The 57,671-nt window shown below is 40.2% G+C and carries 38 protein-coding genes and 1 pseudogene (1 of these 39 running past the window's edge); 29 read left to right on the top strand and 10 right to left on the bottom strand.

Annotated elements, in window-relative coordinates; all coding sequences use genetic code 11:
- A protein-coding gene (locus IV84_RS00830; protein ID WP_046872166.1) for a metal-dependent hydrolase family protein crosses the window boundary here: on the top strand, positions 1-1,057 show its 3' portion. It extends 149 nt beyond the left edge of the window; 1,057 of the gene's 1,206 nt are visible here — the last part of the coding sequence; the start codon falls outside the window, past its left edge; it ends in the stop codon at positions 1,055-1,057.
- Positions 1,058-1,167: 110 nt separating this feature from the next.
- Here IV84_RS00830 and IV84_RS00825 read toward each other — a convergent pair whose 3' ends face one another.
- The 3 genes from IV84_RS00825 to IV84_RS00815 all read right to left on the bottom strand — a co-directional run bounded on the left by IV84_RS00825 (position 1,168) and on the right by IV84_RS00815 (position 4,100).
- Positions 1,168-1,653 (bottom strand): glutathione peroxidase, encoded by a 486-nt coding sequence (locus IV84_RS00825; protein WP_046872167.1) that lies wholly within the window; start codon positions 1,651-1,653, stop codon positions 1,168-1,170.
- 261 nt (positions 1,654-1,914) lie between these two features.
- Positions 1,915-2,625: an EAL domain-containing protein gene (locus tag IV84_RS00820; protein ID WP_046872168.1), complete on the bottom strand. Its 711-nt coding sequence runs from the start codon at positions 2,623-2,625 to the stop codon at positions 1,915-1,917.
- Positions 2,626-2,897: 272 nt separating this feature from the next.
- Positions 2,898-4,100, bottom strand: a complete 1,203-nt coding sequence (locus tag IV84_RS00815) for a GGDEF domain-containing protein (protein WP_052694549.1) — start codon at positions 4,098-4,100, stop codon at positions 2,898-2,900.
- Positions 4,101-4,861: 761 nt separating this feature from the next.
- Here IV84_RS00815 and IV84_RS00810 point away from each other — a divergent pair.
- From IV84_RS00810 to IV84_RS00790, 5 genes are all read left to right on the top strand, one after another.
- Positions 4,862-5,848 carry a choloylglycine hydrolase family protein gene (locus IV84_RS00810; RefSeq protein ID WP_046872169.1) on the top strand — a complete coding sequence of 329 codons (987 nt, stop codon included), beginning with the start codon at positions 4,862-4,864 and terminating at the stop codon, positions 5,846-5,848.
- Positions 5,849-5,992: 144 nt separating this feature from the next.
- The gene (locus IV84_RS00805; RefSeq protein WP_046872170.1) at positions 5,993-6,694 is read left to right on the top strand and encodes an ABC transporter ATP-binding protein; all 702 of its coding nucleotides are present in this window, start codon (positions 5,993-5,995) and stop codon (positions 6,692-6,694) included.
- Between the two features lie 9 nt (positions 6,695-6,703).
- Positions 6,704-9,268, top strand: coding sequence for an ABC transporter permease (locus tag IV84_RS00800; protein ID WP_052694550.1), 2,565 nt, complete (start codon positions 6,704-6,706; stop codon positions 9,266-9,268).
- 18 nt (positions 9,269-9,286) lie between these two features.
- Positions 9,287-9,847 (top strand): TetR/AcrR family transcriptional regulator, encoded by a 561-nt coding sequence (locus tag IV84_RS00795; protein ID WP_056985974.1) that lies wholly within the window; start codon positions 9,287-9,289, stop codon positions 9,845-9,847.
- Positions 9,848-10,062: 215 nt separating this feature from the next.
- Positions 10,063-16,413, top strand: coding sequence for a MucBP domain-containing protein (locus IV84_RS00790; RefSeq protein ID WP_056985973.1), 6,351 nt, complete (start codon positions 10,063-10,065; stop codon positions 16,411-16,413).
- A gap of 99 nt (positions 16,414-16,512) precedes the next feature.
- On the opposite strand, the gene IV84_RS00785 is transcribed toward IV84_RS00790, so the two are convergent.
- From IV84_RS00785 to IV84_RS00770, 4 genes are all read right to left on the bottom strand, one after another.
- Positions 16,513-17,313 carry a helix-turn-helix transcriptional regulator gene (locus IV84_RS00785; RefSeq protein WP_046872173.1) on the bottom strand — a complete coding sequence of 267 codons (801 nt, stop codon included), beginning with the start codon at positions 17,311-17,313 and terminating at the stop codon, positions 16,513-16,515.
- A 409-nt stretch (positions 17,314-17,722) separates the two neighbouring features.
- A complete protein-coding gene (locus IV84_RS00780) occupies positions 17,723-18,373 on the bottom strand; it encodes a TetR/AcrR family transcriptional regulator (RefSeq protein WP_046872174.1) in 651 nt (216 codons plus the stop codon).
- Positions 18,374-18,417: 44 nt separating this feature from the next.
- On the bottom strand, positions 18,418-20,037 hold the full coding sequence (locus IV84_RS00775) for an ABC transporter permease (protein ID WP_046872175.1): 1,620 nt from the start codon (positions 20,035-20,037) through the stop codon (positions 18,418-18,420).
- A complete protein-coding gene (locus tag IV84_RS00770; RefSeq protein ID WP_046872176.1) occupies positions 20,027-20,953 on the bottom strand; it encodes an ABC transporter ATP-binding protein in 927 nt (308 codons plus the stop codon). Before IV84_RS00770 ends, IV84_RS00775 begins: the two co-directional genes overlap by 11 nt.
- Before the next feature lie 251 nt (positions 20,954-21,204).
- Here IV84_RS00770 and IV84_RS00765 point away from each other — a divergent pair, with 251 nt between their 5' ends.
- Positions 21,205-22,149, top strand: a complete 945-nt coding sequence (locus tag IV84_RS00765; protein WP_414477509.1) for a DNA/RNA non-specific endonuclease — start codon at positions 21,205-21,207, stop codon at positions 22,147-22,149.
- A gap of 52 nt (positions 22,150-22,201) precedes the next feature.
- Here the strand turns inward: IV84_RS00765 and IV84_RS00760 are convergent, their stop codons facing one another.
- Positions 22,202-23,611: an MDR family MFS transporter gene (locus IV84_RS00760; RefSeq protein ID WP_081036056.1), complete on the bottom strand. Its 1,410-nt coding sequence runs from the start codon at positions 23,609-23,611 to the stop codon at positions 22,202-22,204.
- A 125-nt stretch (positions 23,612-23,736) separates the two neighbouring features.
- On the opposite strand from IV84_RS00760, the gene IV84_RS00755 reads away from it, so the two are divergent.
- The 13 genes and pseudogenes from IV84_RS00755 (at position 23,737) to guaB (ending at position 35,039) form a co-directional block, all read left to right on the top strand.
- A complete protein-coding gene (locus IV84_RS00755; RefSeq protein ID WP_046870916.1) occupies positions 23,737-24,339 on the top strand; it encodes a TetR/AcrR family transcriptional regulator in 603 nt (200 codons plus the stop codon).
- Between the two features lie 4 nt (positions 24,340-24,343).
- Complete coding sequence (locus tag IV84_RS00750; protein ID WP_046870917.1) at positions 24,344-24,697, top strand: iron chaperone; 354 nt, start codon at positions 24,344-24,346, stop codon at positions 24,695-24,697.
- A 171-nt stretch (positions 24,698-24,868) separates the two neighbouring features.
- Complete coding sequence (locus IV84_RS00745; protein WP_046870918.1) at positions 24,869-25,939, top strand: MupG family TIM beta-alpha barrel fold protein; 1,071 nt, start codon at positions 24,869-24,871, stop codon at positions 25,937-25,939.
- A complete protein-coding gene (murQ, locus tag IV84_RS00740) occupies positions 25,936-26,853 on the top strand; it encodes an N-acetylmuramic acid 6-phosphate etherase (protein ID WP_046870919.1) in 918 nt (305 codons plus the stop codon). Before IV84_RS00745 ends, murQ begins: the two co-directional genes overlap by 4 nt.
- Positions 26,853-28,282 (top strand): annotated as a pseudogene (locus tag IV84_RS00735) (PTS transporter subunit EIIC); the annotation flags it as partial. The gene murQ and the pseudogene IV84_RS00735, both read left to right, overlap by 1 nt.
- Positions 28,283-28,285: 3 nt before the next feature.
- Positions 28,286-28,858 carry a PTS sugar transporter subunit IIA gene (locus IV84_RS11170; protein WP_226996056.1) on the top strand — a complete coding sequence of 191 codons (573 nt, stop codon included), beginning with the start codon at positions 28,286-28,288 and terminating at the stop codon, positions 28,856-28,858.
- A gap of 17 nt (positions 28,859-28,875) precedes the next feature.
- Entirely contained in the window at positions 28,876-29,715 is an 840-nt protein-coding gene (locus IV84_RS00730) for a MurR/RpiR family transcriptional regulator (protein WP_046870920.1), read from the top strand.
- 242 nt (positions 29,716-29,957) lie between these two features.
- On the top strand, positions 29,958-30,716 hold the full coding sequence (gene rsmG / locus IV84_RS00725) for a 16S rRNA (guanine(527)-N(7))-methyltransferase RsmG (protein WP_046870921.1): 759 nt from the start codon (positions 29,958-29,960) through the stop codon (positions 30,714-30,716).
- 13 nt (positions 30,717-30,729) lie between these two features.
- Positions 30,730-31,569: a ParB/RepB/Spo0J family partition protein gene (locus IV84_RS00720; RefSeq protein WP_226997978.1), complete on the top strand. Its 840-nt coding sequence runs from the start codon at positions 30,730-30,732 to the stop codon at positions 31,567-31,569.
- Between the two features lie 14 nt (positions 31,570-31,583).
- Positions 31,584-31,769, top strand: a complete 186-nt coding sequence (locus IV84_RS00715; protein WP_046870922.1) for a DUF951 domain-containing protein — start codon at positions 31,584-31,586, stop codon at positions 31,767-31,769.
- A gap of 221 nt (positions 31,770-31,990) precedes the next feature.
- Positions 31,991-33,097, top strand: coding sequence for a redox-regulated ATPase YchF (gene ychF, locus IV84_RS00710; RefSeq protein ID WP_046870923.1), 1,107 nt, complete (start codon positions 31,991-31,993; stop codon positions 33,095-33,097).
- 29 nt (positions 33,098-33,126) lie between these two features.
- A complete protein-coding gene (locus IV84_RS00705) occupies positions 33,127-33,840 on the top strand; it encodes a DUF1129 domain-containing protein (RefSeq protein ID WP_046870924.1) in 714 nt (237 codons plus the stop codon).
- Positions 33,841-33,893: 53 nt separating this feature from the next.
- Positions 33,894-35,039: an IMP dehydrogenase gene (gene guaB / locus IV84_RS00700; RefSeq protein ID WP_046870925.1), complete on the top strand. Its 1,146-nt coding sequence runs from the start codon at positions 33,894-33,896 to the stop codon at positions 35,037-35,039.
- Positions 35,040-35,472: 433 nt separating this feature from the next.
- On the opposite strand, the gene IV84_RS00695 is transcribed toward guaB, so the two are convergent.
- Positions 35,473-35,736, bottom strand: a complete 264-nt coding sequence (locus tag IV84_RS00695) for a hypothetical protein (protein WP_046870926.1) — start codon at positions 35,734-35,736, stop codon at positions 35,473-35,475.
- Between the two features lie 149 nt (positions 35,737-35,885).
- Between IV84_RS00695 and IV84_RS00690 the strand changes: the two genes are divergently transcribed.
- The 9 genes from IV84_RS00690 to IV84_RS00650 all read left to right on the top strand — a co-directional run bounded on the left by IV84_RS00690 (position 35,886) and on the right by IV84_RS00650 (position 55,950).
- Positions 35,886-36,077, top strand: a complete 192-nt coding sequence (locus IV84_RS00690; RefSeq protein ID WP_046870927.1) for a hypothetical protein — start codon at positions 35,886-35,888, stop codon at positions 36,075-36,077.
- Between the two features lie 138 nt (positions 36,078-36,215).
- Positions 36,216-36,905, top strand: a complete 690-nt coding sequence (croR, locus tag IV84_RS00685) for a response regulator transcription factor CroR (RefSeq protein WP_056985971.1) — start codon at positions 36,216-36,218, stop codon at positions 36,903-36,905.
- Positions 36,906-36,928: 23 nt separating this feature from the next.
- Complete coding sequence (locus IV84_RS00680) at positions 36,929-38,080, top strand: sensor histidine kinase (protein WP_056985975.1); 1,152 nt, start codon at positions 36,929-36,931, stop codon at positions 38,078-38,080.
- A 158-nt stretch (positions 38,081-38,238) separates the two neighbouring features.
- A complete protein-coding gene (locus IV84_RS00675; RefSeq protein ID WP_056985970.1) occupies positions 38,239-39,516 on the top strand; it encodes a D-alanyl-D-alanine carboxypeptidase family protein in 1,278 nt (425 codons plus the stop codon).
- 14 nt (positions 39,517-39,530) lie between these two features.
- Positions 39,531-40,031: a GNAT family N-acetyltransferase gene (locus tag IV84_RS00670; protein ID WP_046870930.1), complete on the top strand. Its 501-nt coding sequence runs from the start codon at positions 39,531-39,533 to the stop codon at positions 40,029-40,031.
- Between the two features lie 132 nt (positions 40,032-40,163).
- Positions 40,164-40,955, top strand: a complete 792-nt coding sequence (locus IV84_RS00665) for an AzlC family ABC transporter permease (protein WP_046870931.1) — start codon at positions 40,164-40,166, stop codon at positions 40,953-40,955.
- Between the two features lie 421 nt (positions 40,956-41,376).
- Entirely contained in the window at positions 41,377-41,709 is a 333-nt protein-coding gene (locus tag IV84_RS00660) for an AzlD domain-containing protein (RefSeq protein WP_046870941.1), read from the top strand.
- 185 nt (positions 41,710-41,894) lie between these two features.
- Entirely contained in the window at positions 41,895-44,681 is a 2,787-nt protein-coding gene (locus tag IV84_RS00655) for a cation-translocating P-type ATPase (RefSeq protein ID WP_046870932.1), read from the top strand.
- 454 nt (positions 44,682-45,135) lie between these two features.
- Positions 45,136-55,950, top strand: coding sequence for an MBG domain-containing protein (locus tag IV84_RS00650; RefSeq protein WP_056985969.1), 10,815 nt, complete (start codon positions 45,136-45,138; stop codon positions 55,948-55,950).
- 427 nt (positions 55,951-56,377) lie between these two features.
- Here the strand turns inward: IV84_RS00650 and IV84_RS00645 are convergent, their stop codons facing one another.
- Positions 56,378-57,556, bottom strand: coding sequence for an SAM-dependent methyltransferase (locus tag IV84_RS00645; RefSeq protein ID WP_056985968.1), 1,179 nt, complete (start codon positions 57,554-57,556; stop codon positions 56,378-56,380).
- Positions 57,557-57,671 lie beyond the last annotated feature (115 nt).

Here is a 57,671-nt window from a genome sequence, read left to right as displayed (position 1 = left end):
AAACGGCCAGTACGTTATGCCGGGATTGATTAATGCCCATACCCACATCATGTTAAATCCAGTAACAAATAAAATGGATTTCTTAACAGAAACCGAAGTTGCTTTTACGGCGTTGCAGAATTTAAAAGATCTCCTGCATTCTGGCGTGACCTACATTCGTGAATGCGGCTGTGCGTTTAATACAGATATCAAGCTAAATAAAATTGCAAAGCAAACCAAAGTTTTAGGACCTGAAATTGTGCCAAGCGGGCGCCCATTTTCTATATTTGGCGGTCACGGTGACTCACCTGAGAATGAAAATGGCAGTACTAATTTTTCTTATTTAATTAGTTCCCCAGACGAAATGCGCAAAGCAGTACGAATCGCGTTTAAGAATGGAGCAAAAAATATTAAATTAATGGTAACGGGTGGGGTCATGTCAGCAGGTGATCAAGTAGATGATACCGAGTTGAGTATCGGTGAAATGAAAGTGGCAGTTGCGGAAGCTCATTCGAAACATATGATTGTGTCGGCACATGCACAAGGTCATCAAGGGATTCAATTGGCACTGGATGCCGGAGTTGATTCAATTGAACATGGGATTTATATAGATGAAAAACAGGCGACATTTATGAAGGAGCATCATGTTTATTTAGTGCCAACTTTAAATGCGCCAGCATGTATTTCTGAGTACGGAAAAGGTAAAGTCCCAGCATACATGATGGCAAAGAATAAACAAGTCGAAAAAGCCTTTTATGAAAACATCGGAATGGCGCTTAGAAAAGGTGTCAAGCTAGTGACCGGAACGGACGCTGGAACCCCATTTAATAGTTTTAAAACTGGGACCTGGGAAGAATTGGCTTTAATGGTTCATAAAATTGGGGCAACTCCTTATCAAGCACTATTGGGGACGACCAGTTATGCGGCTGATTTATTAAAAATTAGTGATGATTATGGCAGTTTGGAAGCTGGAAAGGTTGCCGACTTCTTAGTGTTGAAGGAAAATCCTTTGGAAAAAATTGAGGCAGTGCAACAAGTGGACAAAGCCATTTATAAAAAAGGCCAACTAGTTGTGTAAAAAGTTTAGGGATGTTTGTAACAGGTTAAAATAACGAGATCAATATTTTGAAAGAATTCAGGAAACTTAAAAACATCCAGAACCTTTTTACAGGTCTGGATGTTTTTAAGTTATTTTACGTTTTTACTGAGGACTTTTTCGATTTCATCTGTCATCTTTAAAGGATTGGTTTTGGGTGCGTAACGTTTTACAACATTGCCTTCAGAATCCACTAAAAACTTAGTGAAGTTCCATTTAATGGCAGAGCCCAAGGCGCCTGGAGCAGATTGGGTTAAATAATTAAATAAAGGTAAGGCGTTTTTGCCGTTGACATCCGCAATGGTGTGCATGGGAAAACTAACTCCATAAGTCGTACGGCAAGCTGCAGCGGCTTCTTCACTGGTAGCAACTTCTTGTTTAAATTGGTTAGATGGGAATCCCAATACGACCAGTCCCTGATCTTTGTATTGCTGATAGAGTTGTTCAAGTTGTTTAAATTGCGGGGCAAAGCCACATTTAGTTGCTGTATTCACGATAATTAAAGGGTGACCACGATATTTTGATAATGAGTAGGTATTGCCGTTTTCTAGCATTACTGTGTAATCATATATTGACATGTCTAGTACCTCCTTGCTTTTATTATAACTATTTACAAGAAAAGCTTGGTGTTTAATGCTCTGGTAAGATTTTAACTTTGTGTGTTTGGAAAATATTTAATGACTTATTAAACTCGTGATAATATTACTAAGTTAAAATATCTGTTCTTGCCGTCATTAAAGCAAATTTGAAGAGTCCAGACCGACAGAAATTTACCAAGTAAGTTGTGAACAATCGAAAAATGGTGTCTGACTTTAATTAAGTCAAACACCATTTTTGAATTAATTAGCCTTATTAAAGGGTAGAACGGTTGTGGCAGTCCGATCATCAGATGTGGGTAAGTAAACAGGATGGCCAAGGGCAAACCCTTGCAGCATGTCAACTTTACAATCACTGAGGAGGAGGAGATCATCCTTTGATTCAATTCCCCCGACTGTAAACAACTTGTGGTTCTTTTGAGCCTGTTCATTCCAGAATATTAGTTGCGGAATCAATTTATCTAGAACTTTATTTGTGCGAAAATTTTGCATGCCAAATTTGTACTCTTGGATAAAAGGGTCTAGAGATTGAATTCTTTTAAGCTGATTGTTCCCAAAACCAACGTCATCGATAATCAGGTCAATGCCGCAAGCAGAGAAGTGTTTGGCAGCTTCGTAGATTTGAGATTCAGTGACTAGCGTGGGGCTGTTATGTTCTGTGAGCTCAACCGTTAAAGTAACTGGCAAAAGCTGCTCTTTAGTGCTTTGCAGTGCATTACAGAAGTCTGAATCGACAAACTGTTCAGGATTTAAGTTAATAGAAATATTTTTAAACTTAGCTGCGAATTGTGATGTTGTTCGAACCAGAAGCTCAGCAATTTGCTGCGCTGGGAAACGTTTAAAATCAGTCGGTAAAACCCAACCATTAGTCACTTTTTCGCGCAAAAAGAGCTCGTAACCAATTGGTTGTAATGGGTATAAAAGGAATTTTGGTTGTCCCCAAAAACGAATCATAATAGTTTCCTCCGACCTAGAGCTCAAAACTTTTTGACACCAAATATTGATTCTTTTTGTAAATTGAATAATACGATAACGACATAATTTTATCACAGATCTTTGAAGGCACAATAGAAAAATACGGGATGGTACGCGTTACTTGGTGTTTAAATATGTTTGCTGGGGCAACAAATTCGATTCTGTAACGGGAACTAATTGTCCATGGTGATAATAACAAACTCAATTTTTTAAAAAATCCTTCATATATAGAAAATATGGAGGGTTTTAATTTAAATTTTATTAGAAAACTTTTCCTGGCCGTAGAGTGACTTGGGATCACTTGTCTCCGGTTTAGATACGGTGACACAATCGCGTCCCTTACCTTTTGAATGGTACAGCATTTGGTCGGTACGTTCGTATAATAGATTTTGTGTAACATCTGATTTTTGAAGTGTCGAAACGCCCATAGAAATGGTTACCTGAATAGCTTTGTTTTCATTGATTTTGAAAGTTGTTTCTCGAATTTCAGACTGGAGCTGATAACTAAATTTTGCAGCCTGTTCTAAAGTAACATCAGGTAAAAGAATATTAAATTCTTCACCACCCACCCGGTAGCACTTTGCTTGAGGAATAGTTTTCGTTTTTTCAGCAACGAGGTGACTAACAGCTTTTAAAACGGCATTACCAGCTAAATGACCATGCTGATCATTTACACGTTTGAAATGATCAATATCAAAGGCAATCATTGTTAATGGCTGATCGACGTTTTTAAAAGCATGGAATTCTTCATTAAAATCTTTTTTGAATACGGAATAATTTTTTAGTTTGGTCAGTGGATCAGTACTTGCTTGATGAGTCAAGCTGGTTAAGTAGTCATTTTCATTGTTTAAGCGCGTCAGTCCGTAGTACAAAGAAAAGTTCATAATGATAAAGGCCATCCAATAATACCAAGATGAAGAGACCGTTACATCATTAAAATAGCGGAAACGAATGAAGTGAAAGACTATCCAAAACACACCGACAACGATATCTAACAGCCCGATCAAGATTAATTGATTTAGATGGAAATATCGAACAATGTATACAATAACACTTACAAACAAATAGATGAGAACCGTGGTAAGAACAAAGTAAAGGGTGCCCATTGTGAGACCCCAGAATGCCGCACGGGCAATGAAGCTTGATAAAATCACAATTAAACTGGTTCGCTGTCCCAAATAAATAATGACATAGAATAATAGCAATAATCGAAAATCTACAAATGCCACATCTTGCTTGGTGTGGGCAGCAGCATATTCAAAGTACACTCCCAATATAGAAAAGTAAACTACACTTAAAATGGATAGCCGACCCACTAAATAATTGATCGGTTTTTCTTCCGTCCTAGAGTGGGTTATCATTGAACGGGTAATTAGCTGGAAAAACAAAATAATTCCAAGGGTGACAAAAATCCCAGTGAATAAGGGTGACAATAGCCATTCGTGTTGTGTCAAAAAATTCATCTCTTAACTAAAATGATATGAAATAAGCCAGATAGTTTTAAATATAAAAAATCCCGTTGTATTTGTTAACGATACAGGGCGCGGATCCTAATTATATCAAAAAAATAGAGGACAAAAAAGTGGATTTAGGCAGAAAAATTAAGCCCATTAATTAACTGCTTTTAAAAATTTGGCTTTAGATGGTTCCTTAAATATTTTGAACGCAGAATACAAAAAAACAACCATCATAGTAGTCGGGATGGTTGCTTGTAAAGCACTATATTAAATAGTGCGGCGTGTTTTAGCACGCATCAGACAATTGTCTGATAAGATTTGGCACCTTATGGGCTAGTTTAACACAAATTAGTTAGGTTTTAAAATGGTTCCAAGCATATGTATGTGTCAAATTTTAGTAGGTAGTACCTCTAATTAGATTTTATTTAAGTTTTTACCTGCTTTTAGTTTCGTTCCGGCGCTGATGTGGGGCCGTGTGGGTCGCTTGCGAGCTAAATTTTTGCCCTTCAGGCCAGAAGCGGACCTCTCCAGTCTCCCTCTCTAAGCGATAAATCGCCAAGTGACATCGACACACTCTTTCATCAACGCCTCCACTGCACCTATTATTCAAGTTTTACGCAATAATCTTCACCAAAATTCCTACTAATTTTGATTGGTGAAAAGATGAGTGATCACGTAATTTCTAATTGAATTGCGTTTTTAATCAGAATATACTGAATCTAAGTTTTAAAAAATGATCGATGGGATGTGACGCACTGATGTGTACGAGTGTAATGTATCAGAATGCAAAAGGGAACTGGTTTTTAGCGCGAACAATGGATTTTTCGTTTGAATTGGGCGGCCGTCCTGTTGTGGTTCCCCGTAATTTTCATTTTAAAAGCGATGCTGATGCAGAAGGTTTTGATACCAAACTAGGTTTTACCGGTGCTGGCCGTGATCTGAATGGCTACATCCTGGTTGATGGCGTTAACGAGGCTGGTGTGGGGGCGGCGACGCTTTACTTTGACGGCTTGGCAAAGTTTGCCGAAGAAACTGAAGCTGATAAAATAAATTTGGCCCCTCACGAGATGATTAATTGGATCCTTGGCAATGTTACTAGTGTAGCTGGTTTAAAAGCTAAAATTAATGACGTCAATATTGTGGCCGTGGCCAATGATCTATTTAAAATGGTTGTGCCACTTCATTGGATTGTGGCTGATAAAACTGGTGCCTGTGTGGTATTAGAGCAAGACGGTGATGGGATGCACGTGATGGATGATCCCGCCAAAGTGATGACCAACAGTCCTGATTTTCAGTGGCATTTGAAGAATCTGAATAATTACGTTCAATTAAAACCAACTTCACATGGTGAAAAAACCTATGGTGAATTTAAATCTGATGCTTATGGTTTAGGCAGTGGTGCGCTGGGACTACCTGGCGATTATACATCGGTGTCCCGATTCGTAAGAGCGGCATTTATCCGTGAGAATACAGAAAAGGCTGACACTACAGCTAGTTCGATTAATGCCCTGTCACACATCTTGAATAGTGTGGAAATTCCTAAGGGTGTTAAAGCTGACGATGAAGGTGGCTGTGATTATTCGCAGTATCGCGGGTATATGAGCTTGGACGAGGGCGCCTATTACATGCAACCTTATGCTGATCAGACAATTACGCGAGTAGCGCTAACACCGGCAGTTTTAAATGCCGACAAACCGACTGAGTATCCATTACAGTCTGAACAACAATTTAATTCGGTAAATTAATTTTGAAAACACCAATATATATGAAGGTTGAGAAATCTGTTTATATAATGGTGTTTTTTAATTTGCTTAGGTTCATTAAAGCCAGATTTTAAATGCTATAATTCAAGTAATAACGAAACAGGATCAGAGAGGACGATTACTAAAATGGCGTTTATTACATTAAAAGACGAAACAAAAAAATATACAATGGAAAATAATACAATCGTTGCGAACGATAAAATTAGTTTTGATATTGATGAAGGTGAGCTGGTCATAATTTTAGGCGAGTCAGGAGCCGGAAAATCAACGGTTTTAAACATGCTGGGCGGTATGGATCATCCAACCGAGGGCAGCATTATCATTGATGGCCAAGATATTGCCACTTATACTGAACGTCAATTAACTGAATATCGCCGAACTATGGTGGGATTTGTTTTCCAGTTTTATAATTTAATTCCTAATTTAACGGCCCACGAAAACGTGGAACTGGCTAGTCAGGTGGCTTCGGACGCTTTAGATGTGGATGAAACGCTTAAGCATGTCGGCCTGGAAAAACGAATGGCAAACTTTCCAGCCCAATTATCAGGTGGCGAGCAGCAGCGAGTCGCTATTGCCCGAGCACTGGCAAAAAATCCCAAGTTGCTCTTATGCGATGAGCCAACCGGGGCTTTAGATTATCACACCGGCAAACAAATTCTGAAATTACTGCAAGACACGGCGCGCAAAACCCACCGAACTGTTTTAATTGTGACGCATAATTCAATGATTGCTCCGATGGCCGACAAGGTAATCCATCTAAAGGATGCCCAGGTTAAAGGAATTGAACGCAACGAGCACCCAACCCCCGTTGAAAACATTGAATGGTAGGTGGAAATAATGAATCGAACTTATTTTAAGGCTACCGTGCGTGAGATTACGCAATCAATGGGTAAATTTGTCTCAATCGTGCTGATTATTTTGTTGGGGTCATTACTCTATGTGGGGATTCGAGGGGTTGGGCCGGATCTGAACCAATCAGCAAATCACTATTTTCAACAACAGCAACTAAGTGATGTTAAAGTTAGCTCAACCATGGGCCTGACAAACAGTGATTTAACTTCAATTAAGCACAATAAAAATGTTAAGCAAACAGCGGCAAGCCATATGGTTACGTTGCAAAAGAGTCGTAACCAAGTTGTCAGTGTGTACAGTTATCAAAAACAGGCTAAGCTTGATAAATTGAAGTTGGTAAGTGGTAAATTACCAACTAAAACTAATCAAATTGTTTTAGATGCCAAGGCCAAAGAAAATGGTTATCATATCGGTGATACCTATCAGCTTCCTAAGAATACCAATTTAAAACGGCGCACGTTTAAAATTGTCGGCTTTGTTAATTCGCCCCAATTTGTCAGCAGTACAGATCGCGGGACGACCAATTTAGGTAGCGGAACCGTCGATTATTTTGCCTGCGTGCCGAACGGGGCATTTAGTCAAAAAGAATATGCTGCGATTGCGGTGCAATTTAAAAATTCGAATCACTATGCAGCCGGAACAGATGCTTATAATGACCAGGTTGATCGGCAAAAAGCTAGTTTGAAAGCAACTTTAAGCAAGCGACCTCGTGACCGGCAAAAACAATTGCAGGCGAGTGCACAAGCTAAATTAGATAAACAGTCTGATAAACTTAAACAACAAGAAAAACAATTGGCCAAGGTCCCAAGTGGTTATCAAACGACCCAAACCAAAGCGGCTAAACAAGAACTCGCAGCTGGGAAAAAGAAGATTGCGGCTTCTGAAGTTCAGATTAAGCAAATTGCGAAACCAACTTATATGTATAACGATCGCAGTACCAACCCTGGGTACCAAGATTACTTTGATGAATCGCACAGTATTGCGGCAATTGCGATTATCTTCCCCGGTTTCTTCTTATTCATTGCCATTCTAATTACATTTTCCACAATTTCGCGAATGGTGGAGAAAAACCGTCGTGAAATTGGTCTGATGCGCGCGTTAGGCTATACCAAACGTGAAATTGCGATGAAGTACATTGTTTATACCTTGTTAGCAGGAATTTTAGGTGCCGGACTTGGTGGTGTGCTGGGAATGCTGACCTTGCCACAGTTTGTCTTTAGTTTGCTCAGCAATAATAATCTAACTGAATTTGTGGGCGTGATTCCGTGGTCGTATCTTGCTCAGACAATGGTAGCAGGCTTAATTGCGACGTTAGGCAGTGCCTTAATTGTTCTAACCATTAATTTGCGCGAGGTACCAACGAACTTGATGCGGGAACGGGCTCCAAAAGCTGGTAAACGTATCTTGTTGGAACGCATCAAACCACTTTGGTCACATCTGAGTTTCAATCAAAAGGTGAGTTATCGAAACCTCTTCCGTTATAAGGGCAGAATGATCATGACCATTGTGGGAATCGCCGGATGTACGGGTTTAATTTTGACGGGATTTGGGATTCAAGATTCCGTGAACGACTTGGTTCCGACTCAGTATGAAGACGTGCAACATTTTCAAGCATTGGTTACCGTTGAAAAAGCAACGCAACAAGTTCATGCGGATAATATTGCGGCGCAAAAACCAGTGATGGTGAAGTCGATTACAGCTAGACCGACACATGGAACGGCCAATGATACGGTCACCTTAATGGTTCCGAAAACAACGACTAACTTTGCCAAGTATGTGACATTGAAATCAGTTGCAACAAGTAAAAGGCTTCATTTAACTAATAAGGGCGTCATTTTATCCGAAAAACTCGCAACCGATATGCATGCGAAGGCTGGTAGTTCAGTTAACCTTCAGATCGGTGGCAAGAAAGTGACGGCTAAGGTGACAGGTGTGACCACCAACTATGCTGGTCACTGGCTTTATACCACTCAGGCTTACTATAAAAAGTTAACGGGTAACTCTGTTCAAACGACAACCCGGTTAGTGAAAACAACCCATACTAAAAAGGCGCAACGGGAAAAGTTAAGTCGGCAGTTACTGAAGGAAAAGGGTGTTTTGAACGTTAGTTTTCCAAGGTATGCGGCTAGTTCGTTAAGTACTGGTGGACTGGGATCGGTTGTCTTGATTATGATCGTGATGTCCGGCGCGCTGGCTTTGGTTGTGCTCTATAATTTAACGAACATTAACATTTCTGAACGGATGCGTGAATTAGCGACGATTAAAGTGTTGGGATTCTACGATCGAGAAGTAACCGCCTATGTGGCGCGTGAAAATGTGATCTTTACAATTGCTGGAATTGTCGTTGGTTGGGGAATCGGATTGTTCTTGCACCAATTTATTATGGTCAAGGCGCAAACTGGGAGTATCTTATTCCCGATGACGATCCATTATCCAGGTTTCATCTGGTCCGCGGTCATTACGGGATGCTTTAGCTTGTTTATCGGAATTTTGACGCATTTTAAACTCAAACATATTGATATGTTGGATGCTTTATCAGCAGGTGAATAGTTGAAAGGAGAACTTCGCGTGCAAGAGAAACAACAAAAAATTTTCAATGCCGCCCAGAAAACTTTTAACGAATTAGGTTTCAAAAAAACTAGTATTGCTGCAATTACGAAGCGTGCGGAAGTTGCGGTCGGAACGTTTTACCGTTTTTATAATTCTAAAGAAGAAATCTTTGTTCAAGTTTATGTTGAAGAAAATAAACGGGTGAAGCAAGCGGTATTGGCAACAAGTGATCTTAGTGAAAATCCACGAACTTTATTGCCTAAAGTGATGAGTCAATTGCGAAATCAAGCGAACAATAATCTGATTTTACGGGCTTGGTATACAAATCCAAAACTGAAACAGCTAATCAAAAATAAGACCTCAGTGGAAGAAAATTTTATGTATTACACGGTTTTACAGCTGATTAAGCAGTGGAAAGATCATGATTTGATTCAACCGGGGATGACGGTATCACGTGTACAGCAACTGTTCGGGGCATTAATTGTAGTGGACAGTCACCACGATGAATTGCCAGCGGGAGATTATGAACAGTTAGTAGCTGATTTAATTCAAGGGATTTTGGATCGCATTTTAAAATAATGAAGAAACAAGGCTGGAGTAATTTCAGTCTTGTTTTTTTGCATTGTAAGGCTGTAATTTATACTAATGTCTTCTCTGAAAAATTGTATGCTTATGAGTTGAAGACCTAAAAAGACAGAGGTTGATCTCCTATAAAGTGGTATAATTATACCTATATACATATAAACTGATGATTTGTTGCATAAAACGTAAACGGAAAGAAAGGGCGATTAGTTATGCAAGTTAAAAATAAAAAATATTCAAAATTAATTCATGATAGTGGAGAAAATAAAGAACATTATAAGATGTATAAAACCACTAAGGGATGGCTTTTTGCGGGGATTACCCTGTTTACTTTTGGAGCAGGGTTTACTTTTGGACCATATGCGGTTCAGGCGAATGACAATACTTCGAATGCAGAAAACGAAAGTTCGGTTGTAACAAGTAGTACGAGTTCTTCATCCGCAGCAGCTAGTTCAGAAAATTCCAGTGTAGCTTCTACAAGTTCCTTGAACGCACCCTCTAATACTTCTGCAAATAACTCCTCATCTACAAGCAGTAGTACTGTTTCCAAAACACAGAATTCTAATAGTTCTAAAAACTCATCAACAAGTTCCTCTAGTTTATCGGCACAGTCAAGTTCAAGCAGTTCCAGTTCATCATCTGTAATTAGTGATGCGAGTTCAGCAACGAATTCAACAACTTATAATAGTTCTTCGCCTAGTTCCGAATCAGCAACAGCATCTGGCATGAAGAGCTTATCTACAAGTACAGTTTCTAGTAGTGCTGTTTCTAGTGGTTCAATAAGTTCAGTTGCTAATGGATCTACATCTTTGGCCTCGACGGCAGAATCTTCTAACGCAACTCCTAGTATTGGTGCGTCAAACAGTGATACTAGTGACTTGAGCTTGTCAGCTGCTACTTCAGTGGCTGTTTCGGATGAAAATATCAGTATCTCAAGTACAGAACTTACGGCGACAGATGCAGTTGGTAATGTGGTGGTAATTCCGGATGACACCAAACAAACTGCAGCGCCATTAATGAATGTAAGAGCTAGAAGGACAATGGTTGCGGCCGTATCGGCAGCTAGTGCAGGTGTTAAATTATCAGAAAACTCGATGGGATATGGCACCAGTGCAGATGGTATGACAATTACATTTAGCTTTACTGGTTCTGCGAATGATGTGTTTACAATTACGATTCCTGCCAACAGCAGTGTGTATCAACTAAATAAAAATTTTGACACGATGTCCACCGGCGGAACTACAACATTTGTTAAAAATGCAGATGGTTCGACAACGATTACGGATACGCTCAGTTCAACCTTGACTGGAACACAGAGTTTCAGTCAGACAATTACTTTAGATCAAAACAGTAATTATCTTGGACAGCCGGCCCCAATGACAGATATTGGCACAACAACTAATACTATTAATTACACGATTAATGGTACAACACAAACCCCAGTGCTGTTTACCCAAACGATTAGTCCAACGGCGTCCTTATCAACGCCAAGCCGCACGTATCCAACAACAGCAGTTGGATCGGTATTACCAAACACAGATTACGTTTATAACATCAGTGCAAATGAGGCCGATGGAGTTTTGGACAATGGGTCTAAATCAAATCAAGTTAATTCTGCGGCCAACTTTGGTGGAACCACGATTACGATTCCAGTCCCCAGCAGTTTTACTTTTGATAGCAGTCTCACTAATTCTTTAAATGGTTTTACAGATGGCACCACAATTACGCAACCGGATGGAAAAGGCGGTAACGTGATTATCACTGTACCAGCCGGTTCAGGCAAACAAAATTATCAAACTGGTACCGATTTTTCCTATAAAATTGCTGGAGCATACGATGTGGCGCAAACTGCCAGTGAACAAACGTTAACGGCTTCAGACCCAGCAACATTGACCCAAGTCATTAATGCTGCCGGAGATACAATCACTTCAACAGCTGCAGACAGCTGGACAGAAACTGTTCTCGCATCTCGTGATTCGGGAGAACAAAGTGCTGACATGACAGCAGTTGGAAACAGTAGCTCGTCTAGTACAAAGCTTTTACTCGATAACGATCTAACTAATGACCCGACTTCACTTAACACATTTGTATTTAGCACGGAAAGTGCCAATTCACTGACGGATGCGATAATTACCCTAAATATTGCGAATGGGCTTGATGCAACAAGCATTCAAGTGCCAAGTGAAGGTGCCACGACAACTTCTTATCTGCCTGGGGCAACCAGCTATGCGTATACTATGACATTGGCAGATGGAACGGTCGAAAAGGGGACCGTCCTGGCAGGGGGAACGCTTACGCCGAATGATAGTTCGGCCATTCGTACGGTTACATTTACACCTAATTTTTTAGCCGCCGGGGCAACAAGTGGTAGTATTCATGGAACAAGTCTACTTACTTTATCTGGAACCGGATTCATTGTATACGGTACCCTTTCTTCGACTTATGATGATGGTTCTTCAGTCAATGATGGTGATCAGCTTGCATCATCTATTGAAGTCGACATTAACGGAACCACAACCGATACGTCATCTACGCAAACGGTAATTTATCCAAAAGATACAGTTGCTACGGTTACGGGCTATAAACATCAAACAAGTGAGGTTGTTGGGGCAACAAACGCAGGATCTCTTTCGCTTGCAATGTCTGGTAATACTGGGCAAACAGCAAATGAGATCTATGAACCTGTTTACTACTTTGTTATCCCATCTGCCACGACTGTTACAGGCGTCACAAATTTTCCCGATGGTGGTGTAGTTTACGAATTTCTAGCAGATGATGGTCGAGAGGTAGTTAAAATTGATTACACGGGTACAGGCGTTTCTGTGACAACTCAAGACACCTATCTCATACAAATTGATTTGGCCAATAATAGTGATGCAATGCCAGGAAGTTATGAATATCTAATGTATGTGACATCTCCGGAAACCCAGCTGACAAATAAAACGGCCGTCACTGACACTTCCTTTACTGATGGTGATGCAAATGCAGTTTTGATGGGCGATGGAAAAGGAACGTGGACGATTGCAGCTGTAGCAACACTTGCGAATGCCAGCTTAGCACAAGGAAATCAGGACTTGACTGCGGTACAAGATGGCACTTCCTATATTGGTGGAGATCAGACACTGACTTTCTATGACACAGTTCTTAACATTGTGTCTTCAAAAACAACAAATGCAGTTTCCTTGATTAATCTGCCAATGGTTGGTGATAGTCAAGGTTCGGGATATACATTTGATTTAACAGGTCCGATTGCCTTACCAAGTACTTATACAACTGGGGATGCCTTAACAGCTACAGTTCTCTATTCGACCTCACAACAAGCACCTGGTGATACTGTATCCACAGCGGGATATATGACGGCTGAGCAGGTATCAGGAAATTGGTCATCTGTTTGTTCAATTATCATTGAATTTAATGCTATTCCAAGTAATGCTTCCACCGGAAGAATTGCAATTACGGGAACCACTACTGATTTTAATAATCAGGCCGGGAAGACAGGCTATTTGCAGACAGCATTTTACGCGGACGGTTATGTTCCTGCTATCTCGGGGACGGATTCTGCAGCTAAGATCACAATTCTAAATGCTCCTACTGTAGCTTTAAATAAACAGAGCTTTACTTATGATGGTACAACTAATGCTAGCTATGCTAGTGGTTTGGTTGCTACGATCACTTTAACAGATGGTACTACCCAAACATTGAGTTTAGGTAGCAAAGATATTACGGTAACTAATGATGGAAAGACAGTTAATACGTATACGTATGGTTTATCAGCAATTGGACTATCCGCAGTTCAAGCCATTATTGGAACCACAACGAGCTTGGGCGATCCGGATACTACAGGGATGATCAACATTACTCCGTATGAGACTAAAGCTTTATTAAATAATGTGAAAATTTCTTATGACGGGACCACGAAGGCTAGTGAAGCTGTTGGCTTAACGGCAACAATGACAATTGCAACCGCGGATGGAGCTACAAAGGTCGTAGATTTAAACAGTGATGATATTAACGTGATCTCAGATGGTGTTAGTGTAAATGATTATGTCTATACTTTAACAACGACTGGGTTGGCAAAGGTACAAGAAGTTGTAGGTAATAATTATACGGTTAATGACAATAATGTGACTGGGAAAATTTCGATCACAGCAGGATCGGCTGCTGCAGATTTAACTGGTAACGAATTTACGTATGATGGTACGAAAAAGGCTAGTGACGCAACTGGCTTGGTCGCAACAGTGACATTGACAAGCGGTAAAAAGACAACGGTTGATTTAGACAGTTCAGATATTACTATTTCCAGTGGTAGTGACAGTGCAAATGCAGGAAGTTATACATTTACTTTAAATGATAATGGTTTAGCTAAAGTACAGGCCAAAATTGGTAACGGCTATACAGTTAGTCAAGGAAGCACAGGTACAATTATCATTGACAAAGCGCCAGTTACTATCACTGCACCAACTGTTTCTAAATCGTATGATGGTAAACCATATAGTGATGATTTAACAGCTAGTGTGGAGGGCAAGCCAACTGATGGCGCAGATTTAGTTTATAGCTTAACGGATGTGAGTCAGGATGTCGATCAAGGGACATATCCAATTGATGTAACCGCCGTTGCCACTGATAATCCAAATTATACTGTTTCAGTGGTGGCTGGTAGTCTAACAATTAAGGCTGCCAATGCATCTGTTGTTTTGAATCCTGGAGGCTTTGCATACGACGGAACCACTAAGGCTAGTGAAGCGGACAATTTAACGGCGACCGTCAATGGACAAACTGTTAATTTAACAAGTTCAGATATTACTGTCACAAATGATGGTACTGCTAGCGGTGATTATACGTACTCCTTATTTCCAGCTGGTTTGGCCAAAGTACAAACAGCAGTTGGTAATAATTACACGGTTAGTGACAAGGATGTAACTGGAACGATTACAATTACACCGGTACCAGCCAATGTAACTTTTAAATTTGTAGATGAGCAAGGAAATACAATTAAAGCGGATCAAACGTTGAACGGTAATGTGGGCGATGCATATGATTTCGCAGCACCAACGATTGCAGGATATGCGTTTGCTTCATCTGATCAGCCATTAAGCGGAACTATTACTAGTGACAACACGATTACACTTGTCTATAAGAGCGGAACTGTAGCCCAAGAAACCTCAGCAAAAGTTACCTTTAAGTTCATAGATGAGCAAGGCAAAACAATTAAATCCGATGAGATTCTTAATAGTTATGTTGGTAACGCTTATGATTTAACAGCCCCAACGATTACAGGCTATGCATTTGTCTCATCCGATCAACCACTGAACGGTAAGATTACCGGTGATAATACAATCACATTGGTTTATAAACATGGCCAAGTGGCCCAAGAAACACCCGCAAAAGTTATGTTTAAGTTTGTGGATGAACAGGGTAATATGATTAAAGCTGGTCAGACTTTGAACGGTTACGTTGGTAACGCCTATGACCTAACAGCACCAACGATTGCGGGATATGCGTTTGTCTCCTCAGATCAACCATTGAGTGGCACGATTACTGGTGATGATACAATCACATTGGTTTATAAACACGGCCAGGTTGCCGAAGAGACACCGGCAAAAGTCACGTTTAAGTTTGTGGATGAGCAAGGTAATACGATTAAATCCGATGAGGTGCTCAATGGTTATGTTGGCAATGCTTACGATTTAACGGCGCCAATGATTGCAGGATATGCATTTGTTTCGTCTGATCAACCACTGAGCGGTAAAATTACTGGTGATGATACGATTACGCTTGTCTATAAGAGCGGAACCGTAGCCGAAGAAACACCGGCAAAAGTCACGTTTAAGTTTGTGGATGAACAAGGCAACACGATTAAATCCGATGAGGTTCTTAATGGCTATGTTGGTAACGCGTATGATTTAACGGCACCAACGATTGCAGGCTATGCATTTGCCTCATCCGACCAACCATTGAATGGCAAGATTACCGGTGACAACACAATCACATTGGTTTACAAACATGGTCAAGTAGCTGAAGAAACACCGGCAAAAGTAACGTTTAAGTTTGTGGATGAGCAGGGCAACACAATTAAAACCGATCAGATTTTGAATGGTTATGTTGGCAATGCGTACAACTTAATGGCCCCTACGATTTCAGGATACACATTCCTAAATGCTGATGGTTCACTTTCTGGGACAATTACTGGTAACGAGACGATTACGCTTGTTTATAAAGCTAAAACTTCATCACCTAATCCTGGAGGCAACGGCGGCGATGATACCGAAACAATACCTGGTAAGACGCCTACTGACTCAGGTAAACATGAGGGTACTAACACTGTTCCGAGCCAGAAGTCTAACGGTTCTGTTGAAAAAGCTAGTTTTAGTACCAGTTCACAGACCAATTTAAGTGCTAACACGCAAACGAGAAAAACTCGTTATCATGCTAAAGCTCAAGCCAAACAATTGCCGCAAACTGGTGAAAGTCAAAGAAATCCTTTGGCGGTAATTGGGATGAGTTTGATGGCCATGATCTTTGGATTATTTGGAATCAAACGGAAGAAACACGAACAAGAGTAAAAGAAAAATATTAATTCAATATAAAAAGACCGATAAATCACTTAATAGTGTTTTATCGGTCTTTCTTTGCGTTTAGCATGTTTAAATATATTGAATGGATTAGTATTGCTGATTTGCTTTTTCTAACGCTTCTTGTTTCAAGCGGAAACGCTCGCGCTTGTTCTGCAAACGATATTGTTTAGGGGTTGTTTCTGAGAACTTTTTAAAATGCTTGATGTAGTTACTGGAATCGTAATAATTTAGCATCCGGGCAATTTCACTTAATGGTAAGTCAGTATGGAGAAGCAATTTTTTGGACTCGTCAACGCGCTGTTTATCGATGTAACTTTGAATCGACAATCCCATCGTGTGGGTGAACAAACGAGAAACGTATTGGTAAGAAAGATTCAAATAATCAGCAATGCGAATTGGCTGCATTTTGTCATACAAATGCATATTTACATAATAGGTAATTTGATAAACTTGCTTAGGAACAGTATCCGTAGCGGTAATTTCATCTTCAGGCGTCTGTAAATTGTAGAAATCTTTACAAATTAATTCCAATGTTTTCTGGAAATCTTCAGGATTCTCAGGCTTTTCTGGTGTTAGCCAATCAAAGTAAGTTTCACGTAATTGAACGAAGTTTGTTGCATTGAAATGGTTTGCCAATCCAGTCATTGTAAAATCACTCACAACATTGATTAAGCTGCGGTGTAGTTCCTCATGAGACGCTTCTTTAATAAGATCGGCATGGTTCTCAAAGAAAGATGCCAGTTCACGTTTGGCACGTGACGACTCACGTTTTTCAAAATTAAAAATTAAGCTGTATTCCAAAAAAGAAAACCGAAGTAAATAGTTAGCTTTTTTTGAGTCTAGTTTATGGTGTGCAAAATTCAATTGATCATAATCATAGTAAAACATAGTTTTTTTCCTCCAAGTTACTAATTCTTTTTAAATATGTACTATTAATATTCGTAAGGACGCACCTAAAATAATACCACAAAAAAAGATAAAAAACGCAATTTTTGACGCCTATTAGTATTTTTGTAACGCTTTTAGTTACAATCCTGGGCATAATGATATCACCAGATAACAACTATTATTAAAAAAGTTCAATATCGATAATTTAAGCTTCAAACAAACTACTGTAAAGTAAGCAAGCTTTTATTTTCACTACATAAATTATACTATTTTTTTAGTATAAATAAAGGGTTTTGCTTAAAATTTTGAAGTTTCGAAACGGCAGATTCTAATATAATTTGAAAATATAAGTATACAAAAAGAGCAGATCCTTATTCCAATAAAATAGGATCTGTTCTTTCATATTGGCTTATGATTTTTTTAAAAAGCCGTGTTCCAAGATATCGATATATTGACGCACGTGAGTGATGATTTTATCAAAATCTGTGAGATCGGCTTCTGGATTGTCCTGCATAAATGTTTTCGTCTCAGCAGCAACCTGATCCATCATGCCGACCATGAGCCGTTGAATCGTGGCTTTATCAACATCATCACGAATCGCTAACCGATCTAAAATTGGATCAATCAGATTGCCAATGTTGTCATTCGTTTGATTTGCGTAAAACTCGGTCACTTTGTGTTTTAGTTTGGCTGGTGCATCACCCAACCCAGCATAGGCATCCAAAAGAAGTTTAAACTCATTCGGAAATTGTAACTGTAATTGGATTTTATACTTGGTGGCATTCACAATCATTTCATCCAAACTGCGGGCATCTTGCCAAACACTGTAATCCACGACCTGGGTCAGATTATCGGTCGCAAATTTTAAGGTTGCAATGTATAAATGAGCTTTATCACCGTAGTAACGGAAAATGATCCCCTTTGAAACTTCTGCCTGTTCGGCGATTTCGTCCGTTTTGGCACCTCGGTAACTGTGAGCACTAAAAACGGCTAGGGAAGCATGTAAAATTCGTTTCACTTTAGCAGGATCCATCGGAATTCGATTCTTTTTTTCGGTCACGTTGGCTAGACCTCCTCTATTTTAGTCAATTATAAATCTGTTGATTAGTTTTCAATCAAGTCGCGCCGCTGATAACCGAGAAACCCAATGACAATAAGTATAATACTCAAGGCCATCAAGAGTCCAAATTGCGTCCAATTGACGTTGCTAACGGGGACTTGGTTGATCCATCCGTAAGGCGTTAATTTTTCGGCCCAGTTTGGGAGATTGAGTAAGTTACCAAAATAAAGACTGATTAAGCCATAAACGGGAATTGCCCAAATGATGGTTTGCAGGCGTGGTAGCCATCCAATGATCAAAGCACTAATGCCGAGAGTCACATAAATAGCGGGAAGGTAGCCAATAAATCCGCGAAACAGGCGCTCAAACGAAAGCGGATTGGTCATCACGGAATTATTGGCAAGCCAAAGTCCGAAGACCGCCGCAAACATGGAAAGGGTGCCGATAAGTAACGAAACCGCGACATAACTGCCAAAAATATGACCGCGAGAAATGGCTTTGGCGTGAATTTGTTCCAGCCAGCCTTTACGTTCATCCCCGTTAATTCGAAGGAGGGTTTGCACACTGGGCACGGTGACCAACACAGCAAAGACGACCATTAGTAACGCTGCAAACTTCAAAACAACAAGCCGATTGGCTGCATCAACGGCGGTGGCGCCCATTAGTTTGCCCATTAGCGGATTAGTTTTCATAATATCACCAACCGTGCCAAAAATTGAGCCATAAGAAATTCCGAGAACCACTAAGCCAATGACCCAAACAATTAAGCTTAAGCGATCGAGCCGCATAACCAAGCTGAAAGGTCCAGTTAGAAAGACGGAGGCACGTTTTCGGCCACCACGGGTCGCAAGTAACCCAGCTCCCACATCACGATGACGGCTGGCATAAAAGGTTAAGAGAAGTAAAACAATAGTTAGCCCCAGCATGAGAAAAACTGGTAACCAATTATTTTTATGGTAAATCGATAATTTTTCTATCCAACCAAATGGTGACCACCAAGTGAAATCAGGATTTTGGACATCGGTCAGCATTCGCACAAGGTAGGTAACGCCTAAAAATAAATAACTTAACATGGTGGCGCCCCGCGGGTTATCGCTAACCTGGGCCATCAAGAGGGCAGCACTTCCAAACATGAACCCAATTGCGGCCAGCCCGATGCCAATCAGAAGGTTTCCCATGGTCGACATTCCGTGCATGCCAGAAACTTGTAGACCGCCGAAATAGCACAGTCCCATTAAAACGTTAATTAAAAAGAGTTCCAAGGTCGCGGCCAACAGGGGACTTTGTTTACCAACCGCATGCGAACGAATTAATTCTAACATCCCGTTGCTTTCTTCACCGCGAGTATTGCGGACGGCGAAGTAGATGTTCATAACGGCCATAAAGAGGGCCATGAAGACCATCATTTCACTCGCAAAAATGTCTGCGGTTGTGTAAGGAGCTCGGGCCACAAACGTCCCGAACATTGAGACCATCGCTGGCATTTTGAGAGTGGTGACGATGGCGGCAATTGAGCTTCTGGAACCATAAAGATCATTAAATTTAAACGCCACGGCTGCCATTAGCCCACCCAGGATGAGGGCCCAGATTAAAATGACCAACCAATCTCGGCGCAAGTTGAAACGGGTCAAAAACCCACTTTGTTGATACGCGTCATGCTTCATTTTCGCCATCTCCTTGTTTACCTTTTTGATAGTAGCGCAAGAAGAGATCTTCCAAGGTTGGTGGGGTACTTTGTAAACCGATGATTTCTAGGGATGCAAGAGTTTGCATGACCTTGTCCATTTTATCGGAGTCAACGCTGAAACTAGCCTTATTTGGTGTATTGTCGGAGCGCTTGAAGTTGTGCACATCTTGGGTTGCCGAGAGATCAGGCAAAGCTTGCCGAGTTTGAACGGTGATGAGTGTGCGAGTTAAATGCCGCATCTCAGTGAGCGTTCCAGTTTCAATGATCTGGCCCTCGCGAATGATGCCAATGCGATCACACATGCGTTCTACTTCCGATAAAATGTGGCTGGACAAAAGAATACTCTTTCCTTGCAATTTAAGTGCCAGGACATTTTTTTGAAAGATTTCTTCATTTAAAGGATCTAACCCAGAAGTGGGTTCATCAAAAATATACAGATCAGCATCGGTTGAAAAGGCCGCAATTAAGGCGACTTTTTGCCGATTCCCTTTTGAATAGGTGCGCGCTTTTTTGCCAGGATCTAATTCAAACTGTTTGATCAAGTCATTCGTACGACTGGTGTGCCTTTGATGATTTAATTTAAGGAAAAGATCAATGATTTCACCACCAGTTAAATTGGGCCATAAATAAACATCGCCGGGAACGTAGGCTAAATGTTCGTGAATGCGGACAGAGTCTTTCCAAACGTCTTTGCCAAAGATGGTTGCGGAACCTCCTGATGCTCGCAAAATGCCCAGAAGAGTGCGAATGGTCGTGGATTTACCCGCCCCGTTTGGTCCAATAAATCCAAAAACTTCACCGGAATGCACATCAAACGTCACATCTTTAAGTGCGGCAAATTTACCGAATTTTTTTTGTAAGTGTTTAACTGAAAGAATTGTATCAGCCATCATGCTGACCTCCCTTATTTTTAAGCAATTAGTTGCTGTTATCGACTTGAACAAACAGCTTTGGTTAATTGATAAACAGAGTATATCCTCTAATGACTAGGTAGTCAATATAACAATGTTTTGTTTTTTGCAAAATAGCGGTACCATGAAAAGGGTTATTACTACGCAAAAAGTAGCCAAATATTTTTTTATTTACCATTCACGGTGGTAGAAAGTAGGGGAGTAGCGTGAAAAAAGTTTCAAGATTAGTTATTTTGGTGATTGCGACGTTTACGTTAGCGTTTAACGTTCAGCAATTACCTAGCAGGAGCCAAACGGCCCAGGCAGCAAGTTACGTTTATGTGACGAAAACGGGTAAGCATTATTTTTACAAACGGCATGACCGAGGCTTAAACCGAGCCAAAAAAGTTTATCGAGTTAGTTTAACAACCGCTAAAAGACGGGGCTTAACGTTGTCGGCAACGGAAAAGGCGCCAAAGAAAAAAGCTAAGAAGCGCGTTGTTAAGAAACGGGTTGTCCATAAGAGGAAAGGCGTTGCGAAAAAGAAAAAGGTAACTAAGAAAAAAGCTGTTCACAAAGTCATTAAAAAAGTGCCGGCGAAAAAAGCAAAAGCGGCTAGCACTTCTAAATTGAGTACCCTCAAGTATCATGGGACACAAACGGTTATTGTAAATAAAGATCGGCCTAGTTTTTCAAAGGCAACTTTGTCCACCAGAAAGGGTGCTTGGCAAAAATACAGTAATCTGGATGGTGAGAATCGCGCAACCGATGCTAATGCCATGTTGAATAAACGATTAATGCCTAAAGGTAAACGCCAAGCGCTGTACGTGGATCCAACTGGTTGGCATAATAAAAAAATCAGGTCGGGATGGTTATATAATCGGTGCCACTTAATTGGTTATCAATTGACAGGCCAAAATAATAATTGGCAGAATTTGATTACTGGAACACGATCCTTAAATGATCCACAAATGACAAAGTATGAAAATGAGACGGCCAAGTATCTACGTGGTAGTTCACACCGCTACGTGCGTTATGAAGTCAAACCGATTTATAAGAGCTCGGATTTGTTGGCAAACGGTGTAGAAATGCGGGCACAGTCCATTGGTTCCAACAGAATTCATTACAATGTTTATATTTTTAATGTTCAAAAAGGTGTTAAATTGAATTATGTGAATGGGACTAGTAAGGCTGCTTAAAAAATAGTCGCTTAAACCTTTCGAAGAAATTCGATGGTTTAAGCGACTATTTTTATGATTTTTGTGGATGTTTGACACTCAAGAACCAAGCTGGAATCAAGGCCACTAAAGTAATGATAATGGACCACAGAAACGCGACGTTGTAACTGGCTGATATATTACTAATGGTTGGCGTGTTACCAGTCATGGCGTGGGTCATCACAGTTGCTAGAATGGCCGTTCCAAACGCACTACCGATATTTTGAAACATGCGGGTGGCGCTGGTAGCTTCGGGAATCTGGTTGGGTTTCAAGCCAGTGTATGAGTCCGACATGATGGGGATTGTAAAGGCACCAACGCCGGTACCGCGAATCAGCAAACAACCCAAAAGTAACCATTTGTTGGTGTTGGCATCCGCAAATACAAACGGTAAGGTGCTCAAAGTGGCGATTAAAATGCCAACAATCACTACCCAACGAGCGCCAATTTGATCCGTAATTTTGCCCACTTGAGTTCGGGTCAGCAACATGCCAATCCCTTGGGGAATCAAGTAAATACCGGCCCAGATAACACTTAATCCTCTGATGTTCTGAAAATAGAGTGGTAATAAGAACATGGCGCCGTTTAGCGTGATCCCAGACATCAAAAGAAGAATTGAGGCAGCCGAAAAGCTCTGTGATTTAAATAAGGTTAAACTCACGAGCGCCCGTTTTGGAAAAATCAGCGCATAAATGACGTAACTGATTAAGCAGGCGAGACCAATCCCTAGCGGCCAAAGAACGGCATTTTGCCACAGATTAGTAGTATGACTAAATTTTGTGATGCGCAGAATGAAACCAGTGAAGAGACCAGTAAACAAAAAGATGCTCGGGATGTCTAAACGTTTGCCTTGCCGATTAGGGGTGAATTTGGGTAGCCAAAGTGCTAGGACAACCAGTGAGATAAGCACGATGGGGATGTTAATGTAAAAAATCCAGTGCCAACTTAGTTTATCAATAATGAAGCCACCAATTGTGGGGCCAAGAATGGGCATCAAAACCATGGGTAGCCCGACGACTGACATGAGATAGCCTAAATTTTTACCATTGGCGGCACGGACAACTAAGGTGGAAATGGTAGGGATGATAATGCCCGCTGCCGCACCTTGAATAATTCTACCAATGATTAACATCGTAATGTTGGTTGCCATTCCGGAAAAGATGGAACCAGCAAGAAAACCAACTAGTGCCCATATATAAAGTTGCTTACCTGTGATCCAATCGATGGCCCAGCCTGCAATTGGCACAACAATGCCTATGGCCAGAACGTAAATCGTCACAACCCACTGAACGTTATCTACGTTGGTGTTCAAACTTTGCGTGATCGAATTAACGGCGATATTGGCCATTGTTGAATCTAACATGGGGGCAAGTGCACCGATAACTAGTAGCGCACAAGTGACGATAATGGAACTCTTTTTGGAAGTTGTGATTTGAGACTGCATAATGATTCCTTCTTTATTTTTCAAGTTTAGTAATAGCGAAAATTTTATAATAAGATACGCGCGTATCTACAATTAAGAATGATATAATAGAACTAAAATAAAAGCAAGCAAATCAGGTGAAAAAATTGACAGAAGCAAAAAAATCTGCCCGTCGCCGTGGAAAAGAACTGGAAGATGCTTTATTAACCGCGGCTTGGGAAGAGTTTCAAGAAAAAGGGTACGACAAATTAACGATGGAAGGCATCGCGGCACGGGCGCAAACAACGAAAACGGTGTTGTACCGGCGCTGGCCTAAAAAAGCAATTATCCTTCTCATGGCGTTTAGAAAGTTTGGTCCGGACATCCATTTTGAGGTTACGGATACGGGATCATTGCGGGATGATCTTTTTAATTTATTAAGTGCTCCAATCGCTGGCTTTAAAGTTTTGGGAGAAGAGGCGATCCGCGGAATAGTCGCTGATCAGGTTGGCGGTAATATTGGAAACTTATTTGATACGTTACTTACTTCTGATGGTGGTTTTAGAAAACGAATCTTAACCATTTTAAAGCATGCCGAACAGCGTGGTGAAGTTGATCTATCGAAGTTAAGTGACCGAGTTATTAACCTCCCTATTCTGATGTATCTGGATGAGATTTTGTCAACCGGTTTTTTAACAGAAGCAGGCGTAAGAGAAATTATTGATGAGATTTTGATGCCGACCTTCACAGCTAGTCAGCGAAAGGAATAGTGGAATGAAAAAATATGCAACTGTAAGTGAGTACATGGCAGATTTACCCCAAATGCAAAAAAACGTCGTCAAAATCATGCAGGAATTGTTGGCAGATGCAGCTCCAGAAGCCGAAGAAACAATATCTTATAATATGCCGGCCATTAAACAGAATGGTAAAGTGTTGGTCTACTTTGATGCTGGAAAAAATCAGTTGGGTTTTTATCCTACGGCGGATCCAATTGTAGCATTTGCGGACCAATTAAAAGAGTTTCACACCTCTAAGGGTGCGATTCAAATCCCTTACGACCGACCGTTACCAGTTAAGCTTATTCGCGAGATTGTGGCGTTTCGAGTGGAGCAAGTGACTGGAAAATAAATTCATGAGACTAGATTATAGCTAACCATATAATTTAGTCTTTTTTATTGTCGTAAAAGAAATAATATTTCATAAATACAAGCGAAATATAATTAAACATTGAAATTTATATTCATAAAATGTATACTGTATTTGTAAATGAAAACGGTAACAAAAGATGGGAGGAATATTATGTTAGGTTTCTCAATTTATCTAGACACTGAAATTGATGGCCGAACTGAGAATTATATCAAGAATATGAGTCAAAACGGTTTTACTGGAGTTTTTACTTCGGTGCACATTCCTGAGGATGATGATTCTAAATACGTTGAACGGCTGAAATCACTTGGAGAAATCTGTGCAAATCAAAACTTAGAGCTGACCGTTGATATTGATTATCAAGGATTAAAAAATTTAGGATGCTCAGTGAATGATGCGGGGAAGTTAACTCAATTTGGAATTTCGGCTCTGCGATTAGATGATGGATTTACAAATTCAGAAATTGCTATTTTAAGTCATCAATTAGCCATAGCCTTAAATGCAAGCACCATAAGTGAATCTGATGTGCATGAGTTAACTGTTCAAAATGCTAATTTTGATCACATGGAGGCATGGCATAACTATTATCCCCGTCCGGAAACAGGATTGGATGCTGCTTGGTTTGCTAAAAAGAATGCTTGGTTAAAAGAACAACATTTTTCTGTTATGGCGTTTGTTTCTGGAGATACTAATTTTCGAGGACCAGTTTATAGAGGCTTGCCAACTTTAGAAGTACAACGAAATATGAACCCGTTAGTAGCAACTAATGAATTGGATAAAAATTTTGAGGTTGACAAGGTTTTTGTAGGTGATCCACAGATATCTAATCAACTTATGAAACAATTTGAGTCTTTTTACCAACATAACGAAATTCGACTTCGAATTAAAACAACTTATCCCCAAATTTTTGATCAAGTTTGGCATAATCGTCCAGAAGTGGCACGAGATGTTGTGCGTTTAGTTGAGTCGCGGCAACAAAATCAAAAAACCAGCGTAAATATACGACCAGAACAAATGAATGTAAGGAAAATTGGGACAATTACAATTGATAATTTAAATTATGGTAGGTATGAAGGCGAGATTCAAATTTGTAAAAGGGCACTTGAAGCTAGCAAAAAGGTAAATGTGATTGGACAAGTTAATCAAACTGACATTGTCTTGTTACCCTTAATAGGAGAAAATACCGCAATTAAATTCATACCATATGAGGAGGATTCACAATGATGGACTTAAGTAAGTTAACTACAGAAACGCGAAATGAAAAGACAATGAATCTGGATGAACTATCAACTAGTAAAGTTTTAGAATTAATGAACGCCGAGGATCAAACAGTACCAGTCAGTATAAAAAAGGCCTTGCCAGAAGTTGCATTAGCCGTAAAAAAAATCGTGGACAGTTTTCAAGCTGGTGGGAGATTATTTTATATTGGTGCAGGGACCAGTGGCCGTTTGGGTGTCTTAGATGCTGCGGAATGTGTACCAACATTTGGAACAGATCCTGAAATGGTTCAGGGCTTGATTGCTGGTGGTGAACAAGCAATGACAGTAGCTGTAGAAGGTGCTGAAGATTCTGTGGAATTAGGGGAAAATGATTTAAAAGCCCATCATTTATCCGATAAGGACACAGTAGTTGGAATTGCTGCTAGTGGCAGAACGCCTTATGTTATTGGTGGATTGGATTATGCAAAAAAAATTGGTGCATCTCGGATTAGCTTGGCTTGTAATAATCATGCTGAAATTAGTAATCATGCCGAAATTGCCATCGAAGTTCCAGTTGGTCCAGAAGTTTTAACAGGTTCAACACGTTTAAAGTCTGGAACGGCTCAAAAAATGGTTTTAAACATGCTTTCCACAGTTTCAATGGTGGGAATTGGTAAAGTTTATAAAAATTTGATGGTTGATGTGAAACCGACAAATGCAAAGCTAGTTGAACGTTCTAAACGGATTATTATGCAAGCAACGGAGTGTGATTATGAAGCCGCTGGTGATGCCTTTGTAGCTGCTGATAAGAATGTAAAATTAGCAATCGTCATGATTTTAACAAATCTAGATAAAAATGAAGCTGAAATTCGTTTGAAAAATGCAAACGGATTTGTACGAGGCACAATACGAGGCACAATTAAAGGAGGTAAAGACTAATGGCAGACGAAAAAGTTACACGGATTGCAAATGAAATATACAAAAATGTTGGCGGACCAAGTAATGTTGCAAAACTAATTCATTGTATGACACGGGTCAGAATGACCATTATTGATATGGATAAGGTCGATATGGAAGGCTTGAAGAATATTGATGGTGTGCTTGGTGTGGTAGATGATGATACACTGCAAGTCGTTGTAGGACCTGGGACAGTGAACAAAGTGGCTCAAGTTATGGTTGATCAAGTTGGCGTTAAATTGGGTGATCCATTTCCTAATGATGCTGCTGGTGAAAACGGTCATTTAACGGATAAAGAAATGGTTGAAGCCAAAGCTGCTAAAGTTAAAGCAGAACAAAAATCTAAACAAAAGCAGACACCGATTAAAAAAATCTTGAAGTCAATTTCAAATATTTTTATTCCATTAATTCCAGCATTCGTTGGTGCAGGATTAATCGGTGGTGTGGCCGCTGTTCTTTCTAATATGATGGTTGCTGGTGATATTGGCAAGAACTGGAATGACTTTATCATGATTATGAAGGTCATTCAAAATGGGATGTTCAGCTATTTGGCCATTTATGTAGGTATTAATAGTGCCACGGAGTTTGGTGCAACACCCGGTCTAGGTGGAATTATTGGAGCTGCAACATTACTACCAGGTGTACTACCGACTGCTCCTTTGCACAATATTTTTAATGGACAACCTTTAACAGCTGGTCAAGGTGGTATTATTGGTGTTATCTTTGCAGTTTGGGTATTATCAATTGTTGAAAAGAAATTGCATCAGTGGGTTCCGGATTCAATTGATATTATTGTGACTCCAACAGTTTCACTATTTATAGTCGGAATATTCACGATCTTCCTTGTTATGCCAGTAGCTGGTGTAGTTTCATCTGGCTTGGTTGGTGCGATCGAATGGATATTGCATGTTGGTGGTGCGTTCTCAGGGTTTGTATTGGGTGCAATGTTTTTACCAATGGTTATGTTTGGATTGCATCAGATTTTGACACCGATTCATATTGAAATGATTGACAAAACTGGAATGACACCACTGCTACCAATTTTAGCAATGGCCGGTGGCGGTCAGGTTGGTGCAGCAATTGCACTTTGGGTTCGTTGTCGTCGTAATCATAAACTAACCAATATGATCAAGGTGCTTTACCAGTTGGAATCCTTGGAATTGGTGAGCCCTTAATTTATGGTGTAACTTTGCCACTTGGGAAGCCTTTTATTACCGCTTGTATTGGTGGCGGAATTGGCGGTGCTGTGATTGGTGGATTAGGAAATATTGGTGCAATTGCAATTGGACCTTCAGGAGTTGCGCTAATTCCATTAATTAATAATGGTCATTGGTTAGGGTATGTTGCTGGTTTATTGTCGGCGTATGTTGGTGGTTTCGTTGCTACATTCTTCTTTGGAGTTCCAAAAGAAGCAATGAATCCAGATGCAGCCACTGATGACGGTGCAACTGTACCAGAAACTAGTTCTGACACAAATGAAACAGAAACAACAGAAGCAGTTGAAAAACAAGTTGTAACAAAAGCAGCAGATACAGTAACAGCACCAGTTGATGGACAACAGATCCCCGTAAATGAAGTGAGTGATCCAATTATGGCTCAAGAAACAATGGGAAAAAGTATTGCTATTAAACCAAATAATGATTCACCTGTTTTTTCACCAGTAAACGGTAAGGTAATGTTTGTTGCAGATACTAGTCATGCCATTGGATACACAAGTGACGCTGGTGAAGAAGTCTTAGTTCATATTGGAATTGATACAGTCAATTTGAAGGGAAAATACTTTGATTTGACTGTTAAACCGGGAGATGTGGTTACGCGTGGACAAATTGTTGGAAAAGTAGACTGGACAGCAGTTGCAAAAGCTGGGTATGATACAGTTACTTTAGCAATTATTACAAATAGTCAGGAGTTTACAATTGATAAACATTCTGATGAAACAAGTGTTGAAAAAGCAACAGTTGTTATGAATACCAATCCAGTCAGCTAGTAAGGTAGGCAAATCGTATGAAAAGTATCCTATTCTCTATTCACAAACAAATTGCATCATTTTCTAAGTCAGAGCGCAAAGTGGCTCAGTTTATTCTGGACAATCCTCAACAAGTGATTAGTATGAATGCAGATACTTTAGCCGACAAGGTGGGTGTTAGTGCAGCGACCGTTGTTAGATTAGCAAAGCTATTGAGTGCTGATGGGTTTCCTGGGGTAAAGATTCAACTTTCAGCTGAAACTAAAGTTGATGACAGCTTATATATGGAAGTAGATCCCAAGGACCCTTTGGATGTTGTTAAACAAAAAATGGAATTTAGAATTGGACATACGATTGAACAAACCAATATTACTTTAGATGATGATGCTGTTCATAGGGCGGCAAAACTAATTGATCAGGCCGATGATGTGTATACGTATGGGCTGGGTGCCTCTAGTATTGTAGCTGCAGATCTTCAGCAAAAGTTTATCCGGGTTGGCAAACCGGTTGTGCAAACAATGGACACGCATTTGATTGCGACAGGGATTGCAAAACCTGAAACGGTGTTGATTCTTATTTCAAATACTGGAGAGACTGTTGAAAGCCAGAAGTTAGCAGATATTGCTCATGAGCATGGAATACCAGTTATTACCATTACGCATAGCCGAAAGAGCTCATTGGCAAAAAAAAGTGACATTGTTTTGGTTCATGATGATAGTGAAGAAAATGAGAAACTCAGAACGGCTGCCACTACCTCCCTGATGGCGCAACTGTATGTAGTTGATCTGCTCTATTATTCATATCTTACAATGAATTTTAATGAAAACGCGGCAAAGATTAAGGAATCAAGCCATGTGATTCGTAAATATTTTAAATAAGCGAAATTTAAGAAACAGGCGTTACCGGCTAGTAGTGTAGTCGATAACGCCTGCTTTTAATTAATAGAATGGATAAAATTAAGTTAATAAATGATTGAACAAACCAAAAGTAGTCGATATAATTTTTGTGTGTCAAAAAATTGTCTTAACCTGATTTAAATAGTGAATTCTCGCCTTGTTCCATCTCCTTTTTTTGTTTATAATGGTGTGGAACACTTAATGTTTCACAATGGAGGAGCAAGATGAACCCAGAAGAGTTTCAACAGACACTTGCGACGAAGGGTATTAATTTATCTGAGACGCAAATGCAGCAATTTCATACATATTATAAATATTTGGTAGAAGTTAATGAACATGTGAATTTGACGGCAATTACGAGTCTTGAGGACGTTTATTTGAAGCATTTTTATGATTCGCTACTACCAGGAGTTCAAAATTCTGAATTATTTAAGCAACCAATCACGATTTGTGATATTGGTGCGGGAGCGGGATTTCCCTCAATTCCATTAAAAATTGTTTTTCCAGAATTACATGTGACCATCGTGGATTCTTTGAACAAGCGAATTACTTTTCTAAAGGAGTTAGTGGAAAAGTTACACTTAACAAATGTCACGCTCTGTCACGATCGGGCAGAAACTTTTGCCGCTCCTAAACTAGGACACCGGGAGTCCTTTGATCTTGTGACGGCCCGCGCAGTTGCCCGTTTGTCCGTTTTATCCGAGCTTTGTTTACCAGTGGTCAAAATTGGTGGCCAGATGTTGGCCTTGAAGGCGAGTCATACGGAAGACGAGCTTGCAGATGCCGGGAAAGCTATCCAAATTTTGGGTGGAAAACTAACTAAAGATGAGCACTTAGAATTACCCGTTTCAGGTGATGAGCGACATTTGGTTTGGATTGAAAAGATTCGAAAAACCCCAAACAAGTATCCACGTAAGCCTGGGACACCAAATCGCGAACCCATTGCCAGCCAGAAGAAAGAAGTTACCAAGCATGACAAGTAAAGCTAAGTCCACAATGGGCGCTGAAAAACTTTTGCGAGATGAGGATAGTAAACAGGTTGTGGAAATCAACCTCGACGATATTCGTCCCAATCCTTATCAACCGCGCCATAGCTTTGATTCTAAAGCATTGCGGGAGCTCGCAAATTCTATTCAAGCGTCCGGAGTTTTTCAACCAATCATTGTGCGGCAACCAGTTTCAAAAGCTAATCAGTATGAACTGATCGCTGGAGAACGCCGTTATCGCGCGGCTAAAATGGCCGGTTTACATACAATTCCAGCCTTAATTAGTCAGTTGAATGATGCCGAAACGATGGAAGCAGCTGTGATTGAAAATTTACAGCGTGAGGATCTTACACCATTAGAAGAGGCCCAAGCTTATGATTCTTTGATGGCCAAGTTGAATTTTACGCAGGCTCAGGTTTCAGAAAAATTGGGTAAAAGTCGTCCGTACATTGCAAACTATTTACGCTTGTTACGATTACCGAAAACTATCAAGGATATGTTGCAGGCCGGTGATTTGTCAATGGGTCAGGCACGAACCTTGCTTGCTTTGAAGGATCGGCATAAACTAATCCCACTGGCCAAACGGGTTGTTTCTGAACATTTGACCGTTCGCCAATTGGAAAACTTGGTTAATCGACTGAATGAACAACAAGTATCAAAGAAAAAAGCGTTGACTAATACGCACAAGGAATCGCCGTATGTGCGTGAGATCGAAGAACAACTACAAGAAAAGTTTGGAACCAAGGCAGTTATTGATCAAAAGAATAAAGGTGGAAAGATCGAAATTAATTATGTTTCGAATGACGACCTAAATCGAATTTTAAATCTGTTGAACATTTCATTGGATTAAGAGGAGTTAAGAAAATGTATGATCTAAACGATATCGTCGAAATGAAAAAACCGCATGCTTGTCAGGCTAATGAATGGAAAGTTATCCGGATGGGAATGGATATTAAAATCAAGTGCATGAATTGTGGCCATATTGTCATGCTTTCTCGTCGGGACTTTGAACGAAAGTTAAAAAAGGTTTTGAAAAAAGCAGAAGATTAGGTTTCTAAGCTAAAGAAGTTTTGCAATCACAGCAAGTGTGTGATGTGAAACTTTTTTAATTTACTTTTTTTCAAATTAACGAAAAAAGGCTTAATAATCCGAAAATAGGTCCCAATTTTTACTAATCTAAAGGAGTTGCCTCTGTCCTTGAACGCGCTTTTTTGTTACTATATTACTATATACACTTAAATAAAAATTATTAAAAAGAAAGCGTGTGAAAAATGTCATTAACAGCAGGAATTGTTGGTTTACCAAACGTTGGAAAGTCAACTTTGTTTAATGCAATTACCAAAGCAGGAGCCGAAATGGCCAACTATCCATTTGCGACCATTGATCCAAACGTCGGAATGGTTGAAGTTCCCGATGCCCGCTTGGATCGGATTCAAGAAGTTGTGCCAGCTAAAAAGATTGTGCCAACCACCTTTGAATTTACTGATATTGCCGGAATTGTTAAAGGTGCCAGCAAGGGTGAGGGCTTAGGAAATAAATTTTTGGAAAATATTCGTCAGGTCGATGCGATTGTGCACGTTGTGCGGGCATTTGATGATGACGAAATCACAACGGTTTCTGGAAAAGTGGATCCAATTGAAGACATTCAAACAATTAACCTTGAGTTAAGTATTGCTGATTTGGATGCTGTTAACAAGCGACTTGGAAAAGTGCAACGGGCTGCTAAGGGCCGCGATAAGGATGCCTTGGCTGAGTTGGCTGTTCTTGAAAAAATCCAACCTGTTTTGGAAAGCGGTAAAGCGGTTCGTTCAATTGATTTCGATAAAGATGAATTAAAGATTGTGCGTAGTTTATTCTTATTAACTTCAAAGCCGGTTTTATATGTTGCAAACATTGCTGAAGATGATATGGCCGATCCTGAAAATTCAAAGTATTACAAGACAATTAAGGACTTTATTGCTAAAGACGATCCCAACGCTGAGGTTTTAGGAATTTCTGCTGAAACTGAAGAAGAAATTGCCGAACTTGAAGATGCTGATAAGAAAGACTTCTTAGAGGCTGAAGGAATCGAAGAACCTGGTTTAAACCGTCTAATTCGTTCTTCATACAAATTGTTAGGCTTGGAAACATTCTTCACAGCTGGTGGTCCTGAAACCCGCGCATGGACGTTTAAAAAGGGTATGACGGCCCCTCAATGTGCTGGAATTATTCATTCTGACTTTGAGCGCGGATTTATCCGAGCAGAAACAGTTTCGTTCGCTGATTTGGATGAAAAAGGTAGTATGCAGGCAGTTCGTGAGGCCGGCAAACTACGTTCAGAAGGTAAAGAATACGTTGTTCAAGATGGAGATATTATCGAATTCCGGTTCAACGTATAACTATTGTAGACAGAGGAGAGAAACCGCATATGAGTGAAGACAAGACAACGGAACGCAATGCCGGTAAGCAACAAGAACCTACTAAGAAACCTGCTGGCAAATCAAAACAAACATTCACCAAACGAAACGAAGATTTTATGTTCCGACTTAAAAGGGAACTTAAAACAAGTAAACTTTCAGATGAAAAGAAAAATGAGGCTCTCTTAGAAACCGAATCACGTTTACTAGAGGGTCAACTGAAGGGTGAAACTGCTAAACAAATTTATGGTACCCCCACTGACCGAGTTAAAGGGATCATTGCGGGGCCAAAAAAGGCACCAGTAGAAACAAAGTATTGGATGAAAGTTCTGGATAACAGCATGGTCTTTCTCATGATCTTCTCGTTGATGTTTGGAATTATGATGATTGCACAGCCAAAATCGATTGCTGAGCAACCTGGACCAGCAGGAATTACGGCTATGGTGGCAATTTCACTCATTGGTGGTGCATGTGCACCATTCTTAACGGATCGATTGCAACCAACTAGTAAGACAAAAGAACGCAGCTCGATTTGGAAAACAATCGCAATGGCAACAGGGATGATTTTGGTTTGGATGGTAGCCTACATGGCCTTCTCATCATTACCAGCAGCAGTAAATCCTGTGTTACCATATGAAGTTTACTTAGCAATGGCAGTAGCCCTTTTCTTTGTTCGCATGTGGTTCAAGCGTCGTTACCATCTTACCGGTGGGTTTTTAGGATAAAAACAAATTTTATATAAGCAAAATAGTCAGTCAGAAAGGTTAGGGATTTAATTATGTCCAATTGGGATACAAAGTTTGTGAAAAAAGGTTTAACTTTTGATGATGTGTTATTGATACCGGCAGAAAGTCATGTTTTACCAAATGAAACTGATTTATCGGTTCAACTAGCAGATAACATTAAGCTAAATATCCCGATTATTAGTGCCGGGATGGACACAGTGACCGAATCAGCGATGGCCATTTCAATGTCACGACAAGGTGGCATGGGTGTTATTCATAAGAATATGTCCATCGAAGATCAAGCAACGCAGATCTTGGAAGTTAAGGCAGCTGGTAAAGCAGATCCTAAAAAGAATCCGCATGCTTCAAGTGATGAAGACGGCCGGCCTTTGGTTGCTGCTGCAGTTGGTGTTACTAGTGATACTTTTGATCGGGCAAAAGCTTTATTGGATGCAGGCGCTGATGCGATTGTGATTGATACGGCTCATGGCCATTCAGCTGGTGTTTTGCGAAAGATTTCAGAGATTCGGACTCATTTCCCAGAAGCAACCCTGATTGCAGGAAATGTTGCAACTGGCGAAGGCACGAAAGCGTTGTTTGATGCAGGAGTTGATGTCGTTAAAGTGGGCATTGGTCCTGGATCAATTTGTACGACGCGGGTTGTGGCCGGAGTTGGCGTTCCTCAAATTACAGCGATTTATGATGCCGCTACGGTTGCCCGTGTGTACGGTAAACATATTATCGCAGATGGTGGAATCAAGTATTCCGGTGACATTGTAAAGGCATTAGCTGCCGGTGGAAACGCCGTAATGCTAGGAAGTATGTTATCAGGAACAGATGAAACACCTGGTAAAGTTATTGAAGATAATGGTAAAAAGTATAAGAGTTATCGCGGCATGGGCAGTGTGAGTGCAATGTCGAATGGTTCTGCAGATCGCTATTTTCAAGGTGGCGTGAATGAAGCTAACAAGTTGGTTCCTGAAGGGATTGAAGCCCGTGTGGAATATAAAGGTTCGGTTGAGGACATTATTTTCCAGATGATTGGTGGATTACGTTCTGGAATGGGCTATGTGGGTGCACCAACGATTGAGGCCTTGACGGAAAATGCCCAATTTGTCCAGATTACGAATGCGGGCTTGATAGAGTCCCATCCGCATGATGTACAAACGACAAAAGAGGCACCGAATTACAAAAAGTAGTGAGTGAGACAAGTTGGAAAAAAGAGAATCGTAAGCGTGACGGATGCGGGATCGCAATCCCGCGGGAGTCATGCTTACGATTCTCTTTTTGACTTGTCGAGCTGTCCTAAAAAGTAGTGAGTGGATTGAAACGATTAGACTTAGGGATATAAGGGCGTCGGTAGCGGGATTGTATCCCGCGGTTAGACGTGCTTATATCCCTAAGTCTGTTTCAAGGAGCTGTCCTAAAGTAGTGAGTGGATTGAAGCGTTAAGTCTCGGAAATATAAAAATGCTGTTAGTAGGATCGTAATCTCACGGTTAGGTATCTTTATATTCCTGAGGCTGCTTCAAGAAGTCGTCCTAAGAAAACAAAAAGGCCGTTATCCCAATCGATAGCGGTTTTTATATAATAAAAAAGAAGTCCATCAGCTTAACCAGAGACTTCGACAAAATTATTTTCTGTAATCAAATTTAGTTAACCGATTATTCAGTGCCAGAGAAAACCAAATGACTAGTGTTAGTAAAAGCCAGCAACCAGCGATGGTGATTAAAACAACACCGAAGAAAGCAAATCGGTTTGGAGCTTCGAAAAAACTAGTTACTAAGCCGTTTAGAATCGGCCGATGGGTCAATAAATCGATTGGAATTCCTAATATACTTAGGATAAGCATGGCTCCGATGAACAACATGCTCGCAAACATAGATCTTTTTACCATAAATAACTCCTCCCAATGATTATTATAGCATAAGTGCTTTGACATTAGAGCTGGCCAAATATGATATACTTTTTCTTGAAGCCTTATAGCGTGCAGCAAAATATTTTTGAGTAACAGAACTAAATTGTTTAGTAAAAGGAGAATCCAGCATGCAAATAACCCTTTATATTGTTTTCATGACTTTGGTTACTCTTTATGTCCTTATCAGCCTGATTCGAGCAATTAGGCGAAGAGGTTTCTTTAGCCTAGTGGTCTTGATTTGGTTTCTTGTTTTGGTGGCATTAGGAATTTCAGTTATAGGTGTGTACACCATTATTCAAGGTGTTACGATGCCAACTTAGTTTTCAAATCTTGGATTACAAAGACAAAACTTATAGGCGTATTCTTAACATTACTTAAAACATTGACGGATATAATTCCTTGTTGATGTTTTTTTTGCTACACTAAAGAAAATTGAGTTTATAAGGAGATTTCAAATAATGAAAATTTTAGTCGTTGATGATGATAAAGAAATCGTTGAACTCCTCGATATTTATATTAAAAATGAAGGTTATGAACCAGTTTCTGCATTTAATGGAAAAGAGGCACTCACAAAGTTACATACGGATTCAGACATTGGGCTGATGATTCTGGATGTGATGATGCCCGAAATGAGTGGGATTGAGGTTGTGCGTGAAGTTCGACGTGACTCCCAGATTCCAATTTTAATTCTTTCTGCTAAAACAGAAGATATGGATAAAATCAAAGGCCTGCTAACGGGTGCAGATGATTATGTAACCAAACCATTTAATCCGTTGGAGGTTATGGCCCGCGTCAAGTCACTACTTCGTCGGAGTCAAAATAAGATGAAGCAAGACGAGCCTGAAGTTTTAGACATTGGCCCTTTAACCATTAATAGTGATTCCCATGAGGCAAAAACTGTAACGGGTAAGTCTGTTCAGCTAACCGCTTTGGAATTTGGAATTTTATATTTATTGGCGAGTCATCCTAATCGGGTATTTTCAGCTGATGATATTTTTGAGCGGGTTTGGCAACAAGAAAGTATTATTTCGGCCAAAACCGTGATGGTCCATGTGAGCCATTTACGTGATAAAATTGAAGAAGCTACAGGCGGTGAAAAGGTAATCGAAACCGTTTGGGGCGTGGGTTACAAGATTGAGTCCCACTAAACGAGAGGTACAGAAAGTAAATGTTGAAATTAACTGCACGGGAAAAAAGTGAATTACTTGGTGAAGGATTTGTAACAGTTATTTTGTTACTCCTTTTGAACTTGTCGCTTTTAATTTTGCTAAATGAATTTATCCGTTCAAATCCTGGATTGGAACGGGGAATTTTTCAAATCAAAGAATCAATCACGATTGGCCCTAATAACTATCGGGTGTGGAGCTATCAAAATTTTTTCATCATCTTTATGATGTTTGTGGATATTTGGGTGGTCTACTGGCGATTGATGCGTCGGTTTAAACAAATGCAGTTGCGGCATATCATTAGTGAATTGCATTATATTGCGAACGGTCATTTTGATCATCGCATTCCGTTTACCTTGAAGGGTGATCATCAGCGAGTCGTTGATAGTGTGAATGCGTTGGTAGATTCGGTTATTGAATCGATGGATGAGGAACGCAAAATTGAGCAGTCGAAAGATGAATTGATCACGAATGTAAGTCATGATTTGCGGACGCCGCTGACTTCGATTATTGGATATTTAGGATTGATTGAAAACAAACAGTATAAAACTAAAGATGATGTGCTCAAATATACACATACGGCATTTTTAAAAGCCGAACAAATGAAATCTATGGTAGACGATTTGTTTGAATATACAAAGGTCCGTCAATCTACAACTAAAATGACGTTTAATGAGATTTCCGTGGAATCAATGTTGGAACAGCTGTCAGCTAGTTTTGAGTTGGAAGCCAAGAAAAAACAAATTGAAATTTCAGTTAAATCAACACCTAAATCCTTAAAAATTGAAGCGGATGCTGAAAAACTGGGCCGATTATTCAATGATTTGATAACCAATGCGTTGAAGTACGCAAATGGTGGCCGCCACATTTATTTGGAAGCCGAAAAAAAAGGCGACCAGGTTATTTTCAAAGTATCTAATGACGGGGAACAAATTCCAGAAAAATCAATCAGTCATTTGTTTGAGCGCTTTTATCGGGTAGAATCTTCAAGGTCCAAAGCAACCGGTGGAACCGGATTGGGATTGGCAATTGCTCAAAGTATTGTGGAATTACATCATGGAAAAATTCATGCGGAATCGAGCAAAAAGTTAACAAGTTTTATTATTGAATTACCTTTAAAACAAACTAAATCAAATAAACAACAAAACGGAAAGTAGTTCGCGATTGGATTTCTGTTGTAGGCGTAACTAGTGTTTTAAGTTGACCTAAACAGGCCGAAACGACTGGTTTGCGTTTTTTTGTTTGCAGAAATTAAAAAAAGTTTTGCGCAACTCACGTAGTTTGTTATATTCTTGTTATGAAAGGCGGCGTTTTGATGTTTAATAAGTGGAAACAAAAGCTCGCAATTATTTTTAGTATGATTTTAATGTTAAGCGCAATGGCACTAGCACCAGTTCAGGCTCAAGCAGCAAACGTCAATATTTCAGCCAAAGCAGGCATCGCTGTAGATGCACAAACGGGACAGATTTTATATTCAAAAAATAGTTCAAAAGTGCTGCCGATTGCTTCGATGTCAAAAATGCTTTCAATTTATATTATTTTAAAAAGTATTCATGAAGGAAAACTTAAGTGGGATCAGCGAGTTCATATCAGTGATAATGTGGCCAAGATTAGTCGGAACAAGGAGTTAACGAATGTTGTTTTAAATGCAAAGCGGACCTACACAGTTCGTGATTTGTATAAAGCATCGTTAATTTATTCTGCTAATGCGGCGGTGATTGCCTTAGGGGTTACCCAAGCGGGATCCTCCGAAAAATTTGTTAATGAAATGCGCTCACAAGTGAAAGCATGGGGGATCACAGACGCCAAAATTTATAATGCGGCAGGGTTAACAGAAGGCGAGGTTGGGACGGAAGCCTATCCTAATACCGCTAAATCGGCAGAAAATGAGATGTCAGCGAAAGATGTCGCCGTGGTGGCATCTAAACTGGTGAACGACTATCCTGAAGTTTTAAAGACAACTAAGGAAACCAATGCTTGGTTTGCGAAGGGAACCGATGATGCGATTGATATGACGACGCATAATGAAATGCTGTCGGGCAAAGATTATTATATGAAAGATTATAATGTGGATGGTTTGAAAACTGGAACCTCGAACAAGGCTGGCAACTGTTTTACGGGAACGGTTAATAAAAATGGAAGCCGAATTATCACGGTTGTAATGCATGCCAATGGGCGTAACAAAGCTGATGATCGGTTTGCCAATACTCAGACGATTATGAAAGAAGTCTATACTAACTTTAAACCGATCCGTTATAAAAAGGGTGCTCAGCTAAAGAAGGCCACATCGTTCAAGGTGCCAGAAGGAAAGACGACAACGGTAAAAGCAGGAATTAGTCAGCCAACAACGATTTGGGTGGCTAACAAGCAGTCAAAACAATCAATTAGGTTTACAAGCAAACAATCGAAAAAAGGACTCACAGCACCAGTAACGAAGAACCAGAAAATAGGAATTGCCACCGCTAAAGTTGACGGGAAAAGGATCACTTATTTACAGTCTGAGGATGCTAAGTTACAGGTACTCGCAAAGAAATCTGTCGAGAAGGCAAACATATTTGTGCGGATGTGGCGCTCAGTTGTAAGTGTATTTTAATATAGAGGAAACCAATGAAAAAAATCGAGTTTAAAATTGCTACGCAAGAAGATCTGCCATTTATTGTAAATGTATATAATCAAACGATTGCTGGACATACGGTGACTGCCACGTTAACGCCTGTGACGGTTGCTGAACGGCAGCCATGGTTTGATGCCCATAAACCTGATGAGCATCCAATTTGGTTGGCCTTTGTGGATGGTAAGCGAGCAGGCTGGGTAAGCTTGTCACCTTATCATCCTCGCGAGGCTTATCGAATTACAGCTGAAATCAGTATTTATATTGACCAGAGATTTAGACATTTAGGATTGGGTACGAAAATGGTCCAGTACGCTGAGCAGGCGGCTCCAAAATTAGGCCTCAAAAATATTGTGTGTTTAATTTTTGGCGCCAATTTACCCAGTTTAGGACTGTTTGAAAAGTTAGGGTATAAAACTTGGGGAACATTACCTAACGTGGCCTTACTTGCGGGAAAACTGATGGACTTGAAGATTTTAGGGAAAGCCATTCACTAATTTTGGCTGGTTATTCATGATTTATGCGAAAAACAGAAAAATGTTACTATTCAATATTGGTTGAAAATGTTAGAATTACTTCGCAGTGCTTTCTTGTATTTTCAGTAATTATGATCCAGTTTTGAAGATGTAATGGAGGAACAAATTGTGAAACAGATTGAAAATGGACCACAATGGCGGGTGACGCTCAAAGAAGCCTGGCCGCTGTGCTTGAGTTACATACCAATTGGACTAGCTTGTGGCATTCTTTTACATACTTCTGGTTTTAATACGATCTTGACCGGGTTAGTATCCATTTTCGTATTTTCGGGTGGTGCGCAATTTATGATTGCTCAGATGTTAACCACAACCGCACCGATCCTGACCATTGTGTTAATGCTATTTTTCCTTGAGTTACGGTATGCTTTGTTGGGTTCCAGTTTGGCAGGCTATTTAAAGGGCCAAAATAATCGCTTTTTATTTTTCTTTGCAATTTCAATGAATGATGAAAACTACGCAATAAATTATTTGAAATTTGTAACGGATCGTAATTGGACACCAAAAGATGCGCTGCAAGTTGAGCACTGGTCATTGTTAGTGTGGACCATTGCAAATGTCGTTGGTAGTTTAATTGGAAGTGCGGTTTCAATTGACCTAACGGTAGTTAACTTTGCATTAACAGCATTGTTCTTGTATATGATTGTGATGCAACTTAAAACCCGGCTTATTTTATTGATTTCAGTAGTTGCTGGAGTATTGTCGGCTGTCTTTATGATGCTGACCAAGAGTACATTAGGTTTAGTTATCTCAACTTTGATTGCATCTTTCTTAGGTTTCATGATCGAAGGCTATGTAAAAAAACGCTGGCCAAACAGTCATTTGTTGTATAAGATCCATGATCCATCGGGGCAACCAGAGGTGGATAAGGAAGATATCGATATTTAGAGTGTTTCAAAGAGCGTTTAGCTTTTGAACATAGCCTAGTTTAACAAATGATCCACGGTTCTTAGTGGGTCGTTTGTTAAACGTAGCTAAGCGGAGAAAGCTGCGACTTGTACTTGCCGATTTTTGGCTTAGTGCAATCGACATCGACACGGAGGTTAGTGCTCTTTTAAACACGTTTCGGATAGATTTATGACTTCACAGTAAAGGAAAATTCTTAGCCAAGAGCGCTAAGAATCTTGCATGTTTCGGACGATGACCATTCTTGTGGCCCACAGTTCGGGCCGCAAGAACTGGCACTACTTCACAGTAAAGGAAAATTCTTAGCCAAGGGCGCTAAGAATCTTGCATGTTTCGGACGATGACCATTCTTGTGGCCACAGTTCGGGCCGCAAGAACTGGCACTACTTCAGGAGATTGTGATATGAATTATAGTACAACTGACCATTTGTTAATTGTTATTTTAGGTTTCTTTGTCGCACTTGGTCCGCGATACATACCGATTCTTTTCTTTTCAAATCGGAAAATCCCAGATTGGTTTAATAACTGGATGAAATATGTTCCGGTCTCTTTGTTTACTGCAATTGTGGTCAAAGATCTCTTTATTTCAAATTCCTATAAGTTTGTGATTTCTGGAAAACTTGATTTGATTTTAGCCTCATTAATTGTCATTGTTATTTCCTACTGGACACGGTCGATGGCACTCTCTGTGGTGTTTGGACTTGTGTCGGTCATTTTGCTATCGATGGTTATGTAAATGTAAATAAGAACTTTAAAATGTGCAGAACCAGATTGACATCCATTAAGGATGTCAATCTGGTTCTTTTTAAATTTGTGGGCCAGCGTTTAAGTTGACGGTTAGTTCTCTTCTCTGTGATAATTCTAAATATGATAATTTTTTATTTATGATTGTACGTAGCCATTCTTAAGGAGGACTCCGCAATGTATTCACAGCATCGTCATGACATACTTGAACAACTAGAAACTTCGCGCCACGATGGTTTAACAACTGAGGTGGCTAATGCTAGGCTCAAAAAATATGGGCTAAATGAAATGCAACATGAGCAACAAGAACCGGGCTGGAAAGTTTTTTTAAAGTCTTTGACAGAACCGATTATTATTATTTTATGGATTGCAATTGCTTTAACATTAATTAGTGCAAGTTATGATTTTCTTGTCAGAAATGATTTCGATCATGGCATGTCGGCGATCTACGAAGGGCTCGTTATTTTAATTGTAATTTTGGTTAATTCCAGCCTGACTTACTGGCAAAAATCGACGGCTAAAAAATCGCTAGATGCCTTGAGTTCGGACTCACGTCATCAATCAAATGTTTTACGTGATGAAACATGGCAAAAAATCGATGCTGATCAACTAGTTCCCGGTGATATTGTGGATGTTAAAATGGGCGATTTCATCGAAGCTGATTTACGCTGGCTTTCGGTAAATGAACTCCAAGTGAATGAATCTCATTTAACTGGTGAAGCCGAGGCTGTTGAGAAAACACGTGATTCCTTACCTGAGGACACCGAGCTGGGCGATCGAACCAACATGGGATTTTCTGGGTCAACAGTAGTTAATGGAAGTGGTATCGGAGTGGTGACTGCCACTGGGATGCAGACTGAATTAGGTAAAATTGCTGACTTATTACAGCAAACTAAACAAGAAAAAACACCAATTGAACGAACAGTGAGTCAATTAACAAAACGATTGATGGTGGCAGCCGCAGGGGTGGTCGTTGTGGCAATCACGTTTGATTTGGTTAAAGAGTATCTTAATACAAATACAATTTCGGTCACTGGATTAATGAATAGTATTTCTGGTGCCATTGCGTTGGCAGTCGCTGCGATTCCTGATTCAATGCCAGTAGTGCTTTCAATTGTTTTAACGATTGGGGCACGTTCGTTAGCCCGCAATAATGGACTAATTAAGTCACTGAGTAGTGTGGAGACCCTTGGAGCGACGACTTTTATTGCATCTGATAAAACGGGAACGTTGACTAAAAATGAGATGACAGTTACTCGTTTCTTTTCCAATGGGGTTAACTTTGCGGTCGATGGCAATGGGTATGATCCAGTTGGGGAAATTCATTCAGTTAAAGATGGTAAAAATGTACAAGAATCTGATTTTACGCCATTCTTACAAAGCGCTGTTTTGAATAATGAGGCTCAGATTCAGCGTAATGATGCAGACAATTACGAACCGTTGGGTAATCCGACTGATGTGGCTTTGATTGTGTTAGGTCGTAAAGCAAAAATATCACGAGATAAACTGTTGAGTGAGACTGGTGAAAAAGATTGTGATATTCTTCGCGTATTTCCGTTTGAGAGTACGCGTAAAATGATGAGTACCATTATCAAAATTGGTGATGAATATCAAATTCTTACTAAAGGCGCTCCGGATGTTATCATGCAACATACTAAGGACGCTATGTTTAATAATAAGTTGGTTTCAATTAGTGAAGCAAAAGAAACACTGGAAAAACAAGTTTCGGATTATGCCAATGATGCACTGCGAACTATTGCAGTTGCCAAAAGAGATTTAACTAAGGATGAGGCGCTTAACGGCACGCAAACAGATTTAGAGAAAAAGCTTACTGTATTGGGGATTGTGGGGATTATTGATCCACCAAGACCAGAAGTGAAAAAATCGATCGCTGTTTTGCATAAAGCATCAGTTGAAGTAGTTATGATTACGGGTGATCATGCGGCCACGGCCCGTGCCATTGCTTATCGACTTGGACTTGTAAAAGATAAAGAAGGCCGCGTGGTTGAAGGTTATGAAATCGAAAAAATGTCTGATGATGAGCTGTTTGAATTGGTACCCGATATTCGAGTTTACGCGCGGGTGTCACCAGAACATAAACAGCGCATTATTAAAGCACTGCAAAAGCATAACGAAATTGTTGCCATGACAGGGGATGGTGTGAATGATGCACCTGCTTTGCGCGCTGCTGACATTGGTATTGCCATGGGCATTAATGGGACTGAGGTAACAAAGGATTCAGCCGATCTTATTTTGATGGATGATAAATTTACAACGATTGAAAAGTCAGTTTCGGCTGGACGGACAATTTTTGCAAACATCAAAAATTTTATGCGTCAAGAACTGACCACCAACGTCGCAGAAGTGCTATCCATTTTGCTGGGAACCTTTTTAATTACACAACCGATTGGCCATGTTTCCGAACTAACGCCAACTTTAACTACAATCATGGTTCTGTGGGTTAATATGATCAGCGATTCCTTGCCTTCGTTTGCAATGGGGTATGATGAACCGGAACATGATATCATGGCGGAGAAACCTCGCGATGTGAACCAATCTTTACTAGCTAATCATCTTTTGTCACGCGTTTTAATTCGTGGTTTTGTGATGGGACTTGCCGTGTTTGTGGCTTTTTACTGGGCTGCTAGTGCTGGTTTGCAAACGAACGAGGCTCAAACAATTGCTTTCCTTACGTTAGTATTTGGGCAGTTATGGCATGCGTTTGATGCGCGAAGTGCGCACACGTTATTTAGACGGAATCCATTTAGTAACATGTATTTAATTGCCGCAGTTTTATTTGCGGGAATTTCATCGCTTTCAATTACGATGTTGCCATTCTTTAATATGTTGATGGGAACGAGTCCCCTTACTTGGGAATTGTATCTTGCCGTTATTTTCTTACCTGCCATTCCGACGTTTGTATTGTCAGGATTGAAGGAAATATTTGGGATTAAGATTTGGTGATATACGGGAAGCTAGTAAGTAAACAATTTAATTTAAATAAGAACAACTTGGGACAGGATTAGTAGTTAAACGACGGCTAATTCTGTTTTTTGTGGTGTAATTGGCGATTGTAGAAAGAAATGATATTTTTCGGATTTAAAAAAACAGAGTCTTGTCCCAGCTACCCGGTTTTGCCAGTACTATCTGCAGATTTTTATATATGAGATGATCAAAGACATAAAAACAATCATTTTAATGAATTTATCATTTTCTTAGTGCATCGGCAAAAAAATATTTTTGGCCTTCAAAAGTTTGAAAGCTTGACATAAGGCACTTTTTTGTTTTAATTGGTATAAATGATAAATTCACTTCTAAAAAATGAACATACTTTATATACGTATTGTGATAAATCATGTTATAATAAAGCGCTTACAAGATAACTTTTGCGGTTTTTATGGGAAACGGAGGGGCTGTTATGTTAAATGGAAATAAGAAGTATAAGAAAAAGATGAAATTATTGCGGGATTCTGCTCAACGGACGGAACATTATAAAATGTATAAAGTTGGAAGAAATTGGTTATTTGCCGGAATTACCATTCTGTTTTTTGGAGCAGGAATTTCCTTTGGACTGCCAACTGCGAATGCAGATACTGATTTGAATTCTTCAAGTGAAGTGATATCAGCTAGCAGTGCAGTGAATTCCTCATCTGGTTCAAGTACCGAAGTCACGGATGTAGTAGCTGCTAGTGCGAGCACAGCAACTGATAGTGGCAGTCAAAAAAGTAGTTCAGGCGGTGCAACAAGTACGGTTGCCAGCACATCAGCAATTACCAAAGAAAGTTCAACTGACTCTAGTCAACTGACCAGTGCAGTGGCAAGTTCTACAACTAATGAAACTATTTCTTCAGCTAGCAGTTTAAGTGGATCTTCAGTAACAGCTCAGGCCAGCTCTGGGAAAACTTTAAATTCGGTGGCTAGTGCTGGGCCTTCAGCAGTTAATTCTAAAAATGCTGTGTCTGGTGATTTAAACAGTGAAGTATATACGGAAGCATCTGTTGCAAACAATTCCACAAGTGTATCTGCTGTATCTACAAGTTCTAGCGTTGCCAAAATAAGCAAGGCAGCAGCACCTATCTCCAGTGCATTGACAACGTTACAAACCAAATTGCCGGCGGGTTCAGTTGTTACGACCCAAACTGATGGTACCGTGGTGATCGCGCTTGCCGTTGGTGCAGACGAAACGGCTGTTAAAGCACTGGTTGATAAAGCCAACTTAAATACGCAGGTGGTAATTGAGGCTAAAGATGCAAATGTCGTTGTTCCTAATTTAAATGATGTGGCAAATATTAATAAGGCTGGTGATAAATATACTGGGACTTCCAGTACAGTTGCTCAAGATTTTACGGCAGCTGGAACAGCTACTTTACCAAGCGGAAATGGTTATTCAAGCTTAACTACGAAAACACAGAATCAATCTGGCTATTTGGTATTAGATAATCAACTTAATTTTAGTTCTGATTTTAGTATGTCAGGGACTATCTATCTTGGGGACAATGTCAGCAAAGCAGCTGATGGCCTGACCTTTGTCTTTAGTCCAGGTAACCCTTCCTCACTTGGAACTGCCAGCACTGGTGGTAACTTAGGCTTAGGAGGTCTAGCTAATTCATTTGGATTGGCACTTGACGAACATTATAATAGTGGCGCGTATGGCGATTTCGATAACGCAGATGCTATATTAGGGAACCCCTTTTTGACAGCTGCTACTATTTCATGGCGAACAACGGATAGTACTGGAAAGTTGAACCCTAACACAAGACAAGGACAAGGAAATCTTCTTACTGGATATGGAAACGTTAGTGCAATTGATAAGACGTCTCAAGTAGTGGCTATGAATAATAACATGATAGATGGTAAAGCACATGCATTTTCCATCTCATACAATGCTACCACTGGAGTATTGACAATCACCATTCCAGATAACGATAATCAGAATCAAATTTATAAACCCACCGGCGCAACTAGTGCGACAGTGTGGACGCGTACATTGACGGCTGCTCAAAAAGTCGGGATGTCATTGTCGATCGCAGCGTCCACCGGGGATGACTTTAATGCTTTTGGCGTTCAGATTAATAATTATAGCTATACTAAGGCAACCTCAACAGTAACTTATAAAGAAATAGATAGCGCAGGTACAACACTACCTGGAACTATTACTCATACAATTATTGGTAATATCGGGGATACCATTCGAGTGTTCGCGGATCAAGCGAGTGCCAATGCAGCAATTACTGCTGGGACGGCAACTGCTGCGTTATCTGTAGTAGCGCCGAAGGTTCCTGGATATGTCTTACAAAATACAGTATCTTCAGATTTTGTAGTCGGCAGCTCCAATGTGAGCTTGATCTACAACAAGCAAACGGCGCCAGTTACGGTACACTATCAAGATTATGCTGGCAATATGATTTCAAAAGATGCAACTTTGACGGGCTCATATGGAGACACAAAGATTAACGGCACGACAACTACTAATCCGATGGTTCCGACAATTACTGGGTATACGTTTAGTGCAACCGATGCCAAAAATGCTGCTGCAACAGTGATTAATTTCACTGCATTAGATGCTAATGGAAATATGTATGTAACGGATGCAAATGGCAAGGCAATTACAGCAATAACACTCTACTACAAAGTCAATGCTACAGTAACCCTCAGCGGTACCGAAACTGAGCAGTATACTGGTATGCAGCAAACACCGAAAGCCAGCAACTATAAAATTACCTTACCAACCGGTGTCTCATATCCGTTAAAAGATAGTGATATCCAGTTGGTAAGTGGCGGTAAGGATGTCGGCACGTACGCTCTCGAACTAAGTACAGTTGGCGTCAGCAATATTACAGCAGCAATTGGCAATAGCTATGCAATTAGTTTTAATACAGCAACTGGTTCATTTGTTATTACAGCAGCGGATACCAAGGTAACATTGAGTGGTGCTGAAACTGAGCAATATACTGGTGCGCAGCAAACGCCGAAAGCCAGCAACTATAAAATTACCTTACCAACCGGTGTCTCATATTCGTTAAGAGATAGTGATATTCAGTTAGTTAGTGGTGGTATTAATACAGGCACCTATAGTGTTGTTTTGAGTGAAACTGGAAAAACGGCCGCGCAGGCAGCAATTACAGCAGCGACTGGGACAAATTATAATCCGGCGACTTTTGAAGTAGCAAGTGGCACAACTTTTGTAATTACAAAAGCGCCAATTACAGCAACGATTAGTTCAGCTACAAAAGTTTATGATGGTGCAGCAACAGGCACAACGGCAACGGTAGTCTATACAGTTATCTCTGGTAGTATGATTCCGCCAACGATTTCATGGGCTTCTAGCGATTTTGAGTATCTAGCGGCTGACGGGCAAACAGTTGTAACAATTCCTACAACTGTTGGGGCTTATACGGTTCAATTTAGTGCAGCTGGAAAAACCAAATTAGCAGCATCCCAAGTTGAAGGTGGTACCGCGCAAAACTATACCGTTACACCTGCTAACGGTACTTATATCATTACGGCAGCTACTGCTACAGTTAACTTAACGGGTAGTCAAACCGTACCTTTTACTGGCGTGATACAGAGCCCAACTGCTGGTTACTACAACGTTACTTTGTCAAACGGGACAACATATACGTTGAAGGCTGGAGATATTGCATTAACTAGTGGTAGTGACGGTAAAAATGTCGGGTCATATACGGTTCAGTTAACGAAGACTGGTTTAACAAATATTACGACGGCCCTTACATCCGCAACTGGTGGTAACTATACTGCAGTGACATTGGGCAAGACGACTGGTACGTTCATCATCACACCAGTGTCTACCACAGTGACTTTAAGTGGCACTGAAACTGAGCAATATACTGGTGTGCAGCAGTCACCATCCGCCGGTAACTATAAAATTACGTTGCTAAGTGGCGTTACGTATGCATTGAAAGATAGTGATATTCAGCTAGTCAGTGGTGGAACTAACAGCGGCACTTATGAAGTCACATTAAGTAACACCGGTAAGATGGCTATTCAAAATGCGATTACATCGGTAACTGGATCTAACTATACGGTTTCATTTGATTCGGCCACGGCACCATTTATTATTGTTTCTGCTAAAGTAGCTGCCGAATTAAGCAAAACTAATTTTGATTATGACGGGACTACAAAAGCAAGCGGTACAACTGATTTGTATGTAGTGATTGCTGTTAATGATGGTTCAGCAACAACGCTTAAAGTTCCGTTATCAAATGAAGACGTTGATTTTGTAACTAACGGAACTAATGTCAATTCGTATGAATTTAATTTAAATACTGCAGGTTTGAAGGCGGCTAATGAGGCCCTTAGCAAGGCGACTAACGGCAATTATCAATTGGCGGCAGCAAGTGATGTAATGACTGGTTCGGTAACAATTAATAAAGCAAAAGCGACTATTAGTATTATTAGCAATGACAAGATCACGTATGATGGTAATGCACATAGTTTGAATATTGAAGTAACTGGGGCAGTGAATGGCGAAAAAATCACTTACGCATCTGTCAACAATAGTCATACGACGGTCGGCCAGTACACGGTTACGGCAATTGCTGATGCTAATGTTGTTAATAGCAACTATGAGATTGCCGTAAAAAATGGCTCAATGACAATCGTCAAAGCGCCAGTAACTCCTGGTGAAATTACTATTGGGGATGCAAATGCTGAAGATCTCAAAAAGACTTATAATGGCCAAACATTTAGTGGCAGCCCTATAGTTCAAGGACCAGAGACTGATGTTACCCTAACAAACGATGATTATGAGTATTTGGACGCTAACGGGAAGATTGTTACAGATCCCGTTAACGCTGGAAGTTATACGATCAAACTGACCCAATATGGAATCAACGCGGTTACTGATGCGAATAGTGATTATGACTTGGGTAATCTAAGTAATTTGACGAATAATGCCACAATTCAAAAAGCACAAGCAAAGATTAATATCACAAGTAATGACAACATCACTTATGATGGTGCTGCGCATAGTTTAGATACTGAGGCAATTGGGGCTGTCAATGGCGAGACAATCACCTATACAGTTACTAATAATAGTCACACGGCAGTCGGTCAATATGATGTATCGGCAAATGCGGATGCAAATGCAATAAATAGTAACTATGAAATCACTCCTGGGTCTGGTTCGATGAAGATTGTCAAGGCACCAATAACACCTGGTGAAATCATCATCGGTGACGCAAACGGAAATGATCTTGAGAAAACTTACAATGGCAAAACGTTTGATGAAAGCCCTGTGGTTCAAGGACCAGAGAAAGATGTTACCTTATCAAGTGGCGATTACGAGTATTTGGACGCTAACGGTAATGTTATTACCGATCCGGTTAATGCTGGTGATTACACGATTAAATTAACTGAATCTGGGATCAAAGTGGTTACTGATGCAAATCGTAATTTTGATTTAGGTGAATTAAGCAGTTTAACAAATAACGCTACCATTAAAAAGGCGAATGCAAATATTAATATCGTAAGTAATGACAAGATTACGTATGATGGTGCGGCACACAGTTTGGATGTTGCCGTGACTGGTGCAGTAAACGGTGAAACAATCGCGTATACAGTTACCAACAATAGTCATACAGCTGTTGGTCAATATGATGTTGCAGCAACCGCTGACGATGATGCCATCAATGACAATTACAATATTATGGTCACTAATGGCTCAATGACGATTGTGAAAGCAACAATACCGGAAGGCCAGATTAGTATTGGTGATGCGAATGGTTATGACTTGAGTAAGACTTACGATGGGAAGACATTCACCGAGAATTCAGCAATAGTCGTGCAAGGACCAGAAAAAGATGTCACCTTAACAAATGGGGAGTACGCGTTTTACGATGAAGGTGGCAACGAAATTACGGATCCTGTAAATGCAGGTAATTATATGATCAAATTTACGGAAGCCGGAATCAAGGCCGTTACAGATGAAAATAGTGGATATGAATTAGGTGACTTAAGCATTTTGACGAATAATGCCACGATTAATAAAGCGAAGGCAAGTATCAACATCACAAGTAATGACAAGATTACGTATGATGGTGCTGCGCATAGTTTGGATGTTGCCGTGACTGGCGCGGTAAACGGTGAAACGATCACTTATCTAGTTACCAACAACATTCAGACAACGGTCGGCCAATATGATGTCGCGGCAACTGCTGATGATAACGCGGTTAACAGTAACTATGAAATTACCGCAGGAACTGGCTCAATGGTGATTGTTAAAGCACCAATAGCTCCTGGTGAAATTACTATCGGGGATGTAAATGGCGAAAACCTCAATAAGACGTACGACGGAAAAACATTTGATGGCAGTCCAGTAGTGCAAGGACCAGAAAAAGATGTCACTTTGGAAATCGGTGACTATGAGTATCTGGATGCTAACGGTGTTGTTGTTAAAGATCCTAAAAACGCAGGCAATTACACAATTAAGTTAACCAATGCCGGAATTAAAGCCGTTACTGCCGTAAATAGTAACTATGATTTAGGTGATTTAAGTAGTTTGACGAATGAGGCCACGATTAATAAAGCGAAAGCAAGCATCAACGTCGCAAGCAATGACGACATTACGTACGATGGTACGGCACACAGTTTGAAAATTGAGGTAGTTGGGGCAGCCAATGGTGAGACGATCATCTATACGGCTGAAAACAATAGTCAAACGACGGTCGGCCAATATGATGTTACGTCGACGGCTGATAAAAACGCGGTTAACAGCAACTACGAGATTACAGCAGGAACTGGATCAATGACAATTTTAAAGGCTCCGACGATGCCAGGTGAGATTATCATTGGGGATGCAAACGGTGCTGAATTAAGTAAAACGTATGACGGTAAGACGTTTAGTGGAAATCCAGAGTTAGTAGTACAAGGACCAGAAAATAATGTTTCCTTAACGCCTGGTGAATACGCCTATTACGATAAAGATGGTAACAAAGTTAATAATCCGGTCAACGCAGATCATTACACAATTAAATTAACTAAAGCCGGAATTGACGCGGTCACTGCCGCAAATAGTAATTATGATTTGGGCGATTTAAGTAGTTTGACGAATAATGCCACGATTAATAGAGCACCGGCGAATATTAATATCGTTAGTGATGACAACATTGTGTATGATGGCGATGCGCATAGTTTGGATATTGAAGTAACTGGTGCAGTCGATGGTGAGACGATCACCTATACACCAGCCAACAATAACCATACGACAGTTGGACAATATGATGTGACGGCCACTGCTGATGACGACAATCCAGTCAACAGCAACTACGAGATCACCTCTGAACCTGGCTCGATGACGATTGTTAAAGCACCAACGACGCCTGGTGAGATCACTGTTGGTGATGCAAATGGTGAGGATCTCAATAAAACTTATGATGGTAAGACGTTTAGTGGGAACCCTGTAGTGCAAGGGCCAGAGAAAGATGTTACCCTAACAACCGAAGAGTATGCATATTACGATAAAGATGGTAATAAAGTGCTTGATCCGGTAAATGCCGGCGATTACACAATTAAGTTAACCGATCTTGGGATCCAAGCGGTCATAGATGCCAACAGTGATTACGACTTAGGCAACTTAACTGTGTTAGCTAACAAGGCCACAATTCAAAAAGCGAAGGCTAGCATCAATATCACCAGTGATGATGCCATCACATATGATGGTACAACACACAGCTTGGATATTGAAGTGACTGGTGCAGTCAATGGTGAAACGATTACCTATACACCAGTCAACAATAACCATACAACTGTTGGTCAATATGATGTGTTGGCCAATGCAGATGATAATTTAATTAACAGTAACTACGAGATTACCAATGGTACCGGCTCAATGACGATTGTTAAAGCACCAACAACATCTGGTGAAATTACGATTGGTAATGCGAATGGTAATGATTTAAATAAGACGTATGATGGAAAGACGTTTAGTGATAGCACTGTAGTTCAAGGGCCAGAGAAAGATGTAACTTTAGCAAGTGGGGACTATGAGTATCTTGACGCTGACGATAACGTCGTTACAGATCTTAAAGACGTCGGCAATTACAAGATTAAATTGACTGAGTCTGGGATTGAAGCGGTCACTACTGCGAATAGTAATTATGAATTAGGCGATCTAACTGCCGTGGTCAACAAGGCCACAATTAATAAAGCAAAATCAAGTGTCAACATTACAAGTAATGATGACATTACCTATGATGGTGATGCACATAGTTTAGCTATTGAGGTGGCTGGTGCGGTAAATGATGAAACTATCACTTATAAATCAGTCAATAATAGTCAGACAATAGTTGGTCAATACGATGTGACGGCAACGGCAGATGAAAATGCAGTTAACAATAACTATGAGATTGCCAATGGTTCGGGTTCAATGACGATTGTTAAAGCACCAACGACGCCTGGTGAAATTACGATTGGTAATGCGAATGGTAATGATTTAAATAAGACGTATGATGGTAAGTCATTTGGTGAAAGGCCTGTGGTTCAAGGACCAGAAAAGGATGTAACTTTAGCAAGTGGCGACTACGAATATTTGGATGCCAAAGGTAATGTCATTACAAAGCCGGTTAATGCCGATGATTACACAATTAAACTGACTGAGTCTGGGATCAAAGCTGTGACGGCTGCAAATAGTGATTATGATTTAGGTAACTTAAGTAGTTTGACGAATGATGCCACGATCCGCAAAGCGCCAGCTAAAATTAATATTGTAAGTAATGACAATATTATGTACGACGGCGATGCACACAGCTTAGATATTGAGGTAACTGGCGTCGTCAATGGTGAGACGATCACCTACACGACAGAAAATAATAGCCAGACGACAGCTGGTCAATATGATGTGACGGCAACCGCAGACAATAATGCAGTTAATAGTAACTATGAGATTATTGACGGCAAGGGTTTAATGACAATTGTTAAAGCACCAACAACACCAGGAGAAATCACTATCGGTGATGCAGATGGCGAAGGCTTCAGTAAAACTTATGACGGTAAGACGTTTAGTGATAGCCCTGTAGTTCAAGGGCCAGAGAAAGATGTAACTTTAGCAAGTGGTGGCTATGAGTATCTTGACGCTGACGGTAACGTTGTTACAAGCCCTAAAAATGCAGGGAATTACACGATTAAGTTAACTGAATCCGGAATCAAAGCAGTTACTGATGCCAACAGCGATTATGACTTGGGCGATTTAAGTAAGATTGTCAACAAAGCTACAATTAGTAGAGCCAAGGCAACCTTAACAGTTACAAGTAATGATGACGTCACGTACGATGGTAAGGCACATAGCTTAGAGGTCGTTTCTAAAGGTGCAGTTAACGGTGAAACTATCACTTATACAACTGATCACAACAGCAATACTAATGTTGGTCAGTATGATGTGATCGTAATTGCCGATGATACTGCGGTTAACGAAAACTATGACATTACGGTCGTTAAAGGTTCAATGACGATTGTCAAGGCAACGACACCTGAGGGCGAGATCAGCATTGGTAATGCCCAAGGTGAAAATATCAACAAGACTTACGATGGCAAGACATTTGATGAAAATCCAGTGGTTCAAGGACCAGAGATTGATGTTACATTAGAAACTGGCGACTACGAATATCTTGGCGTCAATGGTAATGTGGTTAAGGATCCAGTTAACGCAGGTGATTATCAAGTTAGGTTAACAGAAAGTGGAATTGATAAGGTTAAAGTTGCAAATAGTAACTATGATTTAGGTGACTTAACTGCACTCGTTAACAAAGTCTCAATCAATAAAGCTAAAGCAAGTTTGACAGTCACGAGTAATGACGACATTACGTATGATGGTAAAGCACATAGCTTAAGTGTTATTGTCGACGGGGCTGTCAATGGAGAAGCCATCACCTATACAACTGGCAACAATAATCACACTAATGTTGGTCAGTATGATGTAACGGTTGCTGCCGATCAAAATGCGGTCAACAGCAATTATGACATTACAGTAGTAGATGGATCGATGACGATTGTCAAAGCAACGACTGGGCCTGGCGAAACCACAACGCAAGTTAAAGTCAATGATGTGTCATCAAATTATGGTGACCCCACACCAGATTTCAGCATCACCATTGGATCTACTCTCAAGGATCCGGGTAACTTAACCAATGCAGATTTCACCTTTGTGGATAAGGCGACTGGTGAAGTGGTTGAAGGTGTTCCAACAAACGTTGGTGACTACGAGGTTAGTTTGAACGCTAGTGGCAAAGCTAAAGTGGCCGTGGCTAATCCAAATTATGATTTGACTGACAAAGATTTTATCAGTGGAATGTACACGATTAATGACGTTATTACCCACAGTGAAATTATCGTGTCACAGACAGTGCATTACACCGGGGCAGGATTAAGAAACCCGGCGGATAAAGTTCAGTCGATTACCTATGATGTGGCAACCAGCAATGCGACTGGTCAGTCAGTTTATACACCCGAGGCTGGGTATAGTACAGTAGATACACCAGAAATCGCTGGATTTACAAATGGCGGTGATGTCGCTGGATATACGCCTGAAACTACGACAGTTAAGCCAACAGATTCAACCGTTACGGTTACCTATAAACCAACCAATGAGCTTGTATATAGTGAAATTACTGTTACTCGGACCATTCATTACGAGGGTGCTGGTAATCAGACGCCACGTGATGTTATCGAAAAGGTAATTTACAAGGTTGTGACTAATAAGACTACCGGAGAAGTTTCCTATACACCACAGGGAGTCTTTGATGCTGTGACAACACCAACATTAGCTGGTTATACAAACAGTGGTGATGTGGCAGAATCAATTCCAACGGCGACAATGGATAAACCAGAAGATAGTTTAGTTGTTGTTCAATATAAGAAGATTTCTGACGGTAATGGAACTAATCCAGGTAATCCTTCGAACCCTGGTGGTAACAATAATAAGCCAGGCAATGGTGGGGCAACACCTACCACACCTGGTACAGGTTCTGATTCTGGAACCGGTAATTCAAGTGCAACTACTGAAGGAGTTAAGAATTCCGCAGGCTCACAGGCTAAATTGGAAACTTTGGAGAATTCAAACCAGAAAGATAATAAAAATATTTCTGTTGTTAAAGCAGGAATATTGCCACAAACTGATGAACAACATGAAAATATTCTTTCAGTGATTGGCATGATGCTCTTAAGCGGTTTTCTTGCATTGTTTGGATTAAAACGTCGGAAACGTGATGATGAGAAATAACAAGTTCGAAAATTTGAATGAGATTTTATAACTGATTTTTAAAACTTGTTGTTAAATTAAGCAGACTTAGAAGTGAAACGACTTCTAAGTCTGCTTTTTTGGAATCAAGTTATATATAGTAGTAAATATTTAAAAAAATCCTGTTGATAAATTAACAATTGCTAATCTATTAACAGGAAAAGTATGGAACTTACTTTGTTTCACTCACTGTTTGAGGACAGTTCAACAAAGCAAGACCCAAGATATAAGAATTCTTCCCGCGGGATTGCGCTCCTACCTCCAAGACTCTTATATCTTGAGCCTTAATCGCTTTGTTTCACTCACTATCTGAAAGACAGCCTTAAAAATAGAAGCATACCTAACCGCGAGATGCGATCTCGCTACCGGCACGCTTCTATTTTTAAGACTAATCGTCTTCATTCACTCACTATTTGTACATGTATTCTCTAGTCATTGGCAACACATTGTTGCTTGCGCCAGTACCCTTTGTTAATAAGTACTGGATGACATCGATATTTCTAGATTCGAATGATGCTGAACACGCTTGTAGATAGAGATCCCACATGCGCACAAAGCGTTCGTCAAACATTTCTTTGACTTCTTCGCGATGTTCATTGAAGTTCTTATCCCAAATTTCTGTCGTTTTTTGATAATGACGGCGTAGAGGTTCCAAATCATCAATCTGTAATCCGTTTTCGATAATGTGATGAATGTTTTCTTCCAAGCCGGGCACATAGCCACCTGGGAAGATCCATTTGTTTAACCAACCGTTGTTAGCACCGCCCTGTTGACGAGTGATTCCGTGAATCAAAGCAACACCATCAGTTTTTAGGTAATCAGCAACACACTTGAAGTAGGTTTGGAGATTTTCCTTACCGACATGTTCAAACATCCCAACGCTGGTTATGTAGTCGAATTGTTCGTCTTTGATTTCGCGATAATCTTGTAAACGGACTTCAGCCACATTTTCTAAGCCTTCATCCTTAATTTTTTTATTCACTAAGTTGAATTGTTCCTGAGAAAGAGTCACACCAACAACGCGTAAATCATATTCTTTAGCAGCTGTTAGCATTAAAGTTCCCCAGCCACAGCCAATGTCTAAAAGGGTCCGGCGTGGTTGTGGGTGCAACTTGTTTAGAATATGGTGAACTTTGTTGATTTGAGCAGTTTCAAGATCATCGGTATCTTTCTCAAAATAAGCACAAGAATAAGTCATGGTTGGGTCTAACCATAAACTGTAAAAGTCATTTCCGATGTCATAATGATTCTGAACATCTTCTTTGCTTTCTTTTTCATCATGTTTTTGTTTGGGAAGAAAATGAATAAACTTCTTGTCATGGAAAAAGCTCCCAGCCGTTTCGTAGGCCGAAGTTAGTAAAGCCTGGATACTGCCATCAATTTCGATTCTGCCATCCATGTAGGCCTCACCAAGCGCAATGGAGGCATTATTGATAACCTGCTTGATTGGCACCTCTTCTTTAAGGGTGATTGAGACTTCTGGAGTACCATCTCCGTATACTTCAGAACTACCATCCCAATAAGTAACTTTAATTGGAATATTGAAAGAGTGCTTAAAAAACGTCTTGTAAAATTTCTTTTCTAACATCAATTCGGGTCCTTTCTTATTAAATGGCAATATTAAACAAGCCTATTATACGCTCCCTTATTTAGTTTTTCGAATCTTAAGTTTTTTTGTATGTGTCAAGTTTTCCTAGGTGCCT

The organism is Pediococcus damnosus, assembly GCF_001437255.1.
GTDB classification, from domain to species: domain Bacteria; phylum Bacillota; class Bacilli; order Lactobacillales; family Lactobacillaceae; genus Pediococcus; species Pediococcus damnosus.
The sequence above is the reverse complement of the archived record's forward strand: the minus strand, read 5'-3'. Positions and strand labels throughout refer to the sequence as shown.

Excerpts from the sequence above, each read along its gene's own strand:
- IV84_RS00825 (WP_046872167.1), bottom strand. The coding sequence starts at position 1,653 with ATGTCAATATATGATTACACAGTAATGCTAGAAAACGGCAATACCTAC.
- IV84_RS00820 (WP_046872168.1), bottom strand. The coding sequence starts at position 2,625 with ATGATTCGTTTTTGGGGACAACCAAAATTCCTTTTATACCCATTACAA.
- IV84_RS00810 (WP_046872169.1), top strand. The coding sequence starts at position 4,862 with ATGTGTACGAGTGTAATGTATCAGAATGCAAAAGGGAACTGGTTTTTA.
- IV84_RS00805 (WP_046872170.1), top strand. The coding sequence starts at position 5,993 with ATGGCGTTTATTACATTAAAAGACGAAACAAAAAAATATACAATGGAA.
- IV84_RS00800 (WP_052694550.1), top strand. The coding sequence starts at position 6,704 with ATGAATCGAACTTATTTTAAGGCTACCGTGCGTGAGATTACGCAATCA.
- IV84_RS00790 (WP_056985973.1), top strand. The coding sequence starts at position 10,063 with ATGCAAGTTAAAAATAAAAAATATTCAAAATTAATTCATGATAGTGGA.
- IV84_RS00785 (WP_046872173.1), bottom strand. The coding sequence starts at position 17,313 with ATGTTTTACTATGATTATGATCAATTGAATTTTGCACACCATAAACTA.
- IV84_RS00775 (WP_046872175.1), bottom strand. The coding sequence starts at position 20,037 with ATGAAGCATGACGCGTATCAACAAAGTGGGTTTTTGACCCGTTTCAAC.
- IV84_RS00770 (WP_046872176.1), bottom strand. The coding sequence starts at position 20,953 with ATGATGGCTGATACAATTCTTTCAGTTAAACACTTACAAAAAAAATTC.
- IV84_RS00760 (WP_081036056.1), bottom strand. The coding sequence starts at position 23,611 with ATGCAGTCTCAAATCACAACTTCCAAAAAGAGTTCCATTATCGTCACT.
- IV84_RS00750 (WP_046870917.1), top strand. The coding sequence starts at position 24,344 with ATGAAAAAATATGCAACTGTAAGTGAGTACATGGCAGATTTACCCCAA.
- IV84_RS00745 (WP_046870918.1), top strand. The coding sequence starts at position 24,869 with ATGTTAGGTTTCTCAATTTATCTAGACACTGAAATTGATGGCCGAACT.
- murQ (WP_046870919.1), top strand. The coding sequence starts at position 25,936 with ATGATGGACTTAAGTAAGTTAACTACAGAAACGCGAAATGAAAAGACA.
- IV84_RS11170 (WP_226996056.1), top strand. The coding sequence starts at position 28,286 with ATGAATCCAGATGCAGCCACTGATGACGGTGCAACTGTACCAGAAACT.
- IV84_RS00730 (WP_046870920.1), top strand. The coding sequence starts at position 28,876 with ATGAAAAGTATCCTATTCTCTATTCACAAACAAATTGCATCATTTTCT.
- rsmG (WP_046870921.1), top strand. The coding sequence starts at position 29,958 with ATGAACCCAGAAGAGTTTCAACAGACACTTGCGACGAAGGGTATTAAT.
- IV84_RS00720 (WP_226997978.1), top strand. The coding sequence starts at position 30,730 with ATGGGCGCTGAAAAACTTTTGCGAGATGAGGATAGTAAACAGGTTGTG.
- IV84_RS00715 (WP_046870922.1), top strand. The coding sequence starts at position 31,584 with ATGTATGATCTAAACGATATCGTCGAAATGAAAAAACCGCATGCTTGT.
- ychF (WP_046870923.1), top strand. The coding sequence starts at position 31,991 with ATGTCATTAACAGCAGGAATTGTTGGTTTACCAAACGTTGGAAAGTCA.
- IV84_RS00705 (WP_046870924.1), top strand. The coding sequence starts at position 33,127 with ATGAGTGAAGACAAGACAACGGAACGCAATGCCGGTAAGCAACAAGAA.
- guaB (WP_046870925.1), top strand. The coding sequence starts at position 33,894 with ATGTCCAATTGGGATACAAAGTTTGTGAAAAAAGGTTTAACTTTTGAT.
- IV84_RS00695 (WP_046870926.1), bottom strand. The coding sequence starts at position 35,736 with ATGGTAAAAAGATCTATGTTTGCGAGCATGTTGTTCATCGGAGCCATG.
- IV84_RS00690 (WP_046870927.1), top strand. The coding sequence starts at position 35,886 with ATGCAAATAACCCTTTATATTGTTTTCATGACTTTGGTTACTCTTTAT.
- croR (WP_056985971.1), top strand. The coding sequence starts at position 36,216 with ATGAAAATTTTAGTCGTTGATGATGATAAAGAAATCGTTGAACTCCTC.
- IV84_RS00675 (WP_056985970.1), top strand. The coding sequence starts at position 38,239 with ATGTTTAATAAGTGGAAACAAAAGCTCGCAATTATTTTTAGTATGATT.
- IV84_RS00670 (WP_046870930.1), top strand. The coding sequence starts at position 39,531 with ATGAAAAAAATCGAGTTTAAAATTGCTACGCAAGAAGATCTGCCATTT.
- IV84_RS00665 (WP_046870931.1), top strand. The coding sequence starts at position 40,164 with ATGGAGGAACAAATTGTGAAACAGATTGAAAATGGACCACAATGGCGG.
- IV84_RS00660 (WP_046870941.1), top strand. The coding sequence starts at position 41,377 with ATGAATTATAGTACAACTGACCATTTGTTAATTGTTATTTTAGGTTTC.
- IV84_RS00655 (WP_046870932.1), top strand. The coding sequence starts at position 41,895 with ATGTATTCACAGCATCGTCATGACATACTTGAACAACTAGAAACTTCG.
- IV84_RS00650 (WP_056985969.1), top strand. The coding sequence starts at position 45,136 with ATGTTAAATGGAAATAAGAAGTATAAGAAAAAGATGAAATTATTGCGG.
- IV84_RS00645 (WP_056985968.1), bottom strand. The coding sequence starts at position 57,556 with ATGTTAGAAAAGAAATTTTACAAGACGTTTTTTAAGCACTCTTTCAAT.